General features: G+C 71.1%; 54 protein-coding genes and 1 riboswitch (2 of these 55 only partly in view). Of the genes, 16 read left to right on the top strand and 38 right to left on the bottom strand.

Translation table 11 applies throughout. From position 1 onward, the window contains the following. A protein-coding gene (locus FFT09_RS13480) for a TrmH family RNA methyltransferase (protein WP_024874844.1) crosses the window boundary here: on the top strand, window positions 1–69 show its 3' portion. It extends 702 nt beyond the left edge of the window; the window shows 69 of its 771 coding nt (coding positions 703–771); the start codon falls outside the window, past its left edge; the stop codon is at window positions 67–69. 3 nt (window positions 70–72) lie between these two features. Here FFT09_RS13480 and FFT09_RS13475 read toward each other — a convergent pair whose 3' ends face one another. From FFT09_RS13475 to FFT09_RS13455, 5 genes are read right to left on the bottom strand one after another with little or no spacing between them, the layout of a single operon-like run. Next, the gene (locus FFT09_RS13475) at window positions 73–831 is read right to left on the bottom strand and encodes an ESX secretion-associated protein EspG (protein WP_138382900.1); all 759 of its coding nucleotides are present in this window, start codon (window positions 829–831) and stop codon (window positions 73–75) included. Further along, window positions 828–2,048 (bottom strand): PPE domain-containing protein, encoded by a 1,221-nt coding sequence (locus FFT09_RS13470; RefSeq protein ID WP_244231353.1) that lies wholly within the window; start codon window positions 2,046–2,048, stop codon window positions 828–830. The genes FFT09_RS13475 and FFT09_RS13470 overlap by 4 nt, the downstream gene beginning before the upstream one ends. A 10-nt stretch (window positions 2,049–2,058) precedes the next feature. Then, complete coding sequence (locus FFT09_RS13465; RefSeq protein WP_138382898.1) at window positions 2,059–2,700, bottom strand: DUF3558 family protein; 642 nt, start codon at window positions 2,698–2,700, stop codon at window positions 2,059–2,061. Further along, window positions 2,697–3,170 (bottom strand): hypothetical protein, encoded by a 474-nt coding sequence (locus tag FFT09_RS13460; protein ID WP_341869016.1) that lies wholly within the window; start codon window positions 3,168–3,170, stop codon window positions 2,697–2,699. The genes FFT09_RS13465 and FFT09_RS13460 overlap by 4 nt, the downstream gene beginning before the upstream one ends. Before the next feature lie 58 nt (window positions 3,171–3,228). After that, window positions 3,229–3,627, bottom strand: coding sequence for an HAD-IA family hydrolase (locus tag FFT09_RS13455; RefSeq protein WP_138382897.1), 399 nt, complete (start codon window positions 3,625–3,627; stop codon window positions 3,229–3,231). 161 nt (window positions 3,628–3,788) lie between these two features. Here FFT09_RS13455 and FFT09_RS13450 point away from each other — a divergent pair, with 161 nt between their 5' ends. Beyond that, window positions 3,789–4,280, top strand: a complete 492-nt coding sequence (locus FFT09_RS13450; RefSeq protein ID WP_081192283.1) for an Rv3235 family protein — start codon at window positions 3,789–3,791, stop codon at window positions 4,278–4,280. Between the two features lie 56 nt (window positions 4,281–4,336). Here FFT09_RS13450 and secA read toward each other — a convergent pair whose 3' ends face one another. The 6 genes from secA to mtrA form a co-directional block, all read right to left on the bottom strand. Further along, entirely contained in the window at window positions 4,337–7,228 is a 2,892-nt protein-coding gene (gene secA, locus FFT09_RS13445) for a preprotein translocase subunit SecA (protein ID WP_138382896.1), read from the bottom strand. A gap of 187 nt (window positions 7,229–7,415) precedes the next feature. Further along, the gene (gene hpf, locus FFT09_RS13440; RefSeq protein ID WP_024874852.1) at window positions 7,416–8,108 is read right to left on the bottom strand and encodes a ribosome hibernation-promoting factor, HPF/YfiA family; all 693 of its coding nucleotides are present in this window, start codon (window positions 8,106–8,108) and stop codon (window positions 7,416–7,418) included. Between the two features lie 447 nt (window positions 8,109–8,555). Continuing rightward, complete coding sequence (locus FFT09_RS13435) at window positions 8,556–9,296, bottom strand: ComF family protein (RefSeq protein ID WP_138382895.1); 741 nt, start codon at window positions 9,294–9,296, stop codon at window positions 8,556–8,558. A gap of 81 nt (window positions 9,297–9,377) precedes the next feature. Continuing rightward, the gene (locus FFT09_RS13430) at window positions 9,378–11,105 is read right to left on the bottom strand and encodes an LpqB family beta-propeller domain-containing protein (RefSeq protein WP_138383199.1); all 1,728 of its coding nucleotides are present in this window, start codon (window positions 11,103–11,105) and stop codon (window positions 9,378–9,380) included. A 26-nt stretch (window positions 11,106–11,131) separates the two neighbouring features. After that, on the bottom strand, window positions 11,132–12,880 hold the full coding sequence (mtrB, locus tag FFT09_RS13425) for an MtrAB system histidine kinase MtrB (protein WP_081191446.1): 1,749 nt from the start codon (window positions 12,878–12,880) through the stop codon (window positions 11,132–11,134). Window positions 12,881–12,889: 9 nt separating this feature from the next. After that, a complete protein-coding gene (gene mtrA, locus FFT09_RS13420; RefSeq protein WP_024874856.1) occupies window positions 12,890–13,567 on the bottom strand; it encodes an MtrAB system response regulator MtrA in 678 nt (225 codons plus the stop codon). Between the two features lie 202 nt (window positions 13,568–13,769). On the opposite strand from mtrA, the gene FFT09_RS13415 reads away from it, so the two are divergent. After that, window positions 13,770–14,555, top strand: coding sequence for an IclR family transcriptional regulator (locus FFT09_RS13415; RefSeq protein ID WP_081191447.1), 786 nt, complete (start codon window positions 13,770–13,772; stop codon window positions 14,553–14,555). Here FFT09_RS13415 and FFT09_RS13410 read toward each other — a convergent pair. Continuing rightward, window positions 14,540–15,220 carry a dTMP kinase gene (locus tag FFT09_RS13410; protein WP_081191448.1) on the bottom strand — a complete coding sequence of 227 codons (681 nt, stop codon included), beginning with the start codon at window positions 15,218–15,220 and terminating at the stop codon, window positions 14,540–14,542. The two genes, FFT09_RS13415 and FFT09_RS13410, sit on opposite strands and share 16 nt — an antisense overlap. 149 nt (window positions 15,221–15,369) lie before the next feature. Here FFT09_RS13410 and FFT09_RS13405 point away from each other — a divergent pair, with 149 nt between their 5' ends. Continuing rightward, a complete protein-coding gene (locus FFT09_RS13405) occupies window positions 15,370–17,733 on the top strand; it encodes a hypothetical protein (protein WP_138382894.1) in 2,364 nt (787 codons plus the stop codon). 4 nt (window positions 17,734–17,737) lie between these two features. Here FFT09_RS13405 and FFT09_RS13400 read toward each other — a convergent pair whose 3' ends face one another. The 7 genes from FFT09_RS13400 to FFT09_RS13370 form a co-directional block, all read right to left on the bottom strand. Then, complete coding sequence (locus FFT09_RS13400) at window positions 17,738–18,511, bottom strand: hypothetical protein (protein WP_138382893.1); 774 nt, start codon at window positions 18,509–18,511, stop codon at window positions 17,738–17,740. Between the two features lie 210 nt (window positions 18,512–18,721). After that, window positions 18,722–19,636 carry a cation diffusion facilitator family transporter gene (locus FFT09_RS13395; protein WP_138382892.1) on the bottom strand — a complete coding sequence of 305 codons (915 nt, stop codon included), beginning with the start codon at window positions 19,634–19,636 and terminating at the stop codon, window positions 18,722–18,724. A gap of 115 nt (window positions 19,637–19,751) precedes the next feature. Next, window positions 19,752–20,990, bottom strand: a complete 1,239-nt coding sequence (manA, locus tag FFT09_RS13390) for a mannose-6-phosphate isomerase, class I (protein ID WP_024874862.1) — start codon at window positions 20,988–20,990, stop codon at window positions 19,752–19,754. A gap of 47 nt (window positions 20,991–21,037) precedes the next feature. Beyond that, window positions 21,038–22,126 carry an SIS domain-containing protein gene (locus FFT09_RS13385; protein ID WP_138382891.1) on the bottom strand — a complete coding sequence of 363 codons (1,089 nt, stop codon included), beginning with the start codon at window positions 22,124–22,126 and terminating at the stop codon, window positions 21,038–21,040. Beyond that, entirely contained in the window at window positions 22,116–22,364 is a 249-nt protein-coding gene (locus tag FFT09_RS13380; RefSeq protein WP_138382890.1) for a Trm112 family protein, read from the bottom strand. The genes FFT09_RS13385 and FFT09_RS13380 overlap by 11 nt, the downstream gene beginning before the upstream one ends. A gap of 50 nt (window positions 22,365–22,414) precedes the next feature. Beyond that, complete coding sequence (locus tag FFT09_RS13375; RefSeq protein ID WP_081191453.1) at window positions 22,415–23,770, bottom strand: phosphomannomutase/phosphoglucomutase; 1,356 nt, start codon at window positions 23,768–23,770, stop codon at window positions 22,415–22,417. A gap of 79 nt (window positions 23,771–23,849) precedes the next feature. Further along, complete coding sequence (locus FFT09_RS13370) at window positions 23,850–24,215, bottom strand: DUF3499 domain-containing protein (protein WP_081191454.1); 366 nt, start codon at window positions 24,213–24,215, stop codon at window positions 23,850–23,852. Window positions 24,216–24,308: 93 nt separating this feature from the next. Between FFT09_RS13370 and FFT09_RS13365 the strand changes: the two genes are divergently transcribed. Next, complete coding sequence (locus tag FFT09_RS13365; RefSeq protein ID WP_024874867.1) at window positions 24,309–24,770, top strand: metallopeptidase family protein; 462 nt, start codon at window positions 24,309–24,311, stop codon at window positions 24,768–24,770. Here the strand turns inward: FFT09_RS13365 and FFT09_RS13360 are convergent. Both FFT09_RS13360 and FFT09_RS13355 read right to left on the bottom strand, forming a co-directional pair. Next, window positions 24,731–27,325: a hypothetical protein gene (locus tag FFT09_RS13360; RefSeq protein WP_138382889.1), complete on the bottom strand. Its 2,595-nt coding sequence runs from the start codon at window positions 27,323–27,325 to the stop codon at window positions 24,731–24,733. The two genes, FFT09_RS13365 and FFT09_RS13360, sit on opposite strands and share 40 nt — an antisense overlap. A 61-nt stretch (window positions 27,326–27,386) precedes the next feature. Further along, window positions 27,387–27,713: a WhiB family transcriptional regulator gene (locus FFT09_RS13355; RefSeq protein ID WP_024874869.1), complete on the bottom strand. Its 327-nt coding sequence runs from the start codon at window positions 27,711–27,713 to the stop codon at window positions 27,387–27,389. Window positions 27,714–27,954: 241 nt separating this feature from the next. Here FFT09_RS13355 and FFT09_RS13350 point away from each other — a divergent pair, with 241 nt between their 5' ends. Beyond that, a complete protein-coding gene (locus tag FFT09_RS13350; RefSeq protein ID WP_024874870.1) occupies window positions 27,955–28,725 on the top strand; it encodes a site-2 protease family protein in 771 nt (256 codons plus the stop codon). Here FFT09_RS13350 and FFT09_RS13345 read toward each other — a convergent pair. Both FFT09_RS13345 and mshB read right to left on the bottom strand, forming a co-directional pair. Next, window positions 28,709–29,101 (bottom strand): hypothetical protein, encoded by a 393-nt coding sequence (locus tag FFT09_RS13345; protein WP_051473296.1) that lies wholly within the window; start codon window positions 29,099–29,101, stop codon window positions 28,709–28,711. The two genes, FFT09_RS13350 and FFT09_RS13345, sit on opposite strands and share 17 nt — an antisense overlap. 74 nt (window positions 29,102–29,175) lie before the next feature. After that, window positions 29,176–29,979: an N-acetyl-1-D-myo-inositol-2-amino-2-deoxy-alpha-D-glucopyranoside deacetylase gene (mshB, locus tag FFT09_RS13340; protein WP_081191456.1), complete on the bottom strand. Its 804-nt coding sequence runs from the start codon at window positions 29,977–29,979 to the stop codon at window positions 29,176–29,178. Window positions 29,980–30,120: 141 nt separating this feature from the next. Here mshB and FFT09_RS13335 point away from each other — a divergent pair, with 141 nt between their 5' ends. Further along, complete coding sequence (locus FFT09_RS13335) at window positions 30,121–31,896, top strand: ABC transporter ATP-binding protein (RefSeq protein ID WP_081191457.1); 1,776 nt, start codon at window positions 30,121–30,123, stop codon at window positions 31,894–31,896. A 242-nt stretch (window positions 31,897–32,138) separates the two neighbouring features. Here FFT09_RS13335 and FFT09_RS13330 read toward each other — a convergent pair whose 3' ends face one another. The 5 genes from FFT09_RS13330 to typA all read right to left on the bottom strand — a co-directional run bounded on the left by FFT09_RS13330 (window position 32,139) and on the right by typA (window position 40,349). After that, on the bottom strand, window positions 32,139–33,071 hold the full coding sequence (locus tag FFT09_RS13330) for an ABC transporter permease (protein WP_081191458.1): 933 nt from the start codon (window positions 33,069–33,071) through the stop codon (window positions 32,139–32,141). 1 nt (window position 33,072) lies between these two features. Further along, window positions 33,073–34,089 carry an ABC transporter permease gene (locus FFT09_RS13325; protein ID WP_081191459.1) on the bottom strand — a complete coding sequence of 339 codons (1,017 nt, stop codon included), beginning with the start codon at window positions 34,087–34,089 and terminating at the stop codon, window positions 33,073–33,075. Window positions 34,090–34,263: 174 nt separating this feature from the next. Further along, window positions 34,264–36,030 (bottom strand): ABC transporter family substrate-binding protein, encoded by a 1,767-nt coding sequence (locus tag FFT09_RS13320; protein WP_081191460.1) that lies wholly within the window; start codon window positions 36,028–36,030, stop codon window positions 34,264–34,266. Between the two features lie 304 nt (window positions 36,031–36,334). Further along, a complete protein-coding gene (locus FFT09_RS13315; protein ID WP_425273057.1) occupies window positions 36,335–38,266 on the bottom strand; it encodes an ABC transporter family substrate-binding protein in 1,932 nt (643 codons plus the stop codon). A 169-nt stretch (window positions 38,267–38,435) separates the two neighbouring features. Then, a complete protein-coding gene (typA, locus tag FFT09_RS13310; RefSeq protein WP_138382887.1) occupies window positions 38,436–40,349 on the bottom strand; it encodes a translational GTPase TypA in 1,914 nt (637 codons plus the stop codon). A 159-nt stretch (window positions 40,350–40,508) separates the two neighbouring features. On the opposite strand from typA, the gene FFT09_RS22925 reads away from it, so the two are divergent. After that, window positions 40,509–40,682 carry a hypothetical protein gene (locus FFT09_RS22925; protein WP_167305377.1) on the top strand — a complete coding sequence of 58 codons (174 nt, stop codon included), beginning with the start codon at window positions 40,509–40,511 and terminating at the stop codon, window positions 40,680–40,682. Window positions 40,683–40,688: 6 nt separating this feature from the next. Here FFT09_RS22925 and FFT09_RS13305 read toward each other — a convergent pair whose 3' ends face one another. The 4 genes from FFT09_RS13305 to FFT09_RS13290 are packed head-to-tail and all read right to left on the bottom strand — an operon-like array spanning window position 40,689 to window position 43,559. Continuing rightward, entirely contained in the window at window positions 40,689–40,988 is a 300-nt protein-coding gene (locus FFT09_RS13305) for a YciI family protein (RefSeq protein ID WP_081191462.1), read from the bottom strand. A 4-nt stretch (window positions 40,989–40,992) separates the two neighbouring features. After that, on the bottom strand, window positions 40,993–41,481 hold the full coding sequence (locus FFT09_RS13300; protein ID WP_081191463.1) for a (deoxy)nucleoside triphosphate pyrophosphohydrolase: 489 nt from the start codon (window positions 41,479–41,481) through the stop codon (window positions 40,993–40,995). Between the two features lie 12 nt (window positions 41,482–41,493). Then, window positions 41,494–42,834 carry an ATP-binding protein gene (locus tag FFT09_RS13295; protein WP_081191464.1) on the bottom strand — a complete coding sequence of 447 codons (1,341 nt, stop codon included), beginning with the start codon at window positions 42,832–42,834 and terminating at the stop codon, window positions 41,494–41,496. Next, window positions 42,831–43,559 (bottom strand): response regulator transcription factor, encoded by a 729-nt coding sequence (locus FFT09_RS13290; protein ID WP_081191465.1) that lies wholly within the window; start codon window positions 43,557–43,559, stop codon window positions 42,831–42,833. Before FFT09_RS13290 ends, FFT09_RS13295 begins: the two co-directional genes overlap by 4 nt. Before the next feature lie 153 nt (window positions 43,560–43,712). Here FFT09_RS13290 and FFT09_RS13285 point away from each other — a divergent pair, with 153 nt between their 5' ends. Genes FFT09_RS13285 through FFT09_RS13275 form a run of 3 tightly spaced genes read left to right on the top strand, consistent with a single transcriptional unit; the run spans window position 43,713 to window position 46,686 of the window. Next, window positions 43,713–44,774, top strand: coding sequence for a LolA family protein (locus FFT09_RS13285; RefSeq protein WP_081191466.1), 1,062 nt, complete (start codon window positions 43,713–43,715; stop codon window positions 44,772–44,774). Further along, on the top strand, window positions 44,771–45,763 hold the full coding sequence (locus FFT09_RS13280) for an ABC transporter ATP-binding protein (RefSeq protein ID WP_081191467.1): 993 nt from the start codon (window positions 44,771–44,773) through the stop codon (window positions 45,761–45,763). Before FFT09_RS13285 ends, FFT09_RS13280 begins: the two co-directional genes overlap by 4 nt. Further along, entirely contained in the window at window positions 45,760–46,686 is a 927-nt protein-coding gene (locus FFT09_RS13275; RefSeq protein ID WP_138382886.1) for an ABC transporter permease, read from the top strand. Before FFT09_RS13280 ends, FFT09_RS13275 begins: the two co-directional genes overlap by 4 nt. A 13-nt stretch (window positions 46,687–46,699) precedes the next feature. Here the strand turns inward: FFT09_RS13275 and FFT09_RS13270 are convergent, their stop codons facing one another. Genes FFT09_RS13270 through FFT09_RS13260 form a run of 3 tightly spaced genes read right to left on the bottom strand, consistent with a single transcriptional unit; the run spans window position 46,700 to window position 50,468 of the window. Then, window positions 46,700–47,749 (bottom strand): ABC transporter ATP-binding protein, encoded by a 1,050-nt coding sequence (locus FFT09_RS13270; protein ID WP_081191469.1) that lies wholly within the window; start codon window positions 47,747–47,749, stop codon window positions 46,700–46,702. Beyond that, window positions 47,749–49,419: an ABC transporter permease gene (locus FFT09_RS13265; protein ID WP_138382885.1), complete on the bottom strand. Its 1,671-nt coding sequence runs from the start codon at window positions 49,417–49,419 to the stop codon at window positions 47,749–47,751. Before FFT09_RS13265 ends, FFT09_RS13270 begins: the two co-directional genes overlap by 1 nt. Then, window positions 49,395–50,468 (bottom strand): thiamine ABC transporter substrate-binding protein, encoded by a 1,074-nt coding sequence (locus FFT09_RS13260; RefSeq protein WP_138382884.1) that lies wholly within the window; start codon window positions 50,466–50,468, stop codon window positions 49,395–49,397. The genes FFT09_RS13265 and FFT09_RS13260 overlap by 25 nt, the downstream gene beginning before the upstream one ends. 23 nt (window positions 50,469–50,491) lie before the next feature. Continuing rightward, window positions 50,492–50,603, bottom strand: a riboswitch (TPP riboswitch). A 31-nt stretch (window positions 50,604–50,634) separates the two neighbouring features. Between FFT09_RS13260 and FFT09_RS13255 the strand changes: the two genes are divergently transcribed. The 5 genes from FFT09_RS13255 (at window position 50,635) to FFT09_RS22920 (ending at window position 53,942) form a co-directional block, all read left to right on the top strand. Further along, window positions 50,635–50,925, top strand: coding sequence for a 4a-hydroxytetrahydrobiopterin dehydratase (locus tag FFT09_RS13255; protein ID WP_138382883.1), 291 nt, complete (start codon window positions 50,635–50,637; stop codon window positions 50,923–50,925). 83 nt (window positions 50,926–51,008) lie between these two features. After that, a complete protein-coding gene (locus tag FFT09_RS13250; protein WP_081191472.1) occupies window positions 51,009–51,263 on the top strand; it encodes a hypothetical protein in 255 nt (84 codons plus the stop codon). A gap of 77 nt (window positions 51,264–51,340) precedes the next feature. Further along, on the top strand, window positions 51,341–52,045 hold the full coding sequence (locus FFT09_RS13245) for a hypothetical protein (RefSeq protein WP_138382882.1): 705 nt from the start codon (window positions 51,341–51,343) through the stop codon (window positions 52,043–52,045). Between the two features lie 240 nt (window positions 52,046–52,285). Further along, window positions 52,286–53,506: a phosphotransferase gene (locus FFT09_RS13240; protein WP_138382881.1), complete on the top strand. Its 1,221-nt coding sequence runs from the start codon at window positions 52,286–52,288 to the stop codon at window positions 53,504–53,506. Between the two features lie 94 nt (window positions 53,507–53,600). Next, window positions 53,601–53,942 (top strand): hypothetical protein, encoded by a 342-nt coding sequence (locus FFT09_RS22920; protein WP_167305376.1) that lies wholly within the window; start codon window positions 53,601–53,603, stop codon window positions 53,940–53,942. Between the two features lie 52 nt (window positions 53,943–53,994). Here the strand turns inward: FFT09_RS22920 and FFT09_RS13230 are convergent, their stop codons facing one another. The 3 genes in view from FFT09_RS13230 to FFT09_RS13220 are tightly spaced (each overlapping or abutting the next) and all read right to left on the bottom strand, a layout consistent with a single transcriptional unit that may run on beyond the window. Further along, a complete protein-coding gene (locus tag FFT09_RS13230; RefSeq protein ID WP_138382880.1) occupies window positions 53,995–54,660 on the bottom strand; it encodes a response regulator transcription factor in 666 nt (221 codons plus the stop codon). After that, window positions 54,657–56,126 carry a sensor histidine kinase gene (locus FFT09_RS13225; protein ID WP_138382879.1) on the bottom strand — a complete coding sequence of 490 codons (1,470 nt, stop codon included), beginning with the start codon at window positions 56,124–56,126 and terminating at the stop codon, window positions 54,657–54,659. The genes FFT09_RS13230 and FFT09_RS13225 overlap by 4 nt, the downstream gene beginning before the upstream one ends. Then, window positions 56,123–56,453 carry the 3' portion of a hypothetical protein gene (locus tag FFT09_RS13220; protein WP_081191479.1) on the bottom strand. The gene runs 17 nt beyond the window's last position, so only the last 331 of its 348 coding nucleotides appear in the window; its start codon lies beyond the right edge, outside the window; the stop codon is at window positions 56,123–56,125. The genes FFT09_RS13225 and FFT09_RS13220 overlap by 4 nt, the downstream gene beginning before the upstream one ends.

Below are 56,453 nucleotides of genomic sequence, written 5' to 3'. Positions count from 1 at the left end.
GTCGAATCGCTCAACGTGTCGGCGGCGGCGGCGGTGGTGTGTTTCGACCTGGTCCGCCGCCGCCGGTGACGCTCACACCCGCTGGGCGGTCGTGAGCTGCCCGCGCAGCGACTCCAGCGTCGCCGCCACCGTCGCCGCGTCGGCGGGCTGAACCCGGAACTCGTCCTCGTCGCCCACGCTGACCCGGTAGTTCACGTAACGGCCCCAGTCGGTGTCCACGTAGTGCAACGGCCTTCGCAGCGAGCGACGGCGGCCCGCCGGGTCGCGCTCCGCGACGTACAACTCGCCGCCTCCGGTGGTCTCTCGCTCGACCACCTTGGAGATCTCGGCGACGATCGCGGCGACCGAGCGGTCCCGATGGGTGTCCCGCCTGCCCTCCTCGAAGTCCGAGACGCGCACGGCCCAACGGGTGCCACCACCCGGGCTCACCTCGGGCAGCCGCGCCGCCAGCTCGGCAGGCAGCACCGTGTGATCGGCCGGGGCGAGCGTGATCCTGTCACCGCGCCGCACCGCGACCACGCCCAGCAGACCCCGCGACGCGGCCAGCACACTGAACGGGGCGCCCTCGTGGGTCATCCAGCCGTAGTACTCGATGGCCGCGGTGGTCAGCACGGGAAGCCAGTCCCGGAAGTCCGGGTCCAGCCTGCCGCGCCCGTCCAGCAACCCCGCAGCTGCCAGTTCCCCGTCCACCGCGGCCCGCGCCGCCGCCAGATCCTCGCGCGGCAACCACATCGGCTCGGGTTGCAGCGTCAGGTGCGGTGATCCCAGACCCTCCCGTTCGGCCACGCTCGCCAGCGCACCGACGGACAGCTCGATCGCGTCCGCGTTCACTCGCCGATCACCGGAGGCGCGGTCTTGCCGAGATCGCCGATGAACGCCTCGTCGGGGTCGTTCTCCTGGAGATACGCGGCGCGCTGGTGTTCCTTGTCCTCGTCGCCCTGACCACGGCCCGCACCGGCACCCATCGGGGCCCCGGCGCCACGCCCACCGGCGCCCCCCGCGGCACCCCGAGCCGCGGCGTCGCCCATCGCGGCACCACCCACGGCCCCCGTGCCCGTGCCACGACCGGCGCCGAGCGGACCGCCCTTCGCGGCCCCGTCACCGACCCGCGCACCGGTACCGCCCTGGCCACCGGTGGGAGCCGACCCCGCGGCGGGCTTGCCGCCGTACAACCGGCTTCCGGCGCGGTCCGAGAGCGAACCGCCACGCCCCGTCGGCGTGCGTGGGTTCGCGGTCCTGCCGGGACCGGGCCGGGCCGGGTCCTGCCCCGGCCGCACCGGAGTCGTGCCGGCCAGCCCGGGACCCGGCGTCGTCGAGGGCGGGGACGTGCCTCCACCGCCGCCCCCCGGCACACCCGGCGTGGTGGGCGAAATGCCGCCGCCGGACGACGGCCCCGGCCGCGGGGTGAACCCGGCGGAACCGTTGACCGGCGCAGCGCCGCTCGTCGTGGGTGTGCCGGTCACCCCGGACGTGCCCGACCGCACGTCGGGAGCGGCGGACATCTCGGTACTCACCGCGCCCGGCGCGGCACTCGCCACCGTGATCGCGGCGCCGCTCGACGGCAGCGTGGTGTAGCTGCGGGGAAAGTCCTGGTTGGCCGACGTGGCGGCCTCGTAGCGCGACATGACGTCGACGTTGCGCTGGGCCACGGCGTTGTGCTTCGCGAGGTTCTCCTCGAACGTGTCCGACGCCCCGCCGAAGCTCGTGATGTCGTCCCAGACGCTCGGCTCCTGCGGAGCGAACGGCACCGGCTCCACCGAGTTCGCCGCCTGGTTCCACGCCGCCGCCTGCGACGTGACGGAACCGAACGTGCGCTCCATGTTCTCCGCCGACTCGTGCAACGCGGGCGTCAACGGCCCCGCGCCGGCCGACGCGGCGGCTCCGGCATCCCCGGCCCACCCCGCCTGCATCCGCTCCTGGATCTGCTTGATCGCCTGCGCACGTTCCTGATAACTCCGCCGCAATTCGACGAGCACGTCGGCGAACCCCTCCAACCCGCCGGTCCCGGGTGCGTTCGCGAAGTTGTGGTAGATCTCATCTCCCCGCATCCCGCCCACGTCAGCTCCCTTCCCGCAGATTGTCGATCGCGCTCTTGGTCACACTTTCAACGTCAAGACATGCGGACTCAGGCTCTTCGAGGTACATGTCCGCGCTAACAGCCAGAAAGTCCTGGTCAGAGACCGCGACGAGCAGAGCACAGTCACCTCGCTGACGATTGTCTTGGATGCCCCAATAGGCTGCAGGGTACTCCGATACGTCGAGTTCTTCCCACAGCGTTAGCGCGCCCTGCGAGTGCAGCTCGCGGGCGCGCGAAAATACGTTCTCACCCTGAGTGAATTCCGAAGTCAGCAACGTCAGGGTCAAGGTTCTTGCAGCACCTTCTTCGGACTTCCAGCCGCAGTAAGGTCCACTCATTCCTGCCACTTCTTGCGAGAACGATTCGTCACCTGGCAAGGTGACGTCCCCTTCGGGTGCATAGCGGAGCGACGACAGAAGTTGCTCAGGAAGAAGTGCGCAAGGATCCGATGTGTACGATTGCAGATCAAGTTGCTGCGGGATAGCCACTGCAGACGACGTGGTACCAGAAGGAGCCGCAGAGTCGTGGGCGGACGGCGTCCCAGACTCAACGTTCGAGCACGCGCCCGCACTTGTAGCGACCCCGAGAAAAGCTATGGTGATTGCGACCCGTCTCGTCGTCATGACTCCCCAATGGTACTCGGGCCGAACGCAGAGGCGCCTGCGTCATCCTGCTGCCCTATAGACTTCGCCGCGTTTTCCAGCTTCTCGATAAATGAGTGAACATACTCGACCATTCCATAGTTGAATTCGTCGAGTCCGGAGATCGACTCATAGAGACTCTGCATATACTGGCTACTCGGGTCGTCTTCCGAAGGATGCAAGAACGCTGTTCGTAGCGCCGCGAAGCGCGAACTGTCCTCGTTGAGCTGTTCTTGCAGCGCCTTCCAGTCCGCGATCACGGCGTCGATCTCCTCCGGATCGAACGACCACGACCCGCCACCGCCACCGGCAGCCCCGCCCGCGATCTTCGCGGCACCGATCGCTGCCCCCACAGCCGCGCCACCCGGCAACACCGCGCTCACGGCCTCGGTCGCGCTCAGCCCGTCCTGGGCCTCCCGCGAAATGGCGTTGTACCAGCTATCAGGCATCATCACTCCCGCTCAGCGTCACCGCGACGCCCACGAGAGTAACGAACTTCCACCACCACAGTCAGGCAGTTGCCGATTCCAGCCCCGGGATCAGCGCCGCAAGCTCCGCGATCGTGTTCTCGACGGACACATGGCGCACTCCGACCATGCCCACCGCCACCGCGCCCGCGACGTTGCGGGGCGCGTCGTCCACGAACACACACTCGGCAGTCCCCACACCGAGCCGCGCCGCCGTCAGGCAGTACACCTCCGGGTCCGGCTTGGCCAGTCCGACCTCGCCGGAGAACACCACGACATCCAGCCAGCCCAGCCCCCGCCTCGCCTCCGGGCCTCCCGACGCGTTCGACAACAGCGCCGTCCGCAGCCCTTTCTCGCGCGCGGTCAACGCGGCCCGCACCAGCCGCTCGGCACCGACATCGGTCAGTACTCCCGCGTGGTCGAACACCAACCCTCGGATCACCGCGCCAGCTTACGTCCGGCTCCATAACACGGCACCGCCGAACGGGCCCGGCCACCCGGAGGCCATCACCTCTTCAGGTCCCTTATGGGTCCGTTGGCACGTTTCGTCCCTCTGTTCTAGTGGGCGGTCAAGGGGGGCCGCCCACACAGAGAGGAGGGACTGTGAGTCACGTGTTCCAGTCGGCCAGCGGGTTGCTACCGCTCACCCCGTACGAGCCGACCGAACCGGACGATGTGGGCGGCCGAGCGTCCGTGGAGGTCGCGGAGGGTCAGCTGACGCTCGACGACCTGTTGACCGAGCTGCACGCACAGCATGCCGAACGACACGAGCACTCCATTCCGGCGCCCGGAAGGCGCATGGTTCACCGGGTGCTGACCGCACTGCTGGAGGTCTACACCGGCCGCCGGGCCGCCAGCCAGCTCGACGGGTGGCTGACGCCGACGCTGCAACGCCGGGTGCGCAGCGCCCCGCGGGCCGTCGGCATCCGGCACGTACTGCGCAACATCCACGTCTGCCGACCGGCCGATGGTGCGCTGGAGGTGTGCGGCACGGCGTTTCTCGACGAGCGGGCCCGTGCGCTCGTCGCGAGGTTCGAACACGGGTCTTCCGGATGGCGGTGCGTCCTGTTCACACTGCTGCCACCGCGGAACTGACCAGGTCGCCGAAACGGGGACGGCGCCGGTGCGCCGTCCCCGTTCACGGTGAACGCCTATCGGCGAGGGTTGCGCTTGTCCTTCTTCGCCTGCTCGCGAGCAGCGGCCCTGCGCTCCCGACGGCTGTTACCGGACCCCGCGCCACGCTTCGCGGTGTCGGCGCCGGAACCATCGCCACGAGACTGCACGCCGCCGCCTTCGGACGGACCCGAGAAGGTCAGGCCCTTCGGGGTCTGCCCGTCGAGCCCCTTGCCCTGCAACGCCGTGGGGACAGCCTCCCCCGTCGCGGGGGGTTGCGGGGGCACCGGCCGCGCGTGCCGCGGAGCCGCCGCTGCGGGCGCCGCCGCACGCGGAGCCCTGCCGTTGCCGCTCGCGGCGGGGGCCGCCGGTGCGGCAGCGGCCTGCGGTGTCCGTGCCTGCTGGGTCTTCGCGGCCTCCTCGGCCTGCTGCTGCTCAGCCTGCTGCACCTGGAGGTTGAACACGAGGCCGACCGCTTCCTCCTTCAGCGAGTCGAGCATCGCGTTGAACATGTCGAAGCCCTCGCGCTGGTACTCCACGAGCGGGTTACGTTGCGCCATCGCACGCAGCCCGATGCCCTCCTTGAGGTAGTCCATCTCGTAGAGGTGCTCGCGCCACTTCCGGTCGAGCACCGACAGAATCACCCGGCGTTCCAGCTCGCGCATGGCACCGTCCCCGACCGTCTCGTCGAGTTCGGCCTCCCGCCGCTCGTACGCGGCGAGCGCGTCGTCCACCAGCACGTCCCGCAGCCGGTCGGCCTCGACGTCCTCGCTCTCCTCCAGGAGGTCGTCCCAGGTCACACCGACCGGGTAGAGGGTTTTCAGCGCGGTCCAGAGCTTGCGGTGGTCCCAGTCCTCGGCGTAGCCGTCGGCCGTGGCCCCGTTGACGTACGCCGTGACCACGTCGGTGATCATGTGCTGGATCTGGTCGCGCAGGTTCTCGCCCTCCAGCACCCTGCGGCGCTCGGCGTAGATGACCTTCCGCTGCCGGTTGAGGACCTCGTCGTACTTGAGGACGTTCTTCCGGATCTCCATGTTCTGCTGCTCGACCTGGGTCTGCGCGCTCTTGATCGCGCGGGACACCATCTTGTGCTCGATGGGAACGTCGTCGGGCAGCCGCATGGTGGTCATGACGCGCTCGACCATGGCGGCGTTGAACCGCCGCATGAGCTCGTCGCCGAGCGAGAGGTAGAAGCGAGACTCACCGGGGTCACCCTGCCGACCGGACCGGCCTCGCAACTGGTTGTCGATGCGCCGGGACTCGTGGCGCTCGGTGCCGAGTACGTAGAGGCCGCCGGCCTCCAACACCTCCTCGGACTCCGCCTTGCACTCGGCTCTGACCTCCTCCAGCACCTTCGGCCAGGCCGCCTCGTACTCCTCCGAGTGCTCGACCGGATCGAGGCCACGCTCGCGCAGCAGTTCGTCGGCGATGATGTCCGGGTTGCCACCGAGGACGATGTCGGTACCACGACCCGCCATGTTGGTGGCGACGGTGACCGAGCCCTTGCGGCCGGCCTGCGCGATGATCAGCGCCTCGCGGTGGTGCTGCTTCGCGTTGAGGACCTCGTGCGGCACCTTGCGCTTGAGCAGAAGTTTCGACAGGTGCTCGGACTTCTCGACGCTCGTGGTGCCGACCAGGACGGGCTGCCCCTTCTCGTGGCGCTCGGCGATGTCGTCGGCGACCGCCTCGAACTTCGACTCCTCGGACTTGTAGATGAGGTCGGCCTCGTCGACTCGCACCATCGGGCGGTTCGTGGGGATGGGCACCACGCCGAGCGTGTAGGTCTGGTGGAACTCGGCCGCCTCCGTCTCGGCGGTACCGGTCATGCCGGCCAGCTTGTCGTAGAGACGGAAGTAGTTCTGCAGCGTGATCGTGGCCAGCGTCTGGTTCTCGGCCTTGATCTCGACGCCTTCCTTGGCCTCGATCGCCTGGTGCATGCCCTCGTTGAACCGGCGGCCAGCCAGCACCCGGCCGGTGAACTCGTCGACGATCAGCACTTCGCCGCCTCGGACGATGTACTCCTTGTCCTTGCGGTAGAGCTCCTTCACCTTCAGGGCGTTGTTGAGGAACCCGACCAGCGGCGTGTTGGCCGCCTCGTAGAGGTTGTCGATACCGAGCTGGTCCTCGACGAACTCCACCCCGGCCTCGGTGACACCGACGGCGCGCTTGCGCTCATCCACCTCGTAGTGGACGTCCTTCTTCATCAGCGGCGCGAGGCGCGCGAACTCGACGTACCAGCGGGAGGACTGGTCGGCGGGACCGGAAATGATCAGTGGCGTCCTGGCCTCGTCGATGAGGATCGAGTCGACCTCGTCGACGATGGCGTAGTAGTGGCCGCGCTGCACACAGTCGTCGAGGCTCCACGCCATGTTGTCGCGGAGGTAGTCGAAGCCGAACTCGTTGTTCGTTCCGTAGGTGACGTCCGCGGCGTAGGCGGCCTTGCGCTCGGCTGGCGACATGTCGGACCGGATGACACCGATCTCCAGACCGAGGAAGCGGTGAACGCGACCCATCCATTCGGAGTCACGCTGCGCGAGGTAGTCGTTGGTGGTGACCACGTGCACGCCCTTGCCCGGCAGCGCGTTCAGGTACACCGGCAGGAGACTGGTCAGCGTCTTGCCCTCACCGGTCTTCATCTCGGAGACCTGCCCGAGATGCAGGGCCGCACCGCCCATGAGCTGGACGTCGTAGTGTCGCTGCCCGAGGACGCGCCTCGCTGACTCCCGCACCACGGCGAACGCCTCGGGGAGGAGCTCGTCGAGCGACTCGCCGTCGGAGTTGCGCTGGCGGAACTCGTCGGTCTTCGCCTGCAACTCGGCGTCCGAGAGGTCCTTGACGTCGTCTTCGAGGGTGTTGACGTGATCGGCGATGCGGTGCAGCCGCTTCACCATCTTGCCCTCGCCCGCACGGAGCAGGCGGTTCAGAAGCATCGGGTCGACCTCGCTAGCGGTGTCTGTGTGGTCGTCATGAGCACCCCAGCCGGGCGCCGGGCAGCACCCCCATCGTAGAGAATGCGCAGGCCCGCGTGCACGCGGCGGCCCGCGCGTGGAGTGCGCGCGGGCCGCCGGGAACCGGTTGTCACGACGTGAACCGCCTGCTGGGCGGCCGTTGTCGTGGTCAGCCGAGTCGAATCACTCCGTAGTCGAATCCCTTCCTTCGGTACACGACGCTCGCCTTGTCGCACTCGGCGTCGTGGAAGAGGTAGAAGTCGTGGCCCACGAGCTCCATCTGGTAGAGGGCATCGTCGATCGTCATCGGTTCGGCCGAATGTTGCTTCTCGCGCACGATGCGGCCGGGCTCCCGGGGAGCGACACCGTCGTCCCAGCGCGGCTCCGGCACGCCCATCTCGTCGGTCGGTACGTCCTCGTCGACGGCAGCGCCGGTCGGTGCGTCCAGCACGGCGGTCGCGGCCCGGGCGGTGCCGGTCGGGGTCGCCCCGTTCGCGGCCACGGCCTGCGCGGCGGCGGCGGTCGCCTCGGCGAGCGACTCGGGGCTGCGGCGGCCGTAGTGGACGCGGCGGCGGTCGTGCATGCGGCGAAGCCGGCTCTCCAACTTGCTGATCGCGGAGTCGAGCGCCGCGTAGAAGTCGCCTGCTCTGGCCTCGGCCCGCACGATCGGGCCCCTGCCCTTGCCCGTGATCTCCACGCGCTGGCAGTTCTTGGCCTGCCTGCGGTTGGGCTCGTGGAACAGTTCGACGTCGAAGCGGATGACCTTTCTGTCGTAACGCTCCAGCCGGGTCAGCTTGTCAGCCACGTGCGTCCGGTAATGCTCCGGAATCTCCACGTTGCGACCCTTGATGACGATGTCCATTCACGACCTCCTCGCTCACGTACGTGCGAGTGTTTTGAAATGGGCGACCTCTGGCACCGAAGCGACGGCGGGACCGGACGCGGCAGAGATATCGGGCGTCCGAGCCGATTCAGAGCTCCGGCACCGGGGACATCGGCGCTTCACCTCCCCTGCGGCCGGGACGTTCGTTAGCGCTGCACGTTAGCCTCCGTGACGATTCCGCAACAGCCCCCGCGCCGGGGGAACCTACGCGGAGCCGGGCGGTGACCGTACGCGGTGGAATACCGGACAGGCCGGACGTACCGACCCCCGTTCGGAGCAGCGCGCCGGGCTCATACTCATCCCGGTGACGCAGTCGACGCCCCGTGGCCTGGCTCTGCGTGACCGTGGGCTGCGTCATATCCGGTCAACGACGATCCCCCTCCCGCAGTTCCCCAACTACCCGTGTGGGTGACAGAAAGCCGGGTTTCAGCCCGTCACGGCACCCGCGCCGGTGAGCGTCACGGCCGCACCGACCTCGACACCCGCCTCGAAGAGAGCGCGCGTACACGCGGTGAGCGTGGCGCCCGTGGTCACGACGTCGTCGATCAGCACCACGGGTGTGCCCGGCGGCGGGAGTCCCGCGCGCGTCACCGTGACGCGACCCGCGAGGTTGGCCACCCGTGCCGCCCGGCCGAGGCCGACGGCGTCGCGAGCGCGCGCCGACAGCCGCAACGCCGGGGCGACGGCCACCGGCTCCCCGGCGTGGGCGAGCGCGTGCGCACACTCCCGGGCCAGCGCCCGGACGTGTGGCCCGCCCCGCATCCGGGAGGCAGCGGGGCGCGACGGCACCGGCACGAGCCACCACGTCCCGTCCGCGTCCGGCCGTGCGCCGTCCAGTAGCGGGACCACGGCGGCCAGGGCCCGTCCCAGCGGGCGAGCGAGGTCCCGCCTGCCGTGCTCCTTGTAGGCCAGCACGAACTCCCTGGCGGCGCCGTCGTGCCGGGCCAGGGCCGACACACCCGGCCGGAGCGCCAGCGGAGCACGCGCCAGTTCGGCCAGGCACACTTCGCAGGCCGCGGGCCCCGCTCGCCCGCAGGCCGCGCAGGATGAGGGCCACAGCAGATCGAGCGTCGCCGTGAGGACTCCACGCCACCCGGAGCGGCCCGCTCCGGGGCGCCCGATCCGATCACCAGCTGTCAGTCCGTCGGCAGTCGCGGTCGTTTCCATGCCCCCACGGTGCCGGGCCCGGCCGACAGTTCCGGCCCCGGACACGGCCCGCGCACCGAACGGTGCCGTCGGCGGCGCGACTCAGCCCGGATAGAACGGATCGGCGGCGGCCCTGCTGTTGCTGTGGGGCCGCCATACCGCTCCGATCTCGCTCGCGGTCCACAACCCGCCCACGTCGCCGACCACGATGGGCCGCCCCGGCGCCGCGGTGATGTCGCTCATCGGCGGTGTCAGGTTCGAGCTGTTGTACTGGTCGAGCTGCACGCCGTCCACCGACACCCTCGCCACGGGGACACGGTCGGAGGACGTGGCGACCACGAGCGTGTCCTGGTCGATCCAGTCGACGTCCACGACGGAGTTCAGGCGGTCCTCCTGCAGCACCCTGGGCGCGCGCAGGGTGGCCTCGGCCGGGGTCCGCACCACGGAGGCCACCACCAGCTGACCGTCCACGATCAGCGCCGCACGGGAGCCGTCGCGGGACAGCCGCAGGCCCGTGATCGACCCGACGTCGGAGAGTTCCGAGGCGTTCACCCGCTGCGTGACCCACTGGCCGTTCGGGTCGCGCTGCACGCGCGTGACCCGCTCGCCGTCGGCCACGGTCCACAGTTCGGCCGACTTGTCGTCCTTGGTGGCAGGCGGCCGCCATGTCGGCCTCGTCAGGGAGTCGGCAGGCAGGTCCACGATCTGCCCCGCCACGCCGTAGTCGCCGATGCGCAGCCGCACCCCGTCGGCGCTCCGCTCGACGACAGCCAACTGCTGGCCGTTGATGGCCTGCGCCGCGCTGACCACGTCGTAGGCCCCCGATCCGGCTGGCCCCTCGATCGGTGCTCCCGTGGCGAGCGAACGCACTCGACCGTTCACGGTCATCAGGCCGGGCAGTTCCGAACTCGGCGAGGACACCGTGTCGTAGGCGGGGAGGTCGCTGGGCCGCCACTCCGGCTGGCCGGGCACGAGCGCGGTGCCGTCGGACAGCAACTTCACCCTGCTGGTCGTGACGTACTGGAGTGACCGCACGATCTGGGCCGCCATCAGTTCGCGTTCCTGGACGCTCTCATCGCCCAGCCCGGTGAGGGGGACGACGAGCGCGCCGTCGTTGCTGATCGTGACGTTGCTGCCGAGCGTCGCGGCGTCCCCGAGGGGATTGCGGACCGCGCCGCTGAGCCCGTCGGACGGGCCCGACAACAGCAGGTCGATCACGCGGGCGGGCAGCCCCGACTGCGGTCGCGCCACCACGTAGCGGAGGTCGGGCACGACCGCCGTCGAGTCCGGCGAGAAGAAGTAGACCGGCACCGTGAGGTAGGCGTCGGCGAAGTCGCTCTCGGTGATGACGATGCTGTCGGGCGGGTCGACGATGCGCCACTCGCCGTCGGCCTGCCTGCGGACCCGGACGGGTTCGCGCACCGCCGACTCCCCCGCGATGAAGGAGCTGTCCGGAGCCAGTCGCCCGAGGGCGGTCGCTCTGAGCGCGATGACTCGCTCGTTCGGGTCTTCGGGTTGTTCGGCCTCGGGCGCGTAGACCGTGCCGAACTCGTCCTCGACCACCATCAGGCTCGAGTCGGGTTGCCATTCCTCCCGCAGTCGCCGGTTCAGGTAGGCGCGGGAGGCGGCGTGGTCGTTGGCGGGTTGCACGCTGTTGCGCACGAACTCGCGCACCACCGACAGCGGATCGAGCCCCAGCTCCGGCTCCGGGATCTCCTGCGTGGCCTGTCCCGCGTCCGGCCGGGGGATCGCCTTGGGCTGCGACTCGGTGGGGATGGCGGCACAGCCCGTGACCAGCACGGCGCCGAGGAACGCGGCCAGGGCCGCCATCGGTCCCCGCCCGGCACCACGTCTGCTCACCGCTGGTCCTTTCGTCCGATGACGGCTCCGGCATCGCGCGGCTCGTCCCGGTCGGTCTCACCGCCTTGATCACCAGGCCCGTCGCCGGGCCCGTGGCCGTATGCCTCGGCTTCGACTTCGGCACGACCGGCAGCTGGCGGGTCCGGTGGCAACGGGATCGGGCTGTGCTCCACCGTCGTACCCACGGTACGGGGGAGCGTGAGCCGGAAGCACGAACCGTGGCCCTGCTCTCCCCACGCCTCCAGCCACCCGCCGTGGAGCCGGGCGTCCTCGTGGCTGATCGCGAGGCCGAGCCCGGTTCCGCCGGTGCGCCGGTTCCGGGACGGATCGGCTCGCCAGAAGCGGTTGAAGACGAGTTCGGCCTCGCCCGCACGCAGGCCCACACCGTAGTCGCGGACGGTGATGGCGACGGCGTGTTCGTCGGCGGAGAGCCGCAGCCGGACGGGATGGCCCTCACCGTGGTCGACCGCGTTGGCGAGCAGGTTGCGCAGGATGCGCTCGACCCTGCGGGTGTCGATCTCGGCGGTCAGTTCGTCCTCGGGCAGCTCGGCCACGATCTCACTGCCCGTGGTGCCGGCCAGCACGCGGACCTGCTCCATCGCCCGGTGCACCACGGGGCGGACGTCGGTGGCTTCCGCGGCCAGTTCCTCCACACCCGCGTCGAGCCTGCTGATCTCCAGGAGGTCGTGCAGCAGGCTCTCGAAGCGGTCGAGTTCGTCGACCAGCAGTTCGGACGAGCGGGCGAGCCCCGACGGGAACTGCTCGCGCGAGGCGTACAGCACGTCGGCGGCCATGCGCACCGTGGTGAGCGGGGTGCGCAACTCGTGGGACACGTCGGAGGTGAAGCGCCGTTGCAGCTGGCCGAACTCCTCCAGCTGCCGGATCTGCTCCTGGATGCTGGCCGCCATCTCGTTGTAGGAGACGGCGAGCTTGGCGAGGTCGTCCTCGCCGGTGACGTCGAGTCTGCGGTCGAGGTCGCCCTCGGCGAAGTCCTCGGCCGCGGCGGCGGCCCTGCGCACGGGCGAGACCACCTGGCGCGTGACCATGTTCGTGATCACCGCGAGCAGCACGAGCAGGAACGCGCTGCCGAGCAACAGAGTGTTCTGGACGGTGGCGACGGTGTTCTGCTCGGTACTCAGCGGGAACAGCAGGTAGAGCTGGATCGGCCGGGTCGCCGTGGTGACCGGGGCGCCGACGACGAGGTAGGTGGAGCCGGAGCGGCTCTCGTACTGCACGGCGGTCTGGTTGTTCTCGGCGTAGCTCGTGAGCGCGCCCGGCACCTTCTGCACCGGTCCCGCGTGTACGGCCGCCTCACCCGCCTGCTCGGGGTCGCCTGCCACGAGGACGGGCTCGAACGCGCCCGCCGACGAGCTTTCGAGGTCCCGCGCGCCCACCGAGCTGCTGGTGATGGCCTTGAGGGCGTTGGAGAGCCGGTTTCGCAGCGCGTCGCCCTGCCCCGCGTCGCCGACGAGCTCACTCTCCGCCGTGCGGACGGCGACCTGGAGCTGCGCCAGCGCGGCGCGTTCCTTGGTGTCGACGAGCCGGTCGACGATCTGGTTCTGCAGCACCACACCGAGGACGAACACCACGGCCGACGACAGCGCGAGCGTGGAGGTGGTGACGCGGAACTGCAGCGACCGCTGCCACAGGTCGCCGAACGCCGACATCGTGCGCCTGCCGAACGCCGCCGCGCGCCTGGTCAGCGACAACGCCGACCGGCCCGACGACGCCAGTCGACCGTTCATGCCCACACCTTACGGAGGACCCGCCTTATAGCCGACCCCGCGAACGGTCAGCACGACCTCGGGGTGCTCGGGATCCTTCTCCACCTTCGACCGCAGGCGCTGCACATGCACGTTGACCAGCCGGGTGTCGGCGGCGTGCCGGTAGCCCCAGACCTGCTCCAGCAGGACCTCGCGGGTGAAGACCTGGCGGGGCTTGCGGGCGAGCGCGACGAGCAGGTCGAACTCCAGTGGAGTCAGCGCGATCGACCGGCCGTCCCGCATGACCTCGTGGCCGGGGACGTCGATCGTGAGATCACCGATGATGAGCGTCTCGGCGGGTTCGGACTCGGTGCGACGCATCCTGGCGCGCACCCGCGCCACCAGCTCCTTCGGCTTGAACGGTTTGACCACGTAGTCGTCGGCGCCGGACTCCAGGCCCAGCACGATGTCCACGGTGTCGCTCTTGGCCGTGAGCATGACGATGGGCACGCCCGACTCGGCCCGGATCGCCTTGCAGACGTCGATGCCGTTCATGCCGGGCAGCATCAGGTCAAGCAGCACCAGGTCGGGCTTCATCTCGCGCAACGCGGGCAGGGCACGGGAGCCATCGGACACCACGGCGGTGTCGAAACCCTCACCGCGCAGCACGATGGTCAGCATTTCAGCCAGAGCAGGGTCGTCGTCGACAACCAGCACACGTGCCTTCATGGGGCACATATTCGCACTACCGCCTCGCGTAGCGTGCACGACCCGGTCGGAAAGTTGCGAACCCGACCCTTCGGCCACCGGCGTGAACGACCGGCTTCGACCGCCCGACCTGGGGCGATGCCGCACCGACGACCTCTCGCGCGCGAGTTGTTCGAGGTTGCACGTGATCTGCGTCCTTGCGTCCGGGAGTTAGTGTTGCGCTATGCGGAACTCCGGGACGGCGAAGGGCGCCACAGGCACAGTACAGTCGGTCGACCGCGCGATCAGCGTGCTCGAACTGCTCGCGCAGCACGGAGAGGCCGGGATCACCGAGATCGCGGCCGAGTTGGGGGTCCACAAGTCCACCGCGTCGAGACTGGTCGCCGCGCTCGAAGCGCGCCACCTCGTCGAGCAACTGGGGCAGCGCGGCAAGTACGCCATCGGGTTCGGCGTCGTTCGGCTCGCCGGTGCCGCCATGGGCAGGCTCGACCTCGCCAAGCTCGGCAACCAGACCTGCCGGATGCTGGCCGAGTCCCTCGGGGAGACCGTCAACATCGCCGTGGCCGACGGCGGCGTGGCCATCAACATCAGTCAGGCGTTCGGTTCGGCGGCCGTCAGCGCGCAGAACTGGACCGGCAGGCGCACTCCCCTGCACGCCACGTCGAGCGGCAAGGTGCTGCTGGCCTACATGAGCGAGAGCGACCGGGGGCCGCTGCTGCGCGAGCCGCTCGAGCGCTACACGCCCCGCACCACCGTCGTCCCGGACACCCTGCGCGCCGAACTCGGGCGCGTGCGCCATGACGGCTACGCGGCGTCGTTCGAGGAGCTGGAGGTCGGCATGCACGCCGTGGCGGTGCCGGTGTACGGCGCTGACGGGCAGGTGATCGCCGCGATCAGCGCCTCGGGACCGTCCTACCGCCTGTCCCGCGACCGGGTGGCCCAGGTGGTCCGGCCGCTGGCCGAGGCCGCCACCGAACTGTCGTCGCAGCTCGGTCACTTCCCGAGGTAGAGCGAGGTGGCCAGCGCGGCCACGTCCTCCGGCTGCTCGGCGTCCGCGCCCTGCCGGGACCGCTCGCGGGTGCCGTCGAGGACGTGCCACTGCGACAGCCACCCGCGCTCGGCGAGCGCGTCGTACATCCGGGAGCAGCGCGCCTGCAACGTGTCGTCGGACTCGAAGGCGTCGATCTTCCGCGAGGTGTCCTGCTCGGCCCTCGTCCTGGCACGCCGAGCGGCGAGATCCACCGGCACCCGCAACAACAGCTGCCGGTCGGGAACGGGCAGGCCGAACCTGTCGATCTCCAGGTCCCTGACCCACCGCACCACGGGCCCGTCGACACCCTCGCCCAGCCGCGCGGCCTGGTAGGCGGCGTTCGACGCGACGTAGCGGTCGAGCAGCACCACGTCGTGCGAGGACAGCGCCAGCCGGATCTCGTCGGCGGCGTCCCTGCGATCCAGCGCGTACAGCAGCGCCATGCCGTACACCGAGTCGGCGAGGTCACCGTGAGCACCGTGCAGTGCCTCGCGGACGAGATCCGCGTGGACGTCGCGGCCGTATCGGGGGAACGCCAGCGTGGTCACGGTCGCGCCCTGTGCGCGGAGCGCGGCGGTCAACGACTCGGTAAGCGTGCGTTTGCCCGCGCCGTCAAGGCCTTCGACGACCACCAACCGCCCCATGCGCCCATTGTGGCGTATCGCGGTTTCCCCCGACCGGGTGGCAATCACTGCACGCCGTAACCAGCGGAAACGTCCCCGTTTCGTTACCGTGGGTGGTCGGACCGTTCGTCCCCGCCACCTTTTCCGTCGCCGAGCGAGGTGTTCCACTCGTGCCACTGCCCGGACCCGACACCCACGTCGTCGAACTGCGAGTTCCCGGGCTCATCGGCACCAGCGGTGACGATCTGCTCGACGCCACGAGCACCGTCGACGTCGCGGGCGACGGCGTGGGCCGGGTCATCCGCCCCGCCGACCGCCTGCGCAGGCCCGCGCCCGGTCCCGTGCTGTGCGCACTCGGCCGCTCCGTGTCACGCACGCTGGAGGGCTACCTGTGGAGCCGGATGACCTCGGGTGGGGCCGCCAAGGCAGCCTGGGCGCTGCTGTTCCCGTTCTCGCTGGTGAACGTGGCGCAGTGGATGCTCCCGCCCGAGTCGGCGTCGGCACCGCGGGCCTCACGCGCTCTGACGGCGGTGTGCCGGTCGCTGCTCAGGGTGACGGGCGTGCTGCTGACCATGCTGCTCGTGGCGCAGCTGGCGGTCGTGTCCCTCGACCTGGTCGCCGGTCAGTGCCTGCGGCCGGGTTCAGGGTGTCTCGGCGGCGCGCCGTCGTGGCTGCGCGACACCGCCGTCGCCCGCACCGCGGTCGGTGTCGTACCGCTGCTGGCCGTGGTGGCGGTGCTGTTCGCGGTGGCGTCCGCCTCGTGGCCGGTGCGGGCGGCCCGGCTGCGCGAGCCCCGTCCCGACCTGCCCGGCGGCACCCTGGTTGACGACCAGGACTACACCACCACGCTGCGCTGCCTGCACTCGGTGGCGGCGCTGGGGACCGTGGCCGTCGTCCTGCTCGGTGACCCGTTGCGGGCCCCCGAGGGCGTGGTGGGCAGCACCGCGTGGATCCTGGCGCTGGCGCTGCCGGGACTCGCGGTCGGGGGTGCCGCGTTCCGCACCCACCGCCTGCTGGGCCCCGCCTCGCGGTTCGCCCTGCTGGCGCTGGCGCTGTGCCTCGTCGGCGTCGCCACGGTGGTGCCGGCATCCGCCAGGGACGGCGCCACGGGTCCGTTCGTCACCGGGGCTGGCGCGATGGTCGAACTCGTGGCCGCGGCCCTGTTCGTCACCTGTGTGCTGTTCGCGGTGCTGCTGATCCCCACGGCCGTCGTGGCACGCGGAGCCTGGTCCGGGTTGCCCCAGCGGCTGCGGCCGTGGGCCGGAGGATGGGCCGCGGCGCCCGCGCTCGCCCTGGCGGGGCTGCTGGGCGGTGGCTTCGGTGCGGGCCTGGCGATCGCCGCGCGGTACCTGCTGGACGCCGACCTCGCGCTGCCCCGCGGATACGCCCTCATCACGCTCCTGTGGGGTGCCGGTCTCGCGGTCGCGACACTGGTGGCCGGGTACGCGCTCGTGGCCGGCCCGCTGCGCCGCCACCGGCGTGGCATACCCGAGGTGCTCCGGCTGATGGAGACCCGCGACGCCGACCTCGCCGACGCCGCCGATGCGTGGGCACGGGCGGCCTGGGAGCGCAAGCACCTGCACCGGCTGGTACTCGCCGTCGTCCTCGTCATGATCGCCGGCGCCGCCGCGCTGGTGGTGGTCCGGGTCGCGGAGCTCGACATCCCGGCCCTGCTCACGCCGCTGTCGGCGCTCGGAGTGGTCGCGCTCGGGGCGCTGGCGCTGGCCCTGCTGCGCGCGGTCTACACCACGGCCACCGGCACCCAGCGCGTGCGCCACCTCGCCGCGTTCGCCGACCTGGTGTGCTTCTGGCCCCGCGTGGCACACCCCGTTGTCCCTCCCTCGTACGCCTTGAAGGTCGTGCCGGAACTGGCCGAGCGCACCAAGGAACACCTGCGCAAGCACGACAACCGGGTGGTCGTCGCCGGATACCACGTCGGCGGGCTGCTCGCGCTGATCACCGCGGGCAGGCTCACCGCGGAGCTCACGCCCGCCGAGCGCGAGCGGCTGGGCGTGCTCACGGCGGGGGCGCCGTTGCAGTGGGGCTACCAGCGGGCCTTCCCCGCCGTGTTCGGTCACGACACGCTCGAACGGCTCTACGGCGGGCTCGACGGCCGTTGGCGGGGGCTCTGCCGGGGCACCGACACGTTCGGCGGGGGTGCCACCACGTGGCGGCACCAGGTCACCGGGGGCGACCTGCTGGGCATCGGCTATCTGCCCGAGGGCGGCGTCGGGCCACTCGACGCGGCCGAGCGGGGTGCCCACGGGGTGCTCGTTCTCGGCGGGGACCACTGGCTGCCCGACCCGATGCCGGGCCCCGTGAGCGGGCGCCGGTGGGCACCGGGTGTGCGGCGCCACGCCGACTACATCGCCGAGCCCGAGTGGGACAGGGCGGTGGCGTGCGCCGCGGGTCTCGCGGGCCCCTCACCCGCGATCCCCGAACCGACCCGACCCACCGGACCCGCCCCTGTGCCGGGCGACGTGTTCGGTGGGCCGAGGGTGCCGAGCAGCCGGGTCGGCGGCGGGGCCTTCTAGTACCTCAGGTCGTGCTCCTGCGGCGCAGGCGGGTCAACGCGAGCAGCGCACCTCCGCCGACGACCAGCGCGGCGCCGACACCGATCAACCAGCCACTGCTCAGGCCGGTCGAGGCGAGGTCGTCCGCGGCGGGGTTCTCCTTGCCGGCGACCGCCGTGAGGGTGTTCGCGGGCGCGGAGGCACTGGGTTCCGGAGCCGACATGGACCCACTCGGGACGGAGGACGTCGACGCGCCCGGCTCGGTCTCCTCGGGCTCGGTGGGTTGCTCGCTCTGCCCAGGCTCCTCCGGCTCCGTGGTGGGCTCCGCAGGCTCTGTGGTGGGGGGGAGCGCCTCCGCGCCGCACACGAACCAGTGGCTGATCGTCGGGATCTTGCCGCCCGGGTTCACCGGCGAGCGCAGGTCCTCCCACGGCGCCTCGGAGGTCAGCCCTCGCTCGCCCGGCACGTACACGTTGTAGCCGGGGCCGCCCTTGACCACGATCGCCGTGACCGCGATGCCCTCCGGGACACTCGTGACCGCGACGTACTCGGCGGAGGCGGTGTCGCCGCCCTCGAAGGTCAGGCCCGGCAGGTTCTCCACCTGATCCTCGTCACCGACGCTGACCAGGAGTCCGCCGCCGAACGCGTCGCACCGGGTGACGTTGCCCTCGTGCACCTCGGCCCTCGGGTCCTCCTCGGCACCCGTAGCGGCTGCGACGGAGTTCGCACCCATCACCAGGCCGAGTGTCAGCGTGGCGACGGCCATCGAGCGCAGGCGGGTTCGTGGACTCAGGGACATGCGGCACTCCGGGTACGGGAAGGGTTGGGACACTGACCGGATCGGGGTCGGGGACGGATGAGTCCGGTCCGAGCGGGACCCTATCCGTTCGGAGTGAAACGGCCATCCCGTTACGAGCGAGGTGATCCGATTGATTCCGATCAGTAACGACTCATGACCCAATCGCCGTCAAGTCGCAACAATCGGTGCCCGGACGGCGCCCCGCCGTCATCACACGGCGGCCCGGTACAGGTCCGGTTCCAGGTAGATGAGCCTCGCGGCGGGCACCGTCGCGCGCACCCTGGCCTCGGCCTCGTCGATCTCGGTCGCCACCTCCGCCATCTCCAGCCCGCCACGCAGTCCGAGCTTCGCCGCCACCAGCAACTCCTCCGGCCCGACGTACTGGGTGCGGATGTGGATGACCCGCTCGACGCGACCCGAGACCAGTTCCGCCTCGATCGCCCGCAGTTCCCGCTCCGCGGCGCCCTCACCGATGAGCAGGCTCTTCATCTCGATGATCAGGATGATGGCGATGACACCCAACAGCGCCCCGATCATGAGGGTTCCGACGCCGTCCCACACGGGTTTGCCCGTCACCACCGACAGGCCGACACCGATCAGGGCGAACACCAGGCCGAACAGGGCGCCCGCGTCCTCAAGCAGGACGACGGGCAGCTCCGGGGTCTTCGACTGACGTACGAACGCCCACCAGCTCCGGTCCCCCTTGAGCCCCCGCGACTCGCGGATCGCGGTGCGGAAGCTGAAGGTCTCCAGCGCGATGGCCACCACCAGAATCACCACGGCGACCATCGGGGAGGACAGGTCCTCGGGGTGCTGCACCTTGTGGACACCCTCGTAGAGCGCGAACGCCGAGCCCAGAGTGAACAGCATCAGCGCGACGATGAACGAATAGAAGTAGCGTTCCCGCCCATAGCCGAAAGGATGTTCCTTCGTCGCCCTTCGCTTCGCGGTGCGCTGCCCCAGCAGCAACAATCCCTGGTTCGACGTGTCCGCCACCGAGTGCACCGCCTCCGCGAGCATCGACGACGATCCCGTGATCACGAAGCCCACGAACTTCGACACCGCGATCCCGGCGTTGGCGAACAGTGCGGCGAGGATCGCCTTGGTCCCACCGTTGGCTGCCACTACTTCCCCTCTTCGGCTCACGCGGGCCAGTCGCCCGCGACCGGGGCAGCCTAGAGCAAGGACGCAGACCGAAACGACGACCCGGACGCCACTGACCAGCACCGGGACAAATCGGTCACGCGCAGGTGCCCGCGGTGGCCCGGAACAGCCGGGCGGGACCGGCGACGGGACGCACGCGCACCGCGGGATCGCAGGCGGGCAACCACACCGACTCGCCGCGCCGCAACTCCACCTTCGACCCGTCCTCCGAGCAGAGCAGCAGCTCCCCCTCCGTGCACAGCAGGATCTCGGGGCCCGGTGCCCCCAACCAGACCTCGTCCCGGTCGTCGGCGGCCCACTCGACGCGGGAGAGTTCGAACTCGGGCGCGTCGGTGCGATACAACGCCACCCGCCCCTGCGAGCTCGCCCACTCACCGTCGAGCACAGGCATGTCACCGCAGGCGAAGTCGACCACCCGCAGCAGTTCGGGAACGTCCACGTGTTTCGGCGTCAGCCCGCACCGCAGGATGTTGTCGGAGTTGGCGAGAATCTCCACCGCCGTGCCGTGCAGGTAGAGATGCAGGTTTCCGGCGGGCAGGTAGAGCGCCTCGCCCGCGCTCAGCGTGAGCCGGTTGAGCAACAACGCGGCCAGCACACCGGCATCGCGCGGATGCGCCTCCCCCAGCTCCAGCACGGTCCTGCACTCCGTGTCGAACTCACCGTGCTCCTTGATGTGCCGCACGCAGGCGTCCAGTACCTCCGGCAGCAGTTGGTCCAGCGTCGGCTGCGGCATGGTGATCAACGTCGTGAACAGCGTGCGCAGCCCGTCCGGGTCCGGCTGGCCCGCCAGCAGCTCCGTGTACTTCGTCAGGCCGGGCGTGTCGAGGGCCCGCAGCAGTCGCACCGTGTGCCTCGGCTCGCGGAACCCGGCGAGCGCGTGGAACTCGGTCAGCGCGCACACGAGCTCGGGTTTGGCCGTGGAGTCCGGGTAGTTGCGGTTGGGGGCGTCCCTGGCGATACCGGCCGCCTCCTCGCGCGCCCAGCCCTCCGCCGCCTGCTCCGCCGACGGATGCGCCTGCATCGACAGCGGCTCCTCGACGGCGAGAATCTTCAGCAGGAACGGCAACCGCCCGCCCCAACGGCGCGCGCACCGCTGACCGAGCTGACCCACCGGATCGCCCTCCACCAGGTCGAGGAGGCTGCGCTCGGTGCCGTCCTGGCCCACGACCCGCGACGGGTCGCCCGGATGCGCGCCCATCCACAGTTCCGCCTCGGGATGCGGCGCGGGGACCGGTCTCCCCAGCAGTTCCGGGATCGTGGTCCTGGAGCCCCACGCATAGGGCCGGACTGCGTTACGCAGCAGTTCCACGGTCAACTCAACTCCTCGCCGGCCGATGCCCGGCCTGTCCTCGTGTGCTGGCGCTACGCCGTCGCGGGCGCGACGCGGCCGGCTCCCCCGATCGTTCCAGCGGCAAGTCCGAGGTAGAGAGCCGCGAGGTCGAACCGCAGTGCGAGCACGGCCGCGCGGCCGGCGTCGTCGGCCGAGATCTCCTCCGCGGGTGCCAGCAGGTCCGCCGACGGCAACGCCTCCTGCGCGTGGTGGCGGGCATGGTCGGCCGCCTGGCCCGCGACGACGGCCAGCAGCACGGCCCGCACCGGGTTGTCGCCGGTGCGCTCCTCCGGGTCGGCGAAGATCGAGTGATCACCGGACACCTCCGTGGCGGCTCGCCGCAGCGCGGGCCTCGCCAGCGCCTGCCGGTAGGGCGCCGCGTCGGCCACCACGGCGGCGTGGGCGGCCAGCGCGAACGCACCGTGGCGTGCCACCGCCACAGCCACCGGGTCCAGCCCCCACAGCAGCGGGACGTGATCGGCCATCCGCAACGCCAGTGACTTGGCCGGGTTCACGAACGACTCGTGGCCAGGGTGTCCCCGCTCGGCCTCGTTGTCCAGCCGGTCGGCGAGAGCGGCGATGTCCGCGGACGCCAGCCCCACGGTGTTGGCCGTCAGCAGGCCCGCCGCGAGCGCCCTCGGCAGCACCAGCTCCGGTGGAACGGGGACGCGCGGTGCCAGGACGATGCCCCGGCCCGCCACCGACGACGCGACGGGCCCGTCGGGCGGAGCGGAGAGGACCACACCGGCGCCGTAGCGGGCGGCCCGCTCCAGCGACAGCGCGAGTTCCTGGTCGTAGGGGTCGTCGGTGTGCGCGAAGACCACGTCGAGCGCCCCCACCCAACCCGGCACGACGTCGCTGGTCACGACCGGCACGGGCCCGGCGGGCGCCACGAGGGAGTACAGCAGGTGCGCGGCGCTCTGCCCCGCACCGGGCCGGGTCACGATCACGAACGAGCGAGGCCGGTTGCCGTCGAGCCGGGCACCCAGCTCCAGTTCCTCCGCCACCTCCGCGGTGGCACGGACCTGGGCTCCCGCCATCGCGGCCGCTCTGAGCAGCCCGCCACCGTCGGCCTCGGTCAGCCGCGCCGGGTCGTCGAGCAGGCTGTCGTCAAGCACCATCGGACGTGGACTTCTCGGCGTCGGGAGGCACGTCGGAGGACGCGGACTCGTCCGCGATGACGGCCTCGTCCAGCAGTAGGACGGGAATGCCGTCACGCACCTCGTACACCCGCCCGCACGACGTGCAGGTCAGCGCGTCGGCCTCCGGGTCCTCCGGCGTCCCCGGAGTCAGCGGGGCGTGGTCAGGCGCGGGGCACGCGAGGATGTCCAGCAACTGTGAATCGAGCGTGACGGCCATACTTCCTCTTTACCACTAGCGACGTACGGGGGCGTCCTGCCGACCGGCGATCAGGCGCGGACCAGAGCGAGGACGTCGTCGGTCAGTGCACGCATCGCGGCCTCGTCGGGTGCCTCGACGTTGAGCCGGAGCAACGGCTCCGTGTTGGACGCACGGAGATTGAACCAGCCGGCGCTGCCCAGGTCGACCGTGAGCCCGTCGAGTTCGTCGAGCTCCACGCCCTCCCGGCCCGCGTAGGCGGCCCTGACCGCGGCGAGGCGGCCCTCCTGGTCGGCCACCGTCGAGTTGATCTCGCCGGAGGCGACGTAGCGGCTGTAGTCGGCGGTCAGTGCGGACAGCGGGCCTTCCTGTTCACCGAGCGCGGCCAGCACGTGCAGCGCGGCGAGCATGCCGGTGTCGGCACGCCAGAAGTCGCGGAAGTAGTAGTGCGCGGAGTGCTCACCACCGAAGATCGCGCCGGTCTGAGCCATCGTCTCCTTGATGAAGGAGTGCCCCACCCGCGTGCGCACCGGCGTGCCACCGTGCTCGGCCACGATCTCCGGGACGGCCTTCGACGTGATGAGGTTGTGGATGACAGTGGCGCCCGGCTCTTTGGCCAGCTCCCGCACCGCCACCAGCGCGGTGATGGCACTGGGTGGCACCGGGTCGCCGTTGGCGTCGACGACGAAGCAGCGGTCCGCGTCGCCGTCGAACGCCAGTCCGATGTCGGCGCCGACCTCGCGTACCTTGGCCTGCAGGTCGACGATGTTCGCGGGGTCGAGCGGGTTGGCCTCGTGGTTGGGGAACGTGCCGTCGAGTTCGAAGTACAGCGGCACGATCTCGAACGGCAGCCCCTCGAACACGTGCGGCACGGTGAGCCCGCCCATCCCGTTGCCCGCGTCGACCACGATCTTCAACGGGCGGCTGGCGCTGAGGTCCACCAGCGAGTGCAGGTGGCGGACGTAGTCGGCCAGCACGTCCCGCTCGGTGACGGACCCGGCCTGGCCCTCGAACGCGGGAACGCCGTGCTCCACCGTGTCCCTGATCTCGGCGAGCCCCGACTCCTGGCCCACCGGGGCGGCGCCCGCGCGGCACAGCTTGATGCCGTTGTACTGCGCGGGGTTGTGGCTGGCTGTGAACATGGCGCCCGGCATGTTGAGCGAGCCCGACGCGAAGTAGAGCTCGTCGGTACTGGCGAGGCCGATCGACACCACGTCGAGCCCCTGGGAGGTCACGCCCCTGGCGAACGCCTTCGCGAGGCCGGGCGAGGAGTCGCGCATGTCGTGGCCGATCACCACCGACGGCGAGTCGGGCTTGATGAGCAGGGCGAAGGCGGCACCGAAGTCGGTGACCAGCTCCTCGGTCAGCTCCTCCCCGACGACTCCCCGGATGTCGTAGGCCTTCACGATGGCCGACAGGTCTGACACGCCTCTCCCCGATCGTCTCCGATGTAGGCTCTCGCAAGCCTCGATACCCGCAGGGAAGCCTACCGACACGTCCGGACGGTCAGGTGCGGCCCGGCAGGACTCGCAGGTGTCCCCGCCTGCCCTGCCCCGTCCGGGGCTCGTCCGTGGATTCGGTGGGGGGCGCGGGACGGTCGGTGCGACCGGCTTCGCGCACGGCCTCGGCCAGGGCCGTCAGCTCGTCACTGGAGGGTTCCGGTTCGGCGAACTCACCCTCGTGCCGGACGACCTCCCAGCCCTTGGGCGCTGTGAGCCGCAGGGCATGAGCCTCGCAGAGGTCGTACGAATGGGGCTCCGACGCCGTGGCCAGCGGACCGACCACCGCGGTGGAGTCGCTGTAGGCGTAGGTCAGCGTCGCGACAGCGGGTTCGAGGCAACCCGTCCGCGAACACTTTCGCACGCTCCGCACAGTTGCTCACCATAGCCTGTGAGTCGCATCGCGTGCCGCCGACACACCGACACCGTGCTGACGGCTCGGCGGCGTAGGCTTCCTCACGTGGCTATGGCGAGAGACTCGCGACAGCGGCAGCGGTTCCGCCGTGATCGGCACGGCCGTGGTCTGCGGGGGCCGCTGTTCCCGTCCACGGTCCCCGCCGCGTCGAGCAGGGCGGAGAAGTTCGATTCGCTCGTGCTGGACGCCCTGGAGCCCATCGAGGCCCGGTGGCGCCACGACCTGACCGAACTCGACGTGGCGGTGGACGAGGTTCCCGAGGTCCGCATGGAGATCCCGTCGGCGCAGGTCGACGGTGTCCTGCTCGACGGGAGAGTCCCGCTGTCCCGCCTGGTCCCCGCGGGCGTCGACCGCAACGGGCTGCCCACCCGGGCGCGGATCGTGCTCTACCGCCGCCCGCTGGAGGCCAGGGCCAAGGAGCCCACCGAACTTTCCGAACTCGTCCACGACGTGCTCGTGGAGCAGGTGGCCAACTACCTGGGTGTGGAACCGGACATCATCGACGGTGGCTGACGGCGGCCGACGGCGGCTGACGACCCCCGCACCCGCCGCACCGACGGCGCCGCCGTCAGCACGGTGAACAGCACGACCGCGAGCTGGCCGAGCAGCAGCAGGTCGCGCCGGTTCCGGTCGAACACCACCGTCACCTCGGCGGTCTCCGGCCCCACGGCGACCGCTATCTGCGAATCCCAGGCGAGCACGATCGGCGCGGGCTCCCCGTCCACCGTGGCTCGCCACCCCGGCTCGTGCGCCGCCGCGATGACCAGCAACCGCCCTTCGGGCCCCTCGGAGACCCGCACGCCGATGTCCGGCGGGGCCGCGTCCACCGCCACCGCGGCCGGTGGCGTCATCAGCTCCGGGTCGGGGGTTCTGCCGCTCACGGACCGCCGTGCCTGCTCCGACGAGATCAGCGTCGCCGTTCCCGCGGTCGGGGTCAGCCGTAGCACCGCGCGCCCGTCTCCGGTGGGCGGAGCCTCGGCGACGAGGTCACCGGCGCGCGCACGGAGCTCACGGCCGTCGTGACCTTCGGGCAGCACCACCGCGAGGACGCCCGAGGCCGCCGCCGACGTCAGCGCCGAGGTGACCGCCTCGGACGAACCGGAACGGAGCTGTTCCTGCCACGTGGCCAGCCGGGCGGCCGCGGCGGGTGTGGCGACGAGCGCGTCGTCTCCGAACCGCGGGGGCCGTCCCGTGCTCAGCCGGGGCGCGGCTCCCACCACATCCGGATCGCCGAGAACGAGCACCGCCCTCGCGCTGCCGGCCAGCTCCGCGTGCAGCGCGCCCGGCAGCGGGAACCGCGCCTGCCCCAGGGGGCCGTCCTGCCCGGCGAACACCGCACCGGTCAGCAGCGCCAGCAGGCCCAGGGCCACCGGCACCGAGCGGAGGGAGGGCGTGGGCATGGGCATGGACGTGGGCGTGGACGTGGGCGACATCGCCAGGCCCACGCACAACAGCAGCCCCGTACCCACGATCAGCAGCGGCACCCCCGCGAAGCCGGGCATCGGCTCCCCGCCCCGCGCCGGGGTCACCTCCACCCAGTTCACGACGGCGGTGCTGACGATGCCCAGCGCCACCAGCGCGCCCGGAAGCAGCAGGCGCGCCGACGGCCGGATCAGCATCGCGACCACGGCGGCCAGTAGCACGACGACGCCCACCGGAACGGCTCCCGGCCCGCCCGGGTCGAGCCCGAACAGTTCGACGACGCCCGGCTCGGCCGTCGCAGGCCCGTTGACGCCGTGCAGCACGAGCGCGGGGCCGCGCACCAGCGCGGGCAGCCACGGCAGCAGCAGCGCGGGCGGCACAAGGACGAGGACGGCGAGCGACCCGGCTCTGGCACGGGGACGGTCGGCGGCAGGGCGGGGCGCCACGAGGAAGAGCAGGACGGCGCCCGCGGGCACCACGAGCAGCAGGAGCGGGGCGAACGATGCGCCCACCGCCGTTCCGAGCGCGCAGGCCGCGCTGATGCTCAGCCAGCGCGGGCGAGGCACGTCGTGGGCCACCGCGACGATCCCGGCCACCAGCAGGGGCAGCAGCACGTGGACCACCACCACCTCGACCCGGCCCTGGGCCGCGGCGGCGGTAGCCGGCGGGAGCAGGGCGTAGGCCGCCGCGAGCGCGGCCCGGGACCATCGGCGACATCGCCGCGGCTTCAAGCGCCGGGCGGCCGCATACGCCGACAGCCCGGCCAACGGCACGCCGCAGAGGAGCAGCAATGCCACCAGCGCCTGCGGACCGCCGAGCGGCGCCAGTGGCGCTCCCAGCACACCCAGCACCGCCAGGGCCGCCGGTGCGCCGCTCGCCGTTCCGCCCGCGACGCCGTGCCAGGCGGCGAGGTAGCCGTCCCAGACGGCACCGAGGTCGCCGACGGGAAGCAGAGCGCCCCCGGCGAGGTCAAGGCTCAGTCGGTCGGCGTGGACGACGAGTGCCACCACCGCGAGCGCGGCCCCCAGCAGGGCGGGCGCGACCCACGCCACGGGCGCGGTGTCCTCATGCGCCCCCGAGGCGGACGCGGACCGCCGCATCCGCGCGTCCGGAACGCAGAGCTGCGGATCGGGGACACCCTCCGCGTCGAAGGTGGCCGTGGCCAGTAGCGTGCCGTCGAGCAGGGCGCCCGCATCCGAGTCCGTACCGAGCCGGGGTGCGAGGGCGGTCGCCGACGGGACGTGCCCGGCCACCCTGAGCAGGGCCGCGAGACAGTCCGGCTCGGGCACGCGGTCGTCGCGCACCAGCCACAGCCAGTCGCCGACATCGCCCCAGCGCGCCCGGGCGTGCCGGACCGCGTGGGCCACCAGCTCGGCGTCACCGGTCCCGGCCGCGACTGCGACCACCGCTTCGGAGCCGTCGGAGCAGTCGGAGCCCTCGGCGTCGTCCGTACCGCCGGGAGACGCCTCCGGCTCCGAGTGCGGCTCCGAGCGCGGCACTGTCACCACAAGCACGTGCCGGGGCCGTACCGAACCGCGCCGCAACGCCCTGATCACCGAGGGTGACCCACCGCGTCCAGCGCGGCACACCACGATGGCGAGGACGGGTACGGCACGGGCCGGTGAGGGGAGGAGCGCGGACGGCACATGCTCTCCACGTCGGAGATGATCGGCGGACGCTCACTCCAACGAGTGACCCGCGCGCGGGTCACACGGCGCGCTTCTTCAACTTCCGCCGCTCCCGCTCGGACAGACCGCCCCAGATACCGAAGCGCTCGTCGTGCGCGAGCGCGTACTCCAGACAGTCGTCCTTCACCTCACAGACCTGGCAGATCCGCTTGGCCTCCCGGGTCGAGCCCCCCTTCTCCGGGAAGAACGCCTCTGGATCGGTCTGCGAGCACAGGGCGCGCTCCTGCCAATCCTGTTCGTCCGTGACGTCGAGGAGGTCGGTGAGCACACCCAGCTCCTCCTCCGGGTGTCCACCCCACTCCACGACGTTCCCCCAACCTGCTGTTCCACTGATCTCCAGCCGCACGTCCGCCTCCTCGCTTTCACGCACTCCCAGGGCCGGCGGTACTGGATGCCCCCACTGCCCCCCTTTTAAGACAGCGAAATGACATCAATGTGATTACACCCGTGTAGTGCGGCCGGGTCAAGCGGAGTAACAAGGTTGGGGGATACTTGCGGCGGCGTGCGCAAGTGGACACGCCGACAGCGCAGTGACCGGTTTCGCCGAAGTTCGCCCCTCGGGTGAACGGAGAGGACACCCGAGACCCGTGCAACGCTCCGTCGTCCGCCCCAGTCTGCTCTTCTACGCGCTCCTCGGCATCACCGTCGCGGGCGGCCTGCTCACCACGACGATGTCGGTGGACGAGCTGCTCGATCGGCCCGTACTCGGCACGCTCGGCATGTTCCTGCTCGTCATCGGCGGGTGGGCCGTGTCGCTCACCCTGCACGAGTTCGGTCACGCCCTCGTCGCGTACAAGGGCGGCGACCACGAGGTCGCGGCCAAGGGCTACCTCTCGATGGACATCCGCCGCTACACGGACCCGGTCCTCTCCCTGGTGCTGCCACTGATCATCCTCGCGGTCGGCGGCATCCCGCTGCCCGGAGGCGCGGTGTGGATCAACCGCTGGGCACTGCGGTCGAGGTCGGTCTCGTCGTGGGTCTCGCTGGCGGGGCCGCTGAGCAACCTCGCGCTCGGCGTGCTGCTCACCGCGCTCGTGGCCACCGTGTCGATGCCGCTGGGCCTGCTCGCGGGCCTGTCGTACCTCGCCTCGCTACAGATCCTCGCGTTCGTCATCAACATTCTGCCGGTCCCGGGCCTGGACGGCTTCGGCGCGATCGAGCCGTACCTGTCGCCGAAGGCGCGGGAGTTCGGCGCGAAGGCGCGGCCGTGGGCTCCGTTGATCCTGTTCGCGCTGATCATCGGCGTCCCGGGTGTGAGCACCGTGCTCTGGCAGCTCACCGACTCCGTGTTCGCCGCGGTGGGCGGCGACTCGTTCGCGGCGGCCGTCGGTCAGTACGTGTTCATGTTCTGGCGGTGACCGGACCCCCGGCCCCGGACGCGGCCGTCCTGGCGAGCGAGCCGCCCAGCACCACCGCGGCGGGCAGCGCGCCCCCGGCGAGCAGCAGGAGCGCCCGCCAGTCCACCAGCAGCACGGTGTCGCCGCCGGGCCCCTGGACCCCGAGCACCAGCAACGTCACCAGCCACACCAGCAGCGGAACCATGCCGAGCCTGCGCGAGCCGACCCGCTCCCCCGCCAGGACCAGCAGCGGGGTGGTGACCACCGCCACCAGCACGCTGAGGGGAAAGGGCGCGTCGCCCACCTGCGGCAGCACCACCCCGTCGAGCCGCAACGGAAGGTAGAACAGCTCGACCGTCGCGAGCAGGACGGCGTCCACGACGAGCAGGAGCAGCATCGGCCAGTCGAGCCGCTTCGGCCTTCCGACGGCCTCGATCGGCGGTGCCAGCGGGGACCTCGTGGTCGCCACGTTCACAACCCCCCGAACAGATCCGACTCCGCGCCCGGCGCCTGGCCGTGGACGAGCACGTAGTATTCGGTGTCGCTCACGGGCTGGGCGAGGTCGTTCGACAGCGCGAAGCAGTCCGGCCCCACCGTCACCTGAGTGCGATGCGCGGCCAGCGCCGCGAACTTCGCGTCTCGGTACGCACCGATGTCCACGCGCGTGGTGATCTCGGAGTCCGGTGTGGCCGGCAACTCGGTGTCGTCGGGAACCCGGAACGGGATCTCCCGCTCGCGCAGCTCCGCGAGCCCCAGTGCCGTCGCCCGCGCCGAGGCGACCGTGTGGAACAGCCTGCGGACGGCCGGAGCCCGCCGCACCGCCGCCGTCGCGATCTCGTGAGCGCGGATGTGGTCGGGATGCCCGTAGCCGCCGTGGGCGTCGTAGGTCACGACCACCTCGGGGCGCACTTCGTCGAACACCGTCAGCAACTGATCCACCTGTTCGGACAACGCTCCGCGCACGAGCGCACGCGGATGGTCGTTGGCGGCCACCCCGGCCATGCCCGAGTCGCGCCAGCGGCCCGCCCCGCCCAGGAAACGGTGCCCGGACCAGCCCAGGGCCGTGCCCGCCGCCGCGAGTTCGCCGATCCGGTAGCCGCCGAGCTGGTCGGCGGCCCACGCGCCGAGCTGGTCGAGCTCGGGCGGAATGATCTCACCCTCCTCACCGAGAGTGCAGGTCACGACTGTGACATCCGCCCCCTCGGCCGCGTAGCGGGCAATGGTGCCGCCCGTCGTGATGCTCTCGTCGTCGGGGTGTGCGTGAACGAACAACACCCTGCGGCCATCTACCGAGGTCACAACTTAAGATTAGTTCGTTCGTACCGTCCCCACACCGGCGCATCTCCACTATCCTCGCGCCGAGTCACAACCACACATCGTCGTGACATCCCCAAACTCCCTCACGAAGGGCTTCTGGTGAGCGTAGAAGCAGCATCGCCGAACTCGGCGGACACGTCGGAATCCGTGCTGTCCATTTCGGATCTGAAGATCACCTTCTCGACCGAGGACGGCGTCGTCGAAGCGGTCAAGGGCATCGGATTCGACGTCGCGCCCGGTGAGATTCTGGCGATCGTCGGGGAGTCCGGGTCGGGCAAGTCCGTCACCTCGATGTCGGTTCCGGGGCTGCTGCCCAAGACCGCGAAGATCGATGGCGGTCGCACGCTCGGCGGCACCGACCTGAGCGGGATGACGACCAAGCAGCTGCGCAAGCACCGCGGCAACGACGTTGCCATGATCTTCCAGGAGCCCATGACGGCCCTGAACCCGATGTACACCGTCGGCTGGCAGGTCCGGGAAGCACTGAGGGCGCACCAGGACATCTCCAAGCAGGCCGCCGACGCGCGTGCCGTGGAGCTGCTCGAACTCGTCGGCATTCCCGACCCGGCCAAGCGATTCAAGCAGTACCCGCACCAGCTCTCGGGCGGTCTGCGGCAGCGGGTGGTCATCGCCATCGCGATCGCGTGCGACCCCAAGGTCATCATCGCCGACGAGCCCACCACGGCGCTCGATGTCACGGTGCAGGCCGAGATTCTGGCGCTGCTGCGAGAACTGCGGGACCGGCTCAACACCGCGATCGTGCTGATCACACACGACATGGGCGTCGTGGCCGACCTGGCCGACCGGGTGGTCGTGATGTATCAGGGCGAGATCGTGGAGCAGGCGCCGGTACACGAACTGTTCGAGAATCCGCGGCAGGACTACACCAAGCGACTGCTCGCGGCCGTTCCCGTGCTCGGGCAGCGGCCCGAGGGACAGCGACTGCTGGAGGACTCGCCGCGCGCCACCGTCGAGGAGTCGAAGACCGACGAGGCGCTGCGCAAGGCCCACGAGGAACTCGCGCCGCGGCTCGACCACAACGCCCCCGCGCTGGCCATCAAGGACCTCGTGCTGGAGTTCCCCGGCAGGGGCAAGCAGGGCAAGGTCAAGGCGGTCAACAACGTGTCGCTGGAGATCCAGCGTGGCGAGATCCTGGGCCTCGTCGGCGAGTCGGGTTCCGGCAAGTCGACGGTGGGCCGGTGCGCGATCCGCCTGCTGAAGCCCACCTCGGGCAGCGTGTCGATCGCGGGCAGCGACATCACCTCGATGTCGTACAAGAAGCTGCGGCCGTTGCGCCGCTACTTCTCCATCGTCTTCCAGGACCCGGCGTCCACTCTGGACCCGAAGATGACGATCGGTGAGTCCGTCGCCGAGCCGCTGGTGCTGCACAAGATCCTGGCGGGTAAGCAGCTCACCGACCGCGTGACCGACCTGCTCGACAAGGTGCAGCTGTCGGGCCACTACCGCAACCGTTACCCGCACGAGCTCTCCGGCGGGCAGCGGCAGCGCGTCGCCATCGCCCGCGCGCTGGCGTTGGAGCCGAAGCTGCTGATCGCCGACGAGCCGACGTCGGCACTGGACGTGTCGGTGCAGGCCCGCGTGCTGGATCTGTTCCTGGACCTGCAACAACACCTGCGGTTCGCCTGCCTGTTCATCAGCCACGACCTCGCGGTGGTCGACCTGCTCGCCGACCGGGTCGCCGTGATGCAGCGCGGCAAACTCGTCGAGGTCGGCACGCGGGAGCAGGTGCTGCACGCGCCGCAACAGGACTACACCAAGCGCCTGCTCTCGGCGGCACCGGTCGCCGACCCGGTGCTGCAGGCCGAGCGCAGGCGCGCGTGGGAGGAAGGCCGCGTCGCTCCGGTCAAGGACTGAAGCGAAACCCCACAGCCCGAGTCCGAAGGGGACGGCACCGAACGGTGCCGTCCCCTTCGCTGTCATCGTGTCCTCAGGTGAGGTAGCCGTGTCCGCACTTCCCGTAGTCGTGTCCGCATCGCACGGTGCGGACACGACTACGCAGACTGCGGACACAGCTACGTGGGCTGCGGACACGGCAGCGGGGGCGCCACCGTGCGTGGTGACGCCCCCGCTGCCCTGCCGTTGTGGTTCGTGGTCTCCTACGCCTTGACCTTGCGTTGCCTCGGGTCGAAGGCGTCGCGCAGCCCGTCACCGATGAAGTTGATCGACAAGGAGATCAGCACCAGCACGACGAACGGGCCGAAAAACAGCCACGGCCGTCCGGTCATCTGCGCGTAGTTCTCCGAGATGACGCGGCCCAGCGACGTGTCCGGCGGCTTCACACCGAGCCCGATGAACGACAGCGCCGCCTCGGCCAGCACCGCCTGCGCGACGGCGAGCGTGGCGTTCACGGTGATGGTGCCGACCATGTTGGGCACGAGGTGCTTGAACACGACGCGGCCCGTGCCCGCACCCGACGCTCGCGCGGCCTCGATGAACTCCCGCTGCGACAGCGACATCGCCTCGGCTCGGGTGATGCGGGCCACCGGCATCCACATGAACGCGGCGAGCACCACCGCGACCACCCACCAGCTGCCGCTGAACACCTTGACCAGGATCGCGGCGGCCGCGATCGCCGGGATGATCAGGAACAGGTCGGTGATCCGGGAGATGGCCGAGTCGACGAACCCGCCCATGAATCCGGCGAACGCACCGAAGACGACACCGATGAACGTGCCCACCAGAGCCACGGTGAGCGCGATGATCAGCGAGTACTGGGTGCCCTGCAGGATCTGCGACACCATGTCCTTGCCGACCTGGGTGGTGCCCAGCGGATGCTCGGCGGTCGGTTCCGAGAACGACGGGAACGACGAGTCCCAGTAGCTGTGCGGCCAGAAGAGCGGCATGAGCACCGTGACCAGCGTGATGAGCAGCAGCATCCCCACGCTGAACATCGCGAGCTTGTGCCGCAGGAACTTCCGCAGCACGAGCGCGCCCTGGCTGCGCGGCTCCGGCAGCGCCTCGGTGCCGAGCTCACCTTCGGGAATCGGTGGCTTGCCACCGGTCTCAGCACCGGTCACAAGCGAGTTCATGTCAGCCAACGCGAATCCTCGGGTCCAGAATGCCGTACAACAAGTCCGCGATCAGGTTCGCGAAGATCACCGCGATGGCGATCACCACGACCCAGCCCATCATCACGTTGGGGTCGTTCTTGTTCACGGCCTCCACGAGCACGGCGCCCATGCCGTTCCAGTTGAACACCCGCTCGGTGATGATGGCGCCCGTCACGACGGTCACGAAGTTCACGGAGAACAGCGTGGTCGTCGGGATCAGCGCGTTGCGGAACGCGTGCCGCATGATGACGCGCCGCTCGGTCAGGCCCTTGGCGCGCGCCGTCCTGACGTAGTCCATGTTCAGCGTCTCCAGCATCGACGAGCGCTGGAAGCGACTGTACGCCGCGAAGCTGATGAACATGATGGACAGTGTCGGCAGCAGGAACGCCCCGGTGTACTTGATCAGGAAGTCGCCGATGCCGTCCGCCTCGAGCGACTCGGGACTGGTCGTTCTCAGGAACGGGTTGCCGAAGACGTCGCTCAGACCGAGGTTGTAGATCACCTCGTTGAGGTCGATCGCATAGACCTTCAACACGATGGCGACACAGAAGATCGGCATGGAGAAGAACAGGAACGCCACCGTGGTAGCCATGTAGTCGACGGCGCTGTACTGCTTCACCGCGGCCAGCAGGCCGACGGCCACACCGAGGATGAGGGCGAGGATCTCGGCGCCGAGGATCAGCTGGATCGACACCCAGAAGGCGCTCATGATCTTCGGGTAGACCGGCTCCATCGCGGAGCCCTGCGCGATCGAGATGCCCCAGTCGCCCGTGAGGAACCCGCCGAGCCAGTCGAAGTACCTGGGTATCAGCGGCTTGTCCAGCCCGAGCTCACGGGCGATCGCGTCGACGGACTCCTGGTTGATGTTCGGCTGGGTGCGCAGCTCCGCGAGGGGGTCGCCCGCTCCGGCCACCATCATGAAGACCAGAAAGCTTCCGATCAACAGGATTGGGATCGAGATCGCCAGACGGCGAAGGATGTAGAAAACCAGGTTCAACGACTTGCTCCTAGTCCCGGGATCGCCCGGAATTATGACGCCACCGCTCCCGCGCCACGGTAGTGGGGGTCGGGATCACGTGAACAGCTACTAACGTCGGCCGTCGGGGGCCGGTGGTGGCCGGCCCCCGACGGCGTCAGACGTCAGCCGGTGACGTGCGGAAAGCCACGCCGATTACTCGGCGGCCTCCCACTCCCCGACGTTCCACAGGGCGCCGTTGTACGACTGCATGTACACGCGGTCGATACCCCGGAACGCCCACATCGACGGCGTGGCGAACAGCGGAACGGTGGCGTAGTTCTCCGCGATCGCCTCGTCGGCAGCGATGTAGCTCTCCAGCGCGTCCTCTGCGGAGGTCGCCGAGGTCGCGGTGTCGAACGCCTCGTCGATCTTCGGGTCGGACAGGCCCTGCCAGTTCTGGCCGCCATCGCTGATGTAGATGGCCTTCTGCTCGGCCTTGTACGGCGCGGACGACCAGCCGAACAGCGCGATGTCGTAGTCGCCCTTGTCGACCCGGCCCTTCAGGAAGTTGGGGTCGGTGTCGTCCTTGATCTCCATGCCGGCGGCACGGGCCTGCGACTGGATGATCTCGACCGTCTGGGTGCGGCGGGCGATGTCGTTGTGCGCGATCTCCACGGAGAACCGCACGCCGTCCTTGGCGTAGACGCCGTCCTCGCCCTTCTCCCAGCCGCCGTCCTCCAGCGTCTGCATGGCGGTCTCGGCGCCCTTGTTCATCTTGTCGCCGTACCGGTCCTCGTAGCCCTCTTCACCCTGGAAGAAGACGATGCTGTTCAGCGGCTCGGCGTCTTCCTGAACCGGCTTGAGCAGCTTGTTCGTGATCTCTTCCCGGTTGATGACCTCGAAGAACGCCTTGCGGGCCGCCTCGTCCTTGAAGACGTCGCGCTCGAAGTTGAGGTCGAGGTGCTCGAAGGTGAGCTGCGGCGCGGACGCGTACTTCACGCCCTGTGCGCCGAGACCCTTCAGGGTGTTGGCGGCGGTGGCGTCCGGCTGGGTCGACGCCGCGACGTCGATCTCGTCGTTCTGCAGCGCGGTGGCCATGGCCTTGGTGTCCGGGATCGCGCGGATGGTCACCTCGGACGGGCCGCCCTTGGCGCCGATCCAGTTCGGGTTCTTGTCCAGCACGACCGTGTCGGAGTTCGAGTCGAAAGACTTGATCTTGTAAGGGCCGGAACCGGGCATCGTCTCGGCGTCGAAGCCCTTCCACTCGCCGGACCAGAACTCCGCGACCTCCTCGGCCTCGCTCGAGCCGGGCTCCACGTCGCGGATGTCGTCGATGCCGACGGCGTCCTCGATGATGTGGGCGGGCATCAGGCGCACGTCGGCGAACATGCCCATGTAGTCGAGGTAGGGCTCACTGAACTCGACCTTGAAGGTGTGGTCGTCGGTGCACTCCGGGTCCATCAGCTCGTAGCCGGTGGTGGAGGCGGAGTTGAAGCCTTCGGTCTCACCGGAGCTGGACAGCCACGCGAGGTAGAACTCCCGGCAGTCCCAGGCGTCACCGTCGGACCACTGGACGCCCTCCTTCATCTTCCACTCGACGGTGAAGGGGTCCTCCGAGGTGAGCTCGACGGACTCCATCGTGTCGGCGTTGAGCAGGATCTTGTTGTTGCCGTCCAGGATGGTGGGCCCGGTGATGACACTGGTCAGCGCGTAGGTGTTGTACGAGCTGTTGGTATCCGCGGTGTTGTTGTTGTACGCGGAGTAACCCTCGTCGACACCGATGGTGACGGGGTCCATCTCGGGCACGTCGGCGAGCGTGAAGTTGTCGCCCTCCTGTGCCTTACCCTCCGCCAACGTGTCGACATCGACGGTCGAGCCGGTGTTTCCATCCGCCGCGTCGTCGCCGCCCCCGCACGCTGTCAGCACGAGCGCTGACACGGCGAGCATCGACCACGCGGAGATGACCTTTGATCTCCTCATTACGTGTGCCCTCCTAGCACTGAGTCCCGGACCTTGCCGATTCTGTTGGGACCCACACTCTCCGGTTAGCGCCGGAGCTTATGACACGCCCATCACACTCGATTGGCGCACTGCGGGGGAACGCTAAGAAGGATGGCCACCATCGGTCACCACTTCCCGGAGGATCGTGACCAAAGGGTGACATCGAACTAGCGAATGAAACATACAGCAGTGACAAGCTGTGGTCAGTCACCCTACCGACCGATTGTTCGGTAGACCAGAGGCCGCAGGGGTCACCCCTTGTGGTGACCTTCGAGGCACGTGATCAGCGGGGAGCGCGGGTCCAGTTCACGGCCGACGAGAAGGGACCGGACAGCGGCGGCCCCTCGGAGACTCCCGACACGCCGGGGCCGACGGCGAGGGTGTCGGCGAGCTGGAACAGCGGGATCGTGACCGCGTGGTCCCACAGCGCCGGTTCGACCTCCGCGAGCCCCTGCCGCACCGAGATCTCGCCGGTGAGGACGTCGTCGATCACGTCCTGGAGTTCGGCGTCGCAGAACCCGGCCGGGTTCGCGGGCACCACAGGGCCTGCCGTCTCACCGTCGGCACCATCGGGACCATCGGCGCCGTCGGCACCGCCCTTCGCGGTCGTCGGCGTGGTCGGCGCCGACTCCGTCGTGGTGGACGACGAGCTGGTCGTGGTGGCTGTGCCGTCCCCGGCGTCCCCCGCACCCGAACCGTCGTCCGCGCCCTGCGTCCCGTCCCCCGCCTGCGGTGCGCAGCCGTACCAGGACGCGAGCGTGGTGGCCGGATCGGCGCTGACGGCGCGGGGAATCACGGCGATGTCGATGCCGACCTCCCCGTTCGTCGGCACGGGTTGGCCGTTCACGCCGCCGTCGGGATCGACGGGCGCGGCGAGCGCCGAGGCGAACAGCTCCCTCGGTTCGGGATGCACCGTGTTCACGTCGATGCCCTCGGCGATGAGCTGCTCGCTCAGCGCCGCCGCGATGCGCTGGTAGGGCTGGCGCTGTCCCGGCGAGGCGATGACCAGAGAGAGCGGCTGGCCGTCGCGCACCCAGCTGCCTGCCTCGCGCTCGTACCCGGCCTCGGCCAGCAACTCGTAGGCCCGCTCGGTGTCGCGTTGCAGAGGTGGCCCGGCCCCGGGCATGGTGTGCCGGTAGTCGTCCGACGACGGTGCCCGCACGTGCGCGGCCGCACGGAGGTCGGCGGAGGCACCGCCGCCCGTGCCCTCGTCGACCAGTGCGTTGCGGTCGAGGAGTGCGGCCACGGCCTCGCGCACCGGAGCTTCGGCCGTCGCCGAGCCGAGCGGCCGGAGCACCACGTCCGCGACGGAGGGCTGGGCCACGCGGTGCAGCCCGATGTCGTCACCCAGGTCCGCGAGCAGGTCGCGGGTGTCGCCGTTGACGCTGCCCAGAGTGAACTGCGCGCTGCCGCTGCGCAGCGCCGAGACCATTCCGGGCCCGTCCGAGCGCTGGAGCACGATGCGGTCGACCGCGGCGGGCTTCTCCCAGTACCGCTCGTTGCGTTCGAGCACGATCTCGCCCCGGGCCGAGTCGATGGTCTTGATGGCGAACGGGCCGCCGTACGAGGGGAAACCGTCGGCGAGCGCGCTCTGCCAGCCGCCGGGGACGTCCTTGAGCAGGTGGGCGGGCAGCAGGTCGGTGAACAGGGTGCGCCAGCCGGGGTAGGGCTCGGAGAACGTGACCTCCACGAGCTTGCCGCCCTCACCCGGTTCGATCGACGAGATCAGCCGGTAGCCCGCCGGATTGGCGACGCCGGGCTCGGTCCGCATCGCCTCGGCGAGGTACGAGAAGTCCTCGACCGCGATGGGGGCGCCATCGGACCACGACGCCTCGGGCCGGATGCGGTAGGTGACCGTGAACGGGTCCTCGCTGGTCACCTCGGCCGACGTCATGAGGCTCTCGTCCAGCACCGGTTCACCGTCGCCGTCGCCGCCGGGCCGGAACACCGAGGGCAACAGCAGCTGTGACAGCGCGGTGGTGACGGTGGAGGAGTCGGCCAGCGCGTGCGGGTTGTAGCCGCCCGCGATGTCGTCCACCGCCGCCACGATCTGCGACGGTGTCTCGACCTGCGGGACGGAGGTCTGCGCCACGGGGGAGCTCACCACGGGCGGTGGCGGGGCCGTTGAGCAGGCGGTCAGCACGCCGACCATGGCGAGCACCAGCGAGCACACGGCCCCGGCGCGAGGTGTGGCCCTCCGACCCTTCACTCGCACCGCCCGCACCAGCCGCACAAGCGCAGCCCCTCCCGCATCGTCACCCGTCGCCGGCCGTCCAGGCCGGACCGCCGTCCAGCCGTGTCGGCTGCCCTGTCTGGGGGACGCGCGACCCGGCCGTGCGGTTCCCAGTGTCTCAGGCGGATGTGGGAATTCCGTCAGGGGCGCGTCACGCGTTGCGGTCGCGGCTGCGGGACCGGGACCGCTCCTTGGCCCGCTGCGTGGCGTCGAGGCTCACCTTGCGCACCCGGACGGCCTTGGGGCTGACCTCGACACACTCGTCGACCGAGCAGAACTCCAGCGCCTCCTCCAGGTTGAGCGTGCGCGGCCGCGCGAGCCGCTCCAGCTCGTCGGCTGTGGACGAGCGCATGTTGGTGAGCTTCTTCTCCTTGGTGATGTTGATGTCGAGGTCCTCCGCCCTGGGGTTCTCCCCGACGACCATGCCCTCGTACGCCTCGGTGCCCGGCTCGACGAAGAACGTGCCCCGGTCGGCCAGCTGCAACAGCGCGTAGGTCGTGACGGGTCCGGAGCGGTCGGCGACCAGCGAGCCGCTGTGCCGCGTGCGGATCTCTCCCGCCCACGGGTGGTAACCCTCGAAGATGTGGTTGGCGATGCCCGTACCGCGGGTCTCGGTGAGGAAGTCGGTGCGGAAGCCGATGAGGCCCCGCGACGGCAGCACGTACTCCAGCTTGATGCGCCCGCTGCCGTGGCCGTCCATCTGCTCCATGCGGCCCTTCCGCGCCGCGAGCAGCTGTGTGATGGCGCCGAGGTGTTCCTCGGGCGCGTCGACGTAGAGGCGCTCGAACGGCTCGTGCAGCGTGCCGTCGATGGTGCGGGTGACCACCTGCGGCTTACCGACGGTCAGCTCGAAACCCTCCCGCCGCATGGTCTCCACGAGGATCGCCAGCGCGAGCTCGCCGCGGCCCTGCACCTCCCAGGTGTCCGGCCGCTCGGTGGGCAGCACGCGGACACTCACGTTACCGATCAGCTCGGCGTCGAGCCTGGCCTTGAGCAGCCTGGCGGTGAGCTTGTCACCACCGCCCCGGCCCGCGAGCGGCGAGGTGTTCACGCCGAAGGTCATCGAGATGGCGGGCTCGTCCACGGTGATGCGCGGCAGCGGATCGGGATGTTCCGGATCGGCGAGCGTGTCGCCGATGGTGATGTCGGGGATGCCCGCGATGGCCACGAGGTCACCGGCGCTGGCGGCGTCGGCCGGCACGCGGGTGAGTGCCTCGGTGACCAGCAGCTCGGAGATCCGGACGTTCTGCACGGTGCCGTTCTCGCGCAGCCACGCCACCGTCTGGCCCTTGCGCAGCCTGCCCGCGTGGATGCGAATCAGCGCGATGCGGCCGAGGAAGCTGGAGGCGTCGAGGTTGGTCACGAGTGCGCGCAGCGGCGCGTCCTGGTCCACCTCAGGGGCGGGAATGTGGTCGAACAGGACCTCGAACAGCGGGTCGAGGTTGTCGCCGTCCGGAACCTGCCCGTCGGCGGGCCGCTCCAGGCTCGCGACACCGGCGCGGGCGGCGGCGTACACGACGGGCATCGACAGCACCGCGTCGAGCGCGTCGTCGTCCATGCCGTCGATGTCACCGGCGAGTTCCAGCAGCAGGTCGTGCGTCTCCTCGACGACCTCGGCGATGCGGGCGTCGGCGCGGTCCACCTTGTTGACCACCAGGATCACGGGCAGCTGCGCGGCCAGCGCCTTGCGGAGCACGAACCGGGTCTGCGGCAGCGGGCCCTCGCTGGCGTCGACCAGCAGCACGACGCCGTCCACCATCGCGAGCCCGCGCTCGACCTCGCCGCCGAAGTCGGCGTGTCCCGGGGTGTCGATCACGTTGATCGTGACCGGGCCCTCCGGGGTGGCGCGGCGGATGGCCGTGTTCTTGGCGAGAATCGTGATGCCCTTCTCGCGCTCCAGCTCTCCGGAGTCCATGACCCGGTCGACGGGCTCTGCCCGTTCGGTGAAGGCTCCCGACTGCCGGAGCATGGCGTCGACCAGCGTCGTCTTGCCGTGGTCGACGTGGGCCACGATGGCGACGTTGCGGAGGTCGGTGCGGGTCTTCTGGGCAGCGGCTGTGGGCACGCGCGGGCTCCCTGGTACGACGGATGGGGCGAGGTGATGGGCGGACCAGCGGGCTCGAGAAGGCCACCAGCCCCGGCGTGGTCGTCGTTCAGCATAGTCGCTGGCCGGTTGTGCCGGATCTCACACATAAGTCAGCGTAGGTGAGCCTACCCTCACTTCATGGGCAAGAAGGACCGTGACGACCCGAAATCCGTGGTCCGCGCGCTGGTCAAAGCCGGCAAGGTCAAGAAGAAGTGCTGCAAGTCGAAACCACGGTGCAAGAAGTGTCCGGTGCGCGCGTTGAAACAGGCTCAGAAGGCGGACAGGGCACAGCAGGACCGCGCGGCGGCGTGACACCGGTCAGTGCGCCAGCGCCTCGTTGAACGCGCGCAGCTCCGGCCCGGTGCGCGTGGCGGCGAACTCGACGATCTCGTGGTGCGCGAGGTGCCGGAGCAGCAGGGGGTCCGTGGCGAGGGTGGCCTCCAGCTTGCCCTCGGACATCGGCCGCACCAGCAGCACCTCGCCCCGGTGGTCGGCGCGGCGGCCCGAGGCCAGGACGTTGCCGTGCTCGAACTGCCTGCCGAGCCACTCGGCATGGTCGGGCAGCACATAGTCGATCTCGGCCAGCGGTGCCGTATAGGTCAGCAGAACGACGTACATGAATTCACGGTAGGCCCGCGCCGTCCGGCCCGCCGGGTGGCGGGACGGCGGATGCGGTCACCAGTGCCGTGAGCGCGGGGACGAGGGCGCGGTCGGCGGGCAGCCAGTCCAGCTCGGCCAGCTCGTGGCCGGACACCCAGCGCAGCGCCCGATGCTCCACGGCACGGGGCCGCGCGTCCGCGTCCGGCATCGTCGCGGCGAACACCCGCAGCACCCTGCCGTGAGGCAGGGGGACGTCGGGGCCGACCCGCTCACCCACGACGACGTCGACGCCCAGCTCCTCCCGGCACTCGCGCCGCACCGCCTCGGTGTCCGGCTCGCCCGCTTCGACCCCGCCTCCCGGCAGCTCCCACAGCCCGGCGACCTCGGCGGGAAAGGCGCGCTGCTGCACCAGCAGTGCCCCCTCCCGCACCACAGCCGCCCCCACCACGACGCCGGGTGGTGCGGTGAAGGTGGCCTTCGCGGCACCACCGGGACCGTGCTCAGCGCTCATGGGACGCGCAATCTACCCCGGGTGGCGTCGCCACGACACCTCGAACCGCGCGCCGCCGTCCGGCGACTCCCCGACCGTCGCGCGGCCACCGCGCCGCCGCAGCAGCTCGGCCACCATCGCCAGGCCCAGTCCCGTTCCGCCGGAGGTCCTCGCGCGGTCGTCGGCGAGGCGGTAGAACCGGTCGAACACCCTGGCGCGGTGCTCGACCGGAATCCCGGGGCCGTCGTCGTCCACGACCACGCGCGCGAACGACCGCGACGCCAGTACCGACACCACGATCTCCTCCTCGGCGTGCGCGCGGGCGTTGCGCAGCAGGTTGTCCAGCACGAGTTCCACCTCGGCGTGGGTCGCCGAAGCCCACGCCTGCCCCGCGACGGCGCTGACCCGCACGCGCGGCCGGTCCCGCGCGCCGCGCGCCACCACATCGCGCACGAGCGTCACCAGCTCCACCGGCTGCGCGCTCGGCAGCTCCCCCGCGTCCGACCGTGCGAGCGCAAGCAGGTTGTCGAGCAGCGCGGTGAGCCGCTCGGCCTCGTCGAGCACGTCGCGCAACGTCTCGTCAGCGAGCGCGGGGTCCGGGTTGGCGACGGCGACCTCGGCCTGCACTCTGATGGAGGCCACCGGCGAGCGCAGTTCGTGGGCGGCGTCGCCGGTGAAGCGGCGCAACCGGTCGGCCGCCTCCTCCTGCCGGGCCAGCAACGCGTTGAATCCGGTGGCGAGCGCGCGCAACTCGTCGTCGGCGGCGGGCACCGGCAGACGGTGCCCCGGCGGCAGCCGCCGGACGGAGTCCTGCATGCGGCTCACCGGCCGCAACACGGCCCGCACCGCCACCGCCGTGGCCACGGTCGCCACCAGCGCACCGAGTACGGCGACCACCAGCAACCACCGCGACCCGTCCTGCACCGTGGCACGGGCGCCGACCAGCGGCGCCCCGACCGCGACCAGGCGCTGTGCCCCGTCCGGCGCCGTCACCACGGAGCCGAGCCAGCGCCACGCGGGCACCACGCCCTCGGCCGGCGACCGCGCCGGGAGGCCCGCCAGCAGGTCGCGCACGTCGTCGCCCGCGATCCGGGGTGGTGCGCCGCCGTCGACCGGCGTCCCGGCCGTGTCCAGGACCCGCACCGCGATCCCCGGTACGGGTTCCGGCTCGCGGCCCTGCGCCACGGCCGCCGAGGCACCGTCGCGGACGCGCGCGAGTTCTCCGTCGACGGAGTCGACCAGCAGCGGGCCCAGCAATTTGCCCGCCAGCGCGGCCAGGACGAAGAGGGGGACCAGCGCCACCACGGTGACGACGAGCGTGACCCGGAAGCGCAGCCCGCGGCGCCGCCACCAGCGCCGGGGCGAGGCGCTCACGTCGGCAGCGGTGGCGCCGGGCTCCCCTGCGCCACCGCGCCCCCCTCGGGCACCGACACGACGTACCCGTGCCCCCGCACCGTGCGCACGAACGACCGCGCCCCGGCAGCCTCCAGCTTGCGCCGGACGTAGCCGACGTAGACCTCGACGACGTTGCGCGTGGCGGCCTGCTCGTCGCCCCACACCTCGCGCAGCAGCTCGTCCTTGGTCACGACGCTGCCCGCCCGCCCTGCCAGCACCTCCAGCAACGCGAACTCCCTCGGCGACAGCGGCACCGGGTCGTCGTCCCAGCTGACCGTCCGTGCCGCGCGGTCCACCACGAGCCCGCCCACGCGCAGCGGGCCCCGCTCACCCCGGGTGGCCGCCCTGCGCAGGACCGCCCGCACCTGCGCCACGAGGACCACGAACGAGAAGGGCTTCACCACGTAGCCGTCCGCACCGAGGTCCAGCCCGTCCGCCTGGTCGATCTCGCCGTCCTTGGCGGAGACGAGCAGCACCGGCGTGCCGACGTCCTCGGCCCGCAACTGCTGCAGCACGCGGTAGCCGGACAGCCCGGGCAGCATGATGTCCAGCAGCAGCACGTCGAACGCCTGCGTGCGGGCCAGGCGCAGCGCGCCGGGCCCGTCGGCCGCGGTGACGACGTCCATCCCTTCGGCCGTCAGCCCGCGTTGCAGCGCCTTGCGCATGCCCGCCTCGTCGTCGACGACCAGTACCCGAGGTTTCACCCTTCTCAGGATGCCCGTCGCGGCCCGCTGCGCGCGCGTGATCTCAGCGGTGTCTCAGCTTCGACGGCGCTCTCAGGCCGATCTCAGGGCGGGCGGCGCAGGGTGGGAGGCGTCGAGAACCGGCACACTGGGATCGAACAGCGAGGAGATGACGTGAAGGCCACGAATCCGAGGACCAGAGCAGTGGCGATCGCCGTGACCGGCACCGCCGTCGGGGCCGTCGGGCTGGGGGTGCTGGCCGTGCCCGCGGGAGCGGGGGAGGCACCGGAGCTTCCGGAGGTGGAACCGCAGGCGCTCGTGGAGTCCGTGCTGCGGTCGGAGGCACCGGCGCTCGCGGGCACCGTCGCCGTGAACAACGACCTGGGGCTTCCCGCGGTCGGCGGGATGCCGGCGTTGTCGGCCGAGTCGGGCCGGGTGTTCTACGACGGCGAGGGCCGGGTCCGGCTGGGGCTGGACGAGGACCGGGGCGAGCAGACGCTGGTCAACGACGGTGAGCAGGTGTGGGCCTACAACTCCGCCGAGCACAGCGTCGCCACGTTCGCGCTGCCCGGCAAGGACCACGCGCCGGAGGCCGGGCACGGGGCGCCGACCGACCCGGCCGCCGCCGCCCGCACGCTGGTGGAACTGGCGCGGGAGACCAGCACCGTGACCGTGGACGGCACCGCCACGGTGGCCGACCGCGCCGCCTATGAGCTGGTGCTGACCCCGAAGCCGGACGAGCGCACCCTGCTCCGCGAGGTCAGGGTGGCGGTGGACGCCGAGACGCGGCTGCCGCTGCGGCTCGCGGCGCACACCCACGGCACCACCGAACCGGTCGCCGAGATCGGGTTCACCGATCTCGATCTCGGACCGCAGCCCGCCGAGCTGTTCGAGTTCACACCGCCCGAGGGCGCCGAGGTCACGGAGCTCGACAAGCGCGAGCAGCAGCGTTCGGCGGCGCCGGAGGCGCTGGCCGGACTGCGCACGGTCGGCGAGGGCTGGGACACCGTGCTGGTGGCGCGGGTTCCCGGTGAGGCGCGCGCACAGCTGTCCGGCGGTGAGGGCGGCGACCTGCTCGCCCGTGTCGGCACCAGGGTCGAGGGCGAGTACGGGTCCGGGTTCCTCGTCGAGACCAACGCGGTGACCGCGCTGCTGACCGACGACGGCCGGGTCGCCGTGGGCGCGGTGCCCGAGCCGGTGCTGGCCGAGGCGCTGGCCTCGCGGGGAGACCGATGAGCACGGAGATCGACGGCGTGGGTGTTTCCGGCGACGTGCCGGAAACACCCACGCCACCCCCCGGGGTCGCGGTGTCCACGCGGGGGCTGCGCAAGACGTACGGGCCGACCGTGGCCGTCGAGCACGTGGATCTCGACGTGCCGGAGGGCGCCGTGCTGGGCATGCTCGGGCCGAACGGATCGGGCAAGACCACCACGATCCGGATGCTGCTCGGCCTGGTGCGGCCCACCGAGGGCACCGCGACGCTGCTGGGCAGGGCGGTGCCGGACGAGATCGGGCACGCGCTGCCGGACGTGGGCGCGCTCGTCGAGGGCCCCGGCTTCCAGCCGTTCCTGTCGGGGCGCGACAACCTGATGCGCGTGGCCGCCGCCGAGCCGAGGCTGGACTCGGCCGACCTTCCCGCCGCGGTGGACGCGGCGCTGGAGCGGGTCGGGCTGGCCGGGGCCGCGGGCCGCCGCTACCGGGGGTACTCCCTGGGCATGAAGCAGCGGCTCGGACTCGCGTCGGCGTTGCTCGTGCCGCGCAGGCTGGTGGTGCTGGACGAGCCGACCAACGGACTCGACCCCGCCGGGACCCGGGACGTGCGGGCACTGATCGCCGAGTTGCACGCGGCGGGTGTGACCGTGCTGGTGTCCTCGCACCTGCTCGCGGAGGTCGAGGCGACCTGCACCCACGTCGCGGTGCTGAACCACGGCTCGGTGGTTGCCCAGGGCGAGCTGGACGAGCTGCTCGACTCCGGCTCCGCCACGCTGACGGTGTCCACACCGGACGAAGAACGCGCGTTGGAGTCGCTGCGGGCGGCCAGGATCGCGGCGCGGCCCGCGCCCGGCGGAGTCAGTGTCGACGTCACCACCACGACCCCGCCGGAGGTGGTGGCCACGCTCGTACGCGCCGACGTCGCCGTCTACGAGGTCCAGCGGGCCCGGACCGGGCTCGAGGATCTCTTCGCCCGGCTGACCCAGGGCGATCACGAGGAGGAGCTGCCGTGAACGGCACGGACGCCGCCGACACATCCAGGGCGGGGCACGACACCACCACGCGGACACTGTGGACCTTCCCGACCACCACGCGCGAGCGTGCCCCGCTGGGCAGGCTGTTGCGCTCGGAACTGTCCCTGATCTTTCGCAGGCCCCGGACACTGGTGGTGCTGGGCCTGCTCGGCATGATCCCGGTGATCATCGGCATCGCGCTGACCGTAATCGACGGCCCTGGCGGTCCCCCGGACGGCGGCACCGGTGGCGGCAACGGCGACGCACTGCTCACGTCGGCGGCGGGCAACGCGCTCGTCCTGCCCGTCGCGGCTCTCATGGTGTCGCTGAGCCTGATGCTGCCGCTGGCCACCGCGATGGCGGGCGCCGACGCGGTCGCGGGCGAGCAGACCCACGGCACGCTGCGGGGCTGGCTGCTCGCACCGGTCGCGCGGGGCAGGGTGCTACTGGTCAAGGCCGTCGGCGTCGCCGCGTTCGCACTGGTGGCCACGCTGACCATGGCGCTCACGGGTGTGCTGACGGGGTTGTTGCTGAACGGCACCGACTCCCTGTTCACGCTCTCGGGCACCACGCTGTCACTGCCGGAGGCGCTGGGCCGGGTACTGCTCACGACGGTGTGGGTGGCCGTGCAGCTGTGGGCGGTGGGCGCGGTGGCGCTGGCGATCTCCACGACCACCGAGCACCCGATGATCGTACTGGTGTCGGTGCTGGGCGGCTTGGTGCTGTTCTCGGTGCTCAGCGCGCTGGACGCGCTGAGCTGGCTGCACCCGCTGCTGCTCAACACCTCGTGGACCGCGCTGGTGGACGTGCTGCGTGATCCACTCCCGCTCGACGGGCTCGGTGAGGGTGTGCTGCGGGCGGCCTGCTACGCGGTGATCGCGACCTCGCTCGCGACGGCCCGCATCCTCACCCGGGACGGCTGAACCGGCACGCCTCTCACGACCCGACGGTGGCGATGCCGTCCGCGTCGAGGGACAGCGCCACTCGGTCACCCGGCACGACCCGGCTGGTCATCGCGGCCACGGCGGAGACCTCGGTGATCCCGGCAGGCGCGGCACCGTCGGGCCGCACCGACAGCCGCACGTGATCGCGGCGGTGGACGCGGGTCAGCACCTCGGCCTCCAGCGCGCCGTCGCCCCCGGCGACCCGGTCGAGGTCGACGGCGCGCACCGCACCGGGACGCAGCCCGAGCAGGACCTCGCCGTCGCGGGCCCACGGCAGGCTCACCTCGCCGAGCGCGCACCGCACCCGGCCTCCCGATGCCTGTCCGGGCACCACCGTGGTCACTCCGAGGAAGCGGGCGAGGCGCTCGTCCACCGGCCTGCGCCACACGTCGAGCACGTCGCCGACCTGGCGGATCACGCCGCCGTCGAGCACGGCGATCCGGTCGGCGAGGGTGAACGCCTCCTCCTGGTCGTGCGTCACCAGCAACGTCGTAGTCTTGGTGCGCCGCAACAACTCCGTCACCTCGATGGCGAGCTGTTCCCGCAGTTCCGCGTCCAGCCCGGACAGCGGTTCGTCCAGTAGCAGCAGGCGGGGCCGGGGGGCCAGCGCCCTGGCCAGCGCCACCCGCTGCGCCTCACCGCCGGACAGTTCGGTCACCCTGCGCCGCCCGTATCCGGCCAGGCCCACGAGATCGAGCAACGTCGTCACCCGCTCGGCACGGTCCCGCGCCCCGCTGCCCCGCATCCGCAGGCCGAACGCGATGTTGCCTGCCACGTCCCGGTGCGGGAACAGTTGACCGTCCTGGAACACCAGCCCGAAGTTGCGCCGGTGGACCGGCACGTCCCCGAGGTCGTCGCCGTCCCAGCGCACCTCACCGGAGGCGGCCCGTTCCAGCCCCGCGATGGCCCGCAGCAACGTCGACTTGCCCGAGCCCGACGGGCCGAGCAGGGCCAGCACCTCGCCGTCGGCGATCTCCAGGTGAGCGTCCCGGACCGCCACGACGTCGCCGTAGCGGACGGTGAGGTCGGCGACTGTCAGCATCAGAACTCTCCCAGCCGCGCGTGCGGGGCACGCACACTCTCGATCAGTGCCGCCACGAGTGCGGTCACCACCATCAACAGCACGCAACCGGCGTAGGCCATCAGCTGGTTCAGCTCGCCGGGCCTGCTGACGAGATCGGCCACCGCGACGGGCAGGGTGGGCGCGTCGGGCCGGGCGAGGAAACTGGTCGCGCCGAACTCACCGAGCGCTACGACGTAGCCGAACGCCGCCGCCGCGACGAGCGAGCGCGCCACCAGCGGCAGATCCACCTCTCGCCAGACCCGGGCGGGCCCAGCCCCGAGCGTGGCCGCGGCCTGGCGCAGCCGCTCGTCCACCGAGCGCAGCACCGGCAGCACCAGCCGCACCACCAGGGGGATGATCACCAATGCCTGCGCGAACGGCACCAGCAGCGGCGAGGTTCGCAGGTCCCACGGCAGTTCGCCGAGGGTGACCAGGTAACCGAAGCCGACGGTCACGGCCGACACGCCCAGCGGAAGCATCAACGCCGCGTCGGTGATCTCCCCGGCCACGCGGGCGCCGCGCCGGGGCGAGCGGCGCGTCACCACCACGGTCACGGCGGCCAGCACGCCCACGATCAGGGCCAGCATCGTGGCGTCCGACGCGGTCCGCAGCGAGTTCAGCGCCGCGTCCCAGCCGGTGACGGTGAGCGCGCCGTCCTCCCCCGAGCCGGACAGCGCGCGATAGCCGTCCCACGTGAAGCCGTCGCGGCCCGAGACCGAGCGCACGAGCAGCGCGACGATCGGCGTGAGCAGCAGGCACAGCACCACTCCCGCGACGGCCACGACGGCCCACTCGCCGCCTTCGGGCCTGCGCGCGGAGTGCCGCGCGGTGCGCAGCCCGGCCGCGCTCTCGCGGCGGCGGCGCGCCACCGCCCCGACCGCGAGCGCCGCGATCACGGCCGCGAGCTGCACCAGAGACAGCGCGGCGGCGCCGGAGAGATCGAGCAGGTTCACCGTGCGCAGGTAGATCTCGGTCTCCAGCGTCCGGTAGCGGTTGCCACCCAGCATGAGCACCACGCCGAAGCTGGTGGCACAGAACAGGAAGACCACGGCGGCGGCGGACGAGACGGCGGGCAGCAGCGCGGGCAGCGTCACGGTCCGGAAGGCGCGCCGGCGCGACGCGCCCAGCGACCGCGCGGCGTCCTCGGCCCTTCGGTCGAGCTGCGACCACAACCCGCCCACCGTGCGCGCCACCACGGCGACGTTGAAGAAGGCGTTGGCCGCGACGATGCCGAACACCCCGCCGTCCGGCCACAACGCGCGAAACGCCAGCCCGACCACCACGGTCGGCAGCACGAACGGCACCAGCACCAGCGTCCGCACGACCGCGATCCCCGGCAGCCGCACCCTGGCCAGCAGGTACGCGAGCGGGAACCCGGCCAGCACCGCCACCACCGTCGCGGCCAGTGCCTGCGCCACCGTGAACGCCGCGAGCCGCCACGTCGACGGCGCGGCGAGGGTGTCGGCGACCCCGCCGTCCGCGAAGCCGAGTCGCAGGATCGCGACGACCGGCCACGCGAAGAAGACCCCGAGGAACGCGACCGGCAGCACGCCGAGCGCACCGGCCGCCGACGTCCGGCCCCACCCCGGGCGCGCGGTCACGCGGCCGTGGCCACCGCGCGAATCTAGCCTTCGAGCAGCTCGCGCCATTCGGCGATCCAGCGCTCGCGGTGCTCTCTCACCTGCTCGCCGGGCAGCGACAGGGTCTCGCGGGGCAGCGGCGCGGCCCGTTCCCAGCTCTCGGGCAGGGCCACGCCCTCCCGGGCCGGGTAGACGTACATCGACTCCGCGACCGTCGACTGGAACTCGTGCGAGAGCAGGAAGTCGATGACCCTGCCCGCCTCGGCGGAGTGCTCCGTGCCAGCCAGCACCCCGGCGTACTCGACCTGCCGGTAGCAACTGTCGAGCAACGCCGTCGTGCGGGGCGTGCCGTCCTGCCCGATCTCCGCCGCGGGCGACGAGGCGTAGGACAGCACGATCGGCCGCTCACCCTGGCCCGAGGAGCCCGAGAAGTCCTGCGTGTACGCCTCGGTCCAGCCGCTGACGGTCTTCACGCCGTTGTCCGCCAGGTCGCGCCAGTAGTCGAGCCAGCCGTCCTCGCCGTACTCCGCCACCGTGGCCAGCAGGAACGCCAGCCCGGGCGAGGACGTCGCCGGGCTGGGCACCACGAAGAGGTCCTCGTACTCCGGCTCGGTCAGATCGGCGAGGCCGGTGGGCTCGGGCACGTCGTTCGCGGCGAACCACTCGGTGTCGATGTTGACGCACACGTCGCCCACGTCCACCGCCGACAACCGCTGTCGCGGATCGACCGCGTACCGCTGCGGCCCCCGGTCGGCCTCCGGTGAGGTGTACGGCTCGAACACGTCCTCGTCGAGTGCGCGGGAGGCGAACGTGGAGTCGATGCCGAAGGCCACGTCGGCGATGGGGTTGTCCTTGGTCAGCACGAGTTTGTTGGTCAACTCGCCCGCGTCGCCCTCCTTGCGGACCTCGACCCGCAGACCGGCGCGCCGCTCGAAGGCGTCCAGCACCTCCGGCGGGACGGACCACGACTGGTGCGTGACGAGGGTGACCGTCACGGGCCCCTGCTCCGCCTCGTCCTCGGCTCCGATCACCGTGCAGCCCGCCGTGAGGGCGGCCACCGCCAGCAGCGCGACCACCGTCCGCGCCGACCTCGACCTCTGGCCCGTCCTCTGGCCCATTCCGCCTCCTCGCCGCTGCCGACGTGGGAGGTCCGGTGCCCTTCCTGCGTCGGCATGATCCGATTCAGGTGCGAACGGTCGTGGGCCGCGAACCCACCTCTCAGCCCGGCGCGCCGGACTCCCGTGGCAGCGTGCAGCGTACCTGGCGGCGTACCAGGATGGGCCCATGACGGAGTTGCTGACTGATCGAGACATCGACGAGGCCCTGCGAGAGCTGACCGGCTGGCACCGGGTCGACGAGGCGATCGAACGCAGTGTGACGCTGCCGAGCTTTCCCGACGCGATCCGCGCGGTGGACCGCGTGGCCGAGCTCGCCGAGGCCGCGAACCACCATCCGGACATCGACATCCGTTGGCGCACAGTGACTTTCCGGCTGACGACGCATTCCCACGGGGGGATCACCGGCAAGGACGTGTCACTCGCCGGAGAGATCGACGCCACGGTATCGGGCGTGTGATTCTCGCCGTTTCGGGCAACTCTGCCTCGTACGCCGAACGTTGGCGTGGGTGAGGGAAATCTCGATCACGAGGGGAGTGCGCGATGAACCGCTTCGTCCGGCAGGCGTCGTTCGCATCGACGGTGGCGTTGCTGATCACCTTGCTGGTGGGCGCGGTTCATACCGCCTCGGCGAGCCCGTCCGAGACGGAACGCCCTCCGGAGAGCGCGCCCACCTCGAGTTCGGACGACGTCGTGCAGGCCCTCGTGGTGGGCGGCACGGCGTTCGCGCTGATGGTCGGCGCCGGAACGGCCGTGCTGTTCTACACGGCCCGGCAGCGACGAGATGAACCTCTGTGACATCGCGGTTACGCTCTGTGGCGTAGCACCGCGGTGTGGCGGGTCCCACCGTGGTCCCACCGCACCGAGGGAGCGCGATGTCCGCACGATCGATCCTGGCCACCCTGTTCGCGACGTTACCGCTGTTCGCGGCGGTGTCCTGCGGCTCAGAACCGGCGCCGGTCCAGGGAGCGCCCCAGTCCACGCCGGAGTCGCAGGCGGTCGCGAGCGCGGCGGCGCCGGAGGACGACGCCGCCGTGCGCGAGAGTTTCGACCGCTACCTGACAACGCTGCGTGACACCGACGGCGAGGCGGCGGCCCGGCTGGTCACCTCGACGACGATCCGGCACTACGGCGAGCTGGCGACCCTCGCGGCCACCGGCGGTCCCGGCGAGATCGGCCGGCGTTCGCTGATCGACCGGCTCAACATCGCGCTGGTGCGGCACCACCTCGCGACCGAGCAGCTCGAAGCGATGGACGGACCGGGGCTCTTCGCGGTGGCCGTCGAGCGGGGCCTGATCGACAAGGCACAGGTCGAGACCCTGACTCTCGGCGAGATCACCGTGTCCGGCGACCGAGCGGTGGCGGCGGCCGAGGACGAGGGCGGCAAGGGCACCGCACTGAGCTTCGCCCGCGAACGGGGAACCTGGCGGCTCGACCTCCTGCCGTTGATCGAGACGTCCGACCGGATCATGACCGAGCTGGCCGCACGACACGGCGTCAGCGAGGACGAGCTGGTCTTCCGGCTCGCCTCCACGGCGACGGGGACCACGGTCGACGAATCCGTGTTCGCGAAGCCGTAACGATTTCCAAGATCAACACGCTGGTCCGGATGTCGAGGTCTCACGAAGGACGGGATTCGCCATGCAGCGCCACGCTCCCGGGCTCAACCCCACCCAGCAAGCCTGGATCACGGTGTTCGCCACCGCGTTCACCCTGCTGCTCGTGATCGTGCTGGCAGCACTCGGGTGAACTGCGGTCGATGAGAGCTTCCTCATCGACCCCTCATCCTGCGGCCACGGTCGGCGCCCACGCTGGGCCGCATGACCGTGCCCTCCGATACGTCCACGGCCGCGGTCCGCTGCCGGCTCGACGTCCTGCTCGGTGACCCCGCCCACGACCTGGTGGACGCCGTGCTCGCCGCCGCGGGCCCCGCGCGCTCGACCACGGTGCGGACCGTACGGCCGACGGCCGTCACCGTGCGCCCGTCCGGGGCGGTGCTGGTGCGCTATGCCGTCGAGGTCGAGCGCACGGGCCGCGGCATCGCGCGGGAGACGCTGGTGGCCGCCACCGGTTCCCGGATACCGGACGGCGCCGCCGTGGTGGCGGGAGAGGTGGGTGGTGCCGCGATCGAGGTCGGGCTCTGGCGGTGGCCGCACGACCCGGCGCTGCCCGCGCTGGCGCACGTCCTCGACTGCGGCCGACTCCGGGCGCTGCTGCGCGATGCCGGGATCGCGACCACCGAGCCGATCACGGTGCGGCTGCGCTCGTACCGCCCTGCCCGCCGGGCCGTGCTGGCGATCACCGTGGGAGCCGACGACTTTTTCGCCAAGGTGGTCCCGCGCGCCGCGTTGCCCGGACTGCGACGGCGACACGAGTTGCTCGCGGACTCGCTGCCGGTACCCCGGCTGCTGGCCGCCACCGACGACGGGCTCGCGCTCATGCCCGCGCTCGCGGGCGTGCCGGGCAGGGCGGCGCTGCGGCACGGTGACCGGCTGCCCGAACCCGCCGCGCTGGAGTCCCTGCTCGACCGGATGCCTCCGGAACTGACTTCGCTTCCCTCGCGCCCGAGCCATCGAGACAGGGCCCGGCACTCCGCGACGGTGCTGGCGCTCACCACCGCGACCGACGACGCCGGTCGTGCGCGGATGAACCGCCTCGCTGACGCCGTCGCGAACGCCGACGCCGGTGACCACCCGGTCGTGGCCGTCCACGGCGACTTCTACGAGAACCAGCTCCTGCTGCGGCACGGGGCGGTGACGGGACTCCTCGACGTCGACACGGCCGGCCCCGGCGAGCGGATCGACGACTGGGCCACGCTGCTGGCGCACCTCGCCGTGGCCGACGGTGCGGGCGCCCGCGCCTGGACCGGCGACGTGCTGCGCCACCTCGAGCGCCGGTTCGACCCGCGACACCTGCGCCCGAGGGTGGCCGCCGCGGTGCTGGGACTGGCCACCGGGCCCTTCCGCACCCAGCAACCCGGCTGGGCCCAGCGCACCGCACAGCGCGTGGCGGTGGCGCAGCGCTGGCTGCGCGCCGGATGAGAAGCCCCTCATCCAGCGCTTCGGGAGTTCTCACGCCCGCCCGGAAATCTGGATCTCGTCGGACACGACACACCCCACAGGAAAGGAAGCGACCATGGCCGCACGACCCAACTGGAAGGTCGTCACCGTCGGTGCCGCGATCGCGGGCCTCGGGATCGCCGGTACCGGCATCGCCCTGGCGGACGACGGCACGGAGTCCTCGCAGCTCAAGCCGATCGAGGTGACCGCGGCGCAGTCCCCGACCGGCGAACCCACCGCGCCGGGTGACGAGCGGGATGAGCAGGCTCAGGGCAAGGCGGGCAACCAGGCCGACGACAGCCCGGACAACAGTCCCGACGACACCCCGGACGACTCGCCGGACAACACGCCCGACGACGCGGACGACTCGCCCGACAACACGCCCGACGGCGCCGACGACAGCCCGGACGACGACTGAGCATCGAGGGCCGGGCACGACGCGGCACGCGACTGCCCGGCCCTGCCGACTCTCAGTCCCGCTCCTCCAGCCGGTAGCCCATGCCGCGCACGGTGGTGATCCGGTCGCCGCCGAGCTTGCGCCGGAGATAGCGCACGTAGACGTCGACGACGTTGGAGCCGGGATCGAAGTCGTAGCCCCACACCCGGCTCAGGAGTTGCTCACGCGAGAGCACCTGGCCGGGATGCCGCAGAAACGTCTCGGCGAGCGCGAACTCCCGCGCGGAGAGATCCACCACCGCGCCCGCGACGTGCGCGCGGCGCGTGCGCAGGTCGAGTTGCAGCCCCCCGCACACGAGCACGGTCGGCTCGGTCGCCCGCTCGGACACCAGCCGCAGCCGCACCCTGGCGAGCAGTTCCTCGAACCGGAACGGCTTCGGCATGTAGTCGTCGGCGCCGCCCTCCAGCCCCGCCACCGTGTCCCCCACGCTGTCCCGCGCCGTCAGGATGATCACCGGGATGGCACAGCGCTGCGCACGGAGTTGGCGCAGAACGGTAAAACCGTCCATTCCGGGCAGTCCGATGTCGAGCACCAGCAGATCGAACGACCCCGTGAGCGCGTACTCGTACGCGCCCGGCCCGTCCTCCACCACCGTCACCGTGAAACCGTTGGCGGTGAGGCCCTTCCTGACGAACGCGGCGATGCGGGGCTCGTCCTCCGCGACCAGGATGCGGCTCATCGTCCTCCCTCGGTGTGGCGGCCCGGCGGCGGTGGTGCCGCCACGGTGGGCACCTCCACCGTGAAGGTGGCGCCGTGCCCGGGCTCGCTGTCCAGTACCACCCGCCCGCCGTGTGCGGTGGCGACGGCCCGCACGATCGACAGGCCGAGTCCCGCGCCCTCGGTGCGGCGGCCCGCACCACCGCGCGCGAACCGTTCGAAGATCCGGTCCCGGTCCGCCTCCGCGACTCCGGGCCCGGAGTCGGCGACGTGGAACCGCACCACGCCCGCGGCCTGCTCCGAGCCGACGGCGATCCGCCCGCCGTCGGGAGTGTGCCGGGCGGCGTTGTCGGCCAGCGCCACCACGGCCTGCGTGATGCGCTGCGGGTCCAGTACCGCCTCGACCCGCGCGAGCCCGTCGAGCACCCACTGCCGCTGTCCCAGGCCCGTGACCTTCTCCACGATCGACTCCGTGAGTGCGGCGACGTCCACCGGTTCGGCCCGCAGGAACTCGGGCTGCTCCGAGCGTGCGAGCAGCAGCAGGTCGGACACCATGCGGTTCATCCGGCTCAGCTCGTCGTCCACGAGCGCCACCGTGCTCGCGACGTCCTCGGGGTCGGCGGGGTCCAGCACTTCGAGGTGACCGCGCACGATCGTGATCGGCGTCCGCAGTTCGTGTCCCGCGTCGTCGACGAACCGGCGCTGCACCGCCACCGCCCGCTCGACCCGATCGAGCATCGCGTTCACCGTGTTGACCAGCTCGCCGATCTCGTCACCGGGCCGGTCGCCACGCTGCGGGATGCGGCGCGACAGCTCGGTGTCGGTGATCGACCGCGCGGTCACCGTGATGTCCCGCAACGGCCGCAGGATGCGCCCCGCTACGATCCACGCCCCCGCGGCGGCCAGCAGCACCGTGCCCACGCCCGCCAGCAGCATCAACCGGGCGATGTCGTTGACCCCGTCCCGTTCCTGGTCGGCGAAGTACGCGGCCACGATCACCCCCTGCCGGGCATCGCCGTCGAGCCGCACCGGCACCGCCAGGTACCGCACCTCCCCCGCCGCGCTCTCGTAGCGCCCTTCCTTCGGCTCGCGCACCCCGGCCACGAGGTCGGTGAAGGCCGGGTCGTTCGCCAGCAACACCGGGGCCTGCTGGCGGCTCTGGTAGGCGAACGTGCCGTCCACATAGCCGAGGAACTTCTCGTTCGGGCGGGCCAGGTTGTAGGTGATGGCCACGTTGAGCACCTGGTCGACGCCCGTGAAGGGCTGCCCGGTGGCCGGGTCGATCCCGCTCTCGGTCAGCGTGCCGAACTCCTCGACCTCGGTGCGCAGCGCGTCGTCCATCCGGCTGTCGACGTCGGCCACCGACAGCCGCCAGGTCACCAGAGTGAGCACCGCGACCGCCGCGAGCACGAGCAGCAGCAGCCAGCCGAGGATGCGCGCGCGGGCGGTGGACGACCCCCGCCGCCGCGGTGCCACGGTGGGGCTCATCCGTCGTCGCCGTCGTCGCCGTCGTCGTCTCCGTCGTCATCGTCGTCGAGGTCGTCTCGGTCGTCGATGTCGTCCAACGCGGGCGGCGGCTCCACCACACCGTCGTCATCGTCCTCGTCGAAGTCGTCATCGAGGTCGTCGTCGCCGTCCTCGTGATCGTCGCCGTGCGCGCCTGTCGGCGGCGGGGTGGAGACCGCACCGCTGCCGGGCGGCGCCGCGGGCCTGCTGACGGTGATGGGCTCCGGCAACGGGCCCGGCGGCTCGGAGCCGGGCAGCCAGAACACCAGCCCGAGCACTCCACCGACCGCCACGAGAGCCGCGGAGATG

Source organism: Saccharomonospora piscinae (genome assembly GCF_005862235.1).
GTDB lineage: Bacteria > Actinomycetota > Actinomycetes > Mycobacteriales > Pseudonocardiaceae > Saccharomonospora > Saccharomonospora piscinae.
This window is presented reverse-complemented; position numbering and strand designations above follow the sequence as displayed.

Excerpts from the sequence above, each read along its gene's own strand:
- FFT09_RS13460 (WP_341869016.1), bottom strand. The coding sequence starts at position 3,170 with ATGATGCCTGATAGCTGGTACAACGCCATTTCGCGGGAGGCCCAGGAC.
- FFT09_RS13380 (WP_138382890.1), bottom strand. The coding sequence starts at position 22,364 with ATGGCCGTCACGCTCGATTCACAGTTGCTGGACATCCTCGCGTGCCCC.
- FFT09_RS13365 (WP_024874867.1), top strand. The coding sequence starts at position 24,309 with ATGGCGAGAGACTCGCGACAGCGGCAGCGGTTCCGCCGTGATCGGCAC.
- FFT09_RS13250 (WP_081191472.1), top strand. The coding sequence starts at position 51,009 with ATGAACCGCTTCGTCCGGCAGGCGTCGTTCGCATCGACGGTGGCGTTG.
- FFT09_RS13300 (WP_081191463.1), bottom strand. The coding sequence starts at position 41,481 with ATGAGCGCTGAGCACGGTCCCGGTGGTGCCGCGAAGGCCACCTTCACC.
- FFT09_RS13255 (WP_138382883.1), top strand. The coding sequence starts at position 50,635 with ATGACGGAGTTGCTGACTGATCGAGACATCGACGAGGCCCTGCGAGAG.
- mtrA (WP_024874856.1), bottom strand. The coding sequence starts at position 13,567 with ATGAAGGCACGTGTGCTGGTTGTCGACGACGACCCTGCTCTGGCTGAA.
- FFT09_RS13400 (WP_138382893.1), bottom strand. The coding sequence starts at position 18,511 with ATGTCCCTGAGTCCACGAACCCGCCTGCGCTCGATGGCCGTCGCCACG.
- FFT09_RS13345 (WP_051473296.1), bottom strand. The coding sequence starts at position 29,101 with ATGCTGCTCCTGCTCGTCGTGGACGCCGTCCTGCTCGCGACGGTCGAG.
- secA (WP_138382896.1), bottom strand. The coding sequence starts at position 7,228 with ATGCTTCTGAACCGCCTGCTCCGTGCGGGCGAGGGCAAGATGGTGAAG.
- FFT09_RS13470 (WP_244231353.1), bottom strand. The coding sequence starts at position 2,048 with ATGCGGGGAGATGAGATCTACCACAACTTCGCGAACGCACCCGGGACC.
- hpf (WP_024874852.1), bottom strand. The coding sequence starts at position 8,108 with ATGGACATCGTCATCAAGGGTCGCAACGTGGAGATTCCGGAGCATTAC.
- FFT09_RS13270 (WP_081191469.1), bottom strand. The coding sequence starts at position 47,749 with ATGCTGACAGTCGCCGACCTCACCGTCCGCTACGGCGACGTCGTGGCG.
- FFT09_RS22925 (WP_167305377.1), top strand. The coding sequence starts at position 40,509 with ATGGGCAAGAAGGACCGTGACGACCCGAAATCCGTGGTCCGCGCGCTG.
- FFT09_RS13305 (WP_081191462.1), bottom strand. The coding sequence starts at position 40,988 with ATGTACGTCGTTCTGCTGACCTATACGGCACCGCTGGCCGAGATCGAC.
- FFT09_RS13225 (WP_138382879.1), bottom strand. The coding sequence starts at position 56,126 with ATGAGCCCCACCGTGGCACCGCGGCGGCGGGGGTCGTCCACCGCCCGC.
- FFT09_RS13245 (WP_138382882.1), top strand. The coding sequence starts at position 51,341 with ATGTCCGCACGATCGATCCTGGCCACCCTGTTCGCGACGTTACCGCTG.
- FFT09_RS13320 (WP_081191460.1), bottom strand. The coding sequence starts at position 36,030 with ATGAGGAGATCAAAGGTCATCTCCGCGTGGTCGATGCTCGCCGTGTCA.
- FFT09_RS13430 (WP_138383199.1), bottom strand. The coding sequence starts at position 11,105 with ATGGCGGCCCTGGCCGCGTTCCTCGGCGCCGTGCTGGTCACGGGCTGT.
- FFT09_RS13435 (WP_138382895.1), bottom strand. The coding sequence starts at position 9,296 with ATGGAAACGACCGCGACTGCCGACGGACTGACAGCTGGTGATCGGATC.
- FFT09_RS13240 (WP_138382881.1), top strand. The coding sequence starts at position 52,286 with ATGACCGTGCCCTCCGATACGTCCACGGCCGCGGTCCGCTGCCGGCTC.
- mtrB (WP_081191446.1), bottom strand. The coding sequence starts at position 12,880 with ATGAACGGTCGACTGGCGTCGTCGGGCCGGTCGGCGTTGTCGCTGACC.
- FFT09_RS13330 (WP_081191458.1), bottom strand. The coding sequence starts at position 33,071 with ATGAACTCGCTTGTGACCGGTGCTGAGACCGGTGGCAAGCCACCGATT.
- FFT09_RS13415 (WP_081191447.1), top strand. The coding sequence starts at position 13,770 with ATGCGGAACTCCGGGACGGCGAAGGGCGCCACAGGCACAGTACAGTCG.
- FFT09_RS22920 (WP_167305376.1), top strand. The coding sequence starts at position 53,601 with ATGGCCGCACGACCCAACTGGAAGGTCGTCACCGTCGGTGCCGCGATC.
- FFT09_RS13280 (WP_081191467.1), top strand. The coding sequence starts at position 44,771 with ATGAGCACGGAGATCGACGGCGTGGGTGTTTCCGGCGACGTGCCGGAA.
- FFT09_RS13265 (WP_138382885.1), bottom strand. The coding sequence starts at position 49,419 with ATGGCGCGAGCTGCTCGAAGGCTAGATTCGCGCGGTGGCCACGGCCGC.
- FFT09_RS13260 (WP_138382884.1), bottom strand. The coding sequence starts at position 50,468 with ATGGGCCAGAGGACGGGCCAGAGGTCGAGGTCGGCGCGGACGGTGGTC.
- FFT09_RS13230 (WP_138382880.1), bottom strand. The coding sequence starts at position 54,660 with ATGAGCCGCATCCTGGTCGCGGAGGACGAGCCCCGCATCGCCGCGTTC.
- FFT09_RS13410 (WP_081191448.1), bottom strand. The coding sequence starts at position 15,220 with ATGGGGCGGTTGGTGGTCGTCGAAGGCCTTGACGGCGCGGGCAAACGC.
- FFT09_RS13385 (WP_138382891.1), bottom strand. The coding sequence starts at position 22,126 with ATGGTGCTTGACGACAGCCTGCTCGACGACCCGGCGCGGCTGACCGAG.
- FFT09_RS13465 (WP_138382898.1), bottom strand. The coding sequence starts at position 2,700 with ATGACGACGAGACGGGTCGCAATCACCATAGCTTTTCTCGGGGTCGCT.